Here is a 40639-nt window from a genome sequence, read left to right on the forward strand (position 1 = left end):
GCTCATCGTGGACGACGTCGTGACCGAGTGCGGCTGCTACCGGACGGTGACCGGCAAGGCGGCATGGTTCGAGATCGAGACCGCGTGGCCGCTCGACCCACCGCCGACCACTGCTTCGGCGCCGGACACCAAGGGGCCCGCGACCCCGACGACACGCAACGCCAACCCTCGGTCGGCGGTCAGGCTCCGATGAGATCGTCAGAAAGCCACGGTCGAGCTGCTCCCAGGTGACGGCGATCCTGAACGGGTCGACGACGTCGACGGCGAGAAGATCCTTGCCCCGCAGCGACGGGCCGCTGCTCACATAGGTCTGGCCGGCGGAGAGGGAGAGCCGCTCGACCCGGGGCCGATCACTGGACCACGGCCCTGCGCGAGTCTCCGAGGAGGGTGAACGCGCCGTTCCGCACCTGGTAGGCGTAGCTGACGCTATCGGTGAGCTGTCCCTGCTCCTTGAACCTGATCCGCTGGGTGACGCCGGGGACGTTGATGTCGTGGAGATACACGTTGATCTCCGGACCCGTGCGCTTGCCCGCCTTGACCGCCGCGAGGATCGCCGTCATCGCGTCGTACGCCTCGGGCCCGTACCCGCCGGGCTTCTGGCCGTTGTTCGCCTTCGCGTACCGGGTCAGGTAGTCGCCGAAGGTCTTCGGCATCCTGGTCGTGCCCGTGGTGATGTCCAGGCACGAGCAGGTGAGGACGGTGTTCTCAGCGGCGGCGCTGCCCGCGTACTTGACGAACGTCTTGTCGAACGAGCCGTCGGACAGGTAGAAGCGCCCCGTGAATCCGGCCGCCCTGGCCTGTTTGACCAGCGGCCCGGACGAGTCGTAGAAGCCGCCGTAGAACACCGAGTCCGCCTTGGAATTCTTCAGCTTCTCGACCGTCGCCGAGTAGTCACCGTTCAGCGGATCCAGGGGCAGCTTCATCGAGACGCGCGCGACCTGCTTTTTGTACGGAGGGGCCTGCACGCGGGCCGTGAACATGTTCGCGGCGGTACGGGAGTCTTCCTTCTCGTTCTCCAGCACGGCGACCCTCGTCGTGCCATCGGTGCTGCCCGCGAGTACCGCCAAGGCCCCGACGGCCTCCTCGACGTCGGGGACCATGGTGTGCCAGTACTTCCAGCCGTTGGTCGAGAGCAGGCCGGCCGCCGAGGGCGAGACACCCGGGATCTTGGCGGCCTCCAGGATCGGCATGGCCGTTTGGGTCTCGCTGCTGAGCATCGGACCGACCACCGCAGCCAGGCCCTGACCGGCGGCCGCGCGAGCGACGGACGCGGCGGCCTCCGCCTTTCCCGTGGTGTCGACGGAGACGACCTGAACGCGTGCCGGCGGGTTCGTCGCGTTGTACTCGTTCGCCGCGAGCCGGGCGTTCGCCAGCGCCGCCGTTCCGAACGCCGCCGTGTCGCCGGTCATGGGCCCCAGCACACCGACCTTGACGGTCCCTGCGGCGCCGCTCCCACCAAGCCCGCCGCCTCTGCCCCCTCCGCCGCCGTCAGGGCGCAGGTTGATGAACGCTGTGGGCACGGCGATGGCCAAGGCGACCAGGGCGACGGGGAGCCCGATCATCAACAGTCGCCGGTTCGGCGTCTGCCTGGGCGGCGGCGCGGTTTGCGACAACTGCGGTGGTGGCGGGGCGTAGGGCAGGTCGGCGGTGATCGCGGTGGTCACCAGCGTGGCGCCGCGTTCGAGCGGATCGGTGCCCGCAGGCATCTCGGCACCGACCATGCCGAGCAGCCGGAACACCATGTCCGAACTCGACGGCCGCCGCTGCGGATCCTTGGCCAGGCACGCGCCGACCAGCTGCGCGAGCGGGCCGGGCAGCACACTCACGTCCGCCTCGGCGTTCAGAACGCGGTGCATGACGGCCGGGATCGAGTCCCCGCCGAACGGCAACCGGCCCGTGCCGGCGAAGAGCATCGTCCCGCCCCACGCGAACACGTCGGCGGCGGGCCCGATCGCGCCGCCCGCCACCTGCTCCGGCGCCATGTACGCGGGCGTCCCCACGATCTGGCTGGTCATCGTGATCGCCGATGAGTCCAGCGCCCGTGCGATCCCGAAGTCGATGACGCGCGGGCCGCCCGGGCCGATCAGCACGTTCGGCGGCTTGAAGTCGCGGTGCACGATCCCGGCCCGGTGGATCGCCGCCAGCGCCGTCGCCGTCCCGATCGCCAGCCGGAGCAGCGCGCCCGCGTCCATCGGCCCCTCGGTGCGGACGAGGTCGGTGAGCGCGGGCCCGCGCACGTACTCGCTGACGATGTACGGCTGGTCGCCCTGGATGTCGGCGTCCAGCACCCGGGCGGTGCAGAATCCGGAGACCCGCTCGGCCACCTCGAGCTCGCGCACGAAACGCCGCCGCGCATCGGGGTCACGGCTCAGCCGCGCGTGCAGCAGCTTGACCGCGACTTCGCGCCCCTGCGGGTCGCGGCCCAGATAGACCGACCCCTGCCCACCCTCGCCGAGCCGCATGAGCAGCTCGTACGCACCCACCCGCCGCGGATCTTCGGGCAGCAGCGGGTCGGCCATCCAGCACCTCCGGGGTTCACGATCGGACGTACATCGCCGATATGACGCATTCCGGAGGGTATTCGTTGCCGAGCTCAGCCGACTCGCTGGAGTGCCTTCTCGCGGCGGGCGGCCACGGTGGAGCCCGACTCGCGGCGGGCCATCCGGCGCAACACGATCGGCGCGACGATCAGGCCGAGCACGGCCCAGCCGCCCAGCACTCCGACGGTCTCCCAGTGGCGCCAGGAGTCGCCGATCTCGATGGCCGCCGCGCCGTCCGGGAGCAGTGCCGACCGCATGCCGAGGCCGAGCCAGTAGACCGGGAACGCCTGCGCGATCCACTGCAGCCAGTCCGGCAGCGAGGTGATCGGATAGAAGATCCCGGAAATCCCGATCATGCCGAGCACGGGCAGCTGGATCAGCCCCTGGCTCCGCGCGCTCGTGAAGACCGAGCCCAGGATCGCGCCGATGGGGAGGGTCGCCACCATGCCGAGCAGCAACACCCAGACCAGGGTCAGCCAGGAGTCGACGCTGCCGGTCGCCAGCCCGCCGATGATGAGCATGCCGGGAATCAGCAGGATCGCCAGGTCCGCGAGCAGCCCGCCGGACACCGAGACGATCTTGCCGGTCAGGTAGGCCTGCATGCCGTGCGGCGTCGCCTTCGCGCGCAGCAGCGTGCCGTCCTCACGGTCGGCGGTGAGCTGCTGGCTCATGCTGACCATGCCCATCGCCGCGTTCATCCCGAGGATGCTCGGCAACGCCAGGGTGCCGAGCACGAACCCGCTGGAGCCGAAGTCCCGGTCGCGCAGGAAGTAGAGCACGACCAGCATCATCACCGGCCACAGGAAGTGCGAGACCAGGTCGGCGGCGTTGGTGAACGACTGCCGGAGCTCGATCAGGCCGCGGGTCCAGCCCAGCCGCACCGCGTTCACCGGCCTGCTCCTTCGAGCTCGTGCTCGCGTACGAGCGCCAGGTAGGTGTCCTCCAGCGAGGCCCGGCGCACTTCGAGCTCGCCGATCGCCTCGCCATACTCACCGAACAGCTTGCGGACGAACGCCGTCGACTCGGTGGTGAAGATGGCATGGCGCTCTCCGCCGCACGTCCAGCGCACCTCGTCCTCGCCCGCGATCCGGCGCGCCAACTCGGCCGCCGTGCCGTCGGCGATGATCCGGCCACCGGCGAGGATCACGATCCGGTCGGCGAGCTTCTCGGCCTCCGCGAGATCGTGCGTGGTCAGCAGGATCGTCGTGTCCAGCCGGCGCACCAGGTCGTGGAACTCCTGCCGGGCCCGCGGATCGAAGCCCACCGTCGGCTCGTCCAGGAACAGCGCCTCCGGCCGCCCCACGATCCCGATGGCCACGTCCAGCCGCCGCCGCTGCCCACCCGACAACATCTTGATCTTCTTGTCCGCGTGTTCGTCGAGCCCGACCATCGCCATGAGCTCACCGGCGTCCCAAGGTTGGGCGTAGTAGGCCCCGAGATGGCCGAGCAGCTCTCGTACCCGCCACTTGCCGTGGTCGCGCCACGACTGCAGGACGACGCCCACCCGCGCCCGCCATCGCTCGTCACCCTGCGCCGGATCGGCCCCGAGCACCTCCACCCGCCCCGCCGACCGCATCCGGAACCCTTCCAGGATCTCGATGGTCGTGGTCTTGCCCGCCCCGTTGGGCCCGAGCAGGGCGACCACCTCGCCCTTCCCGACGCGGAACGCCACCCCGTTCAACACATCGTCGACCCCGTACCGCATACGCAGCCCACTGACATCGATCGCTGTTTCCATGACCCGAAACCTAAGTAGCGTTTCAAGCACCCTCAACACAACAACGACCAGAACACGCCTGGAATCAGCAGAAAGCCGCCCAGGATTGCAATGGCGATACGCATAAATGCAACGTTCGGCACTCCTTGAGTTGCAATGACCTGACAGCGAACGCACACTGGCCCTATGCCAGGAGGAAGGCTGACGCATCAGGACCGGCGGCGCATCGCCACCGGCCTCGCCGACGGGCTGGGCTATGCCGAGATAGCCCGGCGGCTGAACCGGCCGACCTCGACCGTCAGCCGTGAAGTGACCCGCAACGGCGGCCCCGACCGCTACCGCGCGGACCACGCCCATCTCGCCACCGAGCGCCGCGCCCGCCGCGCCACCCTGGCCAGGCCTCCTTCCGGAGAACCCACCGACGACGCGGCCGTGCAGGAGTTCATCGAGCGGTTCGCCGGCCTGATGATCCAGGCCGGCCTACCGCGCACGGCGGCGCGTGTGCTCGTCTGCCTCGTCGCCACCGACGCGGGCGCCCTGACCGCCGCCGAACTCGTCCAGCGGCTCCGTCTCAGCCCCGCCTCGATCTCCAAAGCGATCGCCTATCTCGAACCGCTGGAACTGGTCCGGCGCGAACGCGGCCGCCGTGGCCGCGAACGCTATCTGATCGACGACGACGCCTGGCTCCGCACCTGGCTCACCAGCGCCCGCACCCACGCGATGTGGGCGGACGCGGCCCACCAGGGCGCCGAGCTCTTCGGCGCCGACACCCCGGCCGGAGCCCGGCTGACCCAGATGGCCCAGTTCTTCGCCGATCTCAGCGACGACATGACCGAGTACCCCAACCTGGCCGCCCTCAATGACGCCGTCACCGTCTTCGCCGCCGTCGCCTACGCGAGCAAGCCACTCACCGTGGAACACCTGGCCACCGCACTCGACTGGCCCGAAGACCGTGTCACCACCGCCCTGCACGAGGCCGAACGACACTCCAACATCGCCGACCCCGTCGTCCTCCACCGCACCGAATCAGGCGCGTACACAATCACCGCCGGCCCCGACCGCCTAACCCCAGCCCAACGCAAGGCCCTCGACCCCGACGAAGAGCAATGACACGAGCCGCCGAAATCACCCCAGGCGGCTCATGCCACAGACTCACCGCGACGTGCACGGAAGGCGGACCACCACTCAGACGAAGAGATCCTCAGCCCGCTCAGCGGTAAGTGCGCGTGTCACCCACGCATCCAATTGCTCTTCGTCTGTACACGAGATCACCCGCTCGCAGACCTCCTCAGACACCGGGACGTGGCGCCCTTTCAGGATCTTGAGGATGGCCTTCGCCTTGCCTCGGGCCCTGCCCAGGGCTTGGTGGTGCTTCGCGAAATCACTCTTGAACTCCACGGCTCTCCTCGATCCATGAGCACTTCCAGAACTCCCACCGCGACGTGCATGGAAGGCGGACCACCACTCACTCGAAGAGATCCTCAGCCCGCTCGGCGATGGCGGCGCGGGCCAGCCACACATCCAGCTGCCCCTTGTCCGTGCACGAGATCACCCGTTCACGGACCTCATCGGACACTGAGACCTTGCGCGCCTCAAGAACGATCAGAATCGACTCAGCCTCGCCCTCGGCCTTGCCTTTGGCTTCGCCCAGGGCTTGGTGGTGCTTTGCGAAATCGCTTTTGAACTCCACGGTGCCTCGACTCAAGAGTGTCTCCAGCTTCTGCCGTTCCGGCTTGGGGAGCAGGCCCAGCACCATCTCAGCATACGAGTTGGCGTCCTTGTGGCCTGCGTTGTTGAGGGTGCCCAGGGCGACATACACGACCTCCAGGGAGGCCGGGTCGCGGTGGCGGGACATGGTCGTCAGGAATGCCAGGATCGTGAGCTCCGGGTTCCTGGCGGCTTCCGCGGTGGTGGTGACGAGACGATCGCTGTCTGGCCCGAACACCAGCGGGGTGAGCGTGAAACCGGGGTGTCCGATCTCGATGGGGGTACGTGCCCAGTCGGCCACGGCCTTCCTGGGGCAGAGGACGAGGAGGATCGCCGGGCACTGCGTCCGGTGGTGGAGCTCCGTCAGGTAGATCGGCCAGCTGAACCTCTTGCGTTTGTCCCTTTTCAGCTGGTGCTCGATGACGACGGCGAGCTTTTTCTGATCATCCTTTTGGGAGCAGAAGACGACCACGTTGTCGCCTCGGAAGACGGCGGGCTGGGCTTGGGTGAACTCCTCCGAGCCGTCGACCACTAATCCGTGCTCGGGGATAGAGATGCCGAACGCTCGAGGGAGACCATGTGACAGAACGTTAGCGTTCGACTACGATCGATACTTTCACTATCGAGTGTTAGGTAAGTCACACAGTGTGATCAAGCTGCCAGATGGCGGTGGGGGCGTGGGGCCGTCCACCACATAGGAGCACCTGGCAGAAGGACTGGTGGATGAGATGTCCCGGCTGTGGTGTCAACCGGCGGCTCGCTTGGATCGTCTCAGCGACAGGACCGATCACGGGGGATGGTCATGATTGCTGGTCACCAGGTTGCATTCTTTGTGCGTGAACTCGGCTCGCCCGATCCTGCGCGCCGGGCAGCTGCGGCCAAGGGCGTGAGCAAGGTTCCCGGGCATGTCACCGAGTTGGTCGCCCTGACCGCGGACCCGGTGCCGCAGGTACGCGCGGCGGCTGCTCTGGGGCTTGGCAGGCAGGGCGATGAGGCGGTGCCGATCGAGCCGCTGGTGGCGTTGTGCTCTGACCCTGACGCTGAGGTCCGGCGGCGTGCGGTCAATGCGCTGGACCGGCTCGCCGCGGCCGGGCCCTCGGTGGCCGCAAGTTTCGTCCAGCTGGTCGGGGACGCCGAATTGCGCAGCCGCCCTGTGGTGCTGGGCTGGCTGGTTCGGTCCCAGGTGCCGGTACCGGCTGAGTCGCTGGTCCCGCTGTTCGGCGGTGACGACCCGCTGCTGTGGGGGGCTGCCGGGTCTTTGTTGCGGTTGTTGCCCGAGGCCGACGCCGTGTTCGCCGATCTGGTGCGCACCGCGACGGGCGAGGTGCGCCGACGGGCGCTGGACATGCTGGCCGGCCCAACGGCCGGCATCGCAGGAATGGGAGTCGGTGCCGGGCCCGAGGCGCGTGAGGCGGCTCGGCGCCGGTTGTGGGATCCCGAGCCGCGGGTCGTACGGGCGCTGCTGACTGCTCTCGAGGCCGAGACCGAGCCAGGCGCACGCAACGTGCTGTTCCGCGCGCTGGCCGCGCACCGTGTGCCCGAGGCGGTGGCGCCGGCTGCCGCCTGGCTGGCCGACCCTCAGTGCGGGCCCGCCGCAGCCGCGGCGCTGGCCGGGGCCGGCACCGTCGAGGCCGTTGACCTGCTGCGGCAGGTCGCCACAGGGGCTGGGCCGCAACGGGGCGACGTGCGTGCCGCAGCCGTCGACCTGCTGCGACGGTTCCTCGGGGCGCCCGGGTCACAGCGGGTCGAGGTGCGTGCCGCGGCCATCCGGGAGCTGGGCGCCGCCGGCGGTGTCGCTGACGCCGAACTCCTGTTCGGCCTGTTGGACGCTCCGGACGAGCCGGTGCGCCTGGCTGCGGTCGGCGGGCTGGGTGCCTTCTTTGAGCGGTTCGACGGTGACCTGTTCGGCCGGCTGGAGCGGTGGCGGGCCGAACGCGTTCCGGGGGCGCTGGTTCCGCCTGGTGCAGACGACCCCGCGGTGCGCGAGCTGGCGCGCCGGTCGGCCGAGCGGTTGACGCGCATGCTCACCGGAGACGTGGAGAACGCCGACACCTACCACGATGCCCTGTGGCACATCCCGCAGGTGCGCCCCCTGCTGCCGGCGCTGCTCGAAGATCCTGAGGGCCGGGTGCGTTCCACGGCTCTCCATCTCGCCGAGCGATTCGGCGAGATGGACTTCACCGGCCGGCTGAGGTTTCTGAACGACGCCCACCCGGACGTGCGCATGGGCGCGGCCCTGAGCTTCCTGCGGGTGGCCGAAGAGCGAAAGCTGACGTCGGCCGAACGGGACACACTGCGCCCACATCTTGAACGCGGCCAGGACGACACCGACTACTACGTTCGTACCTGCACGGCCAAGGCGCTGACACACCTGGACCATGCAGGCTAGGGCCTAGATCAGCATCGGCGAGGGGAAAAGGTTGGGCTGCGGGATCAACCCCGGCGAACGTCCATGATCAGTCGTTCATGACCAGTACGTTCGTGAGCTGGCGGATAGCGGTGGGGGTGTGGGAGGAGTCGGTGGCGAGTTCTTCGAACTCGTTCACGCTGGCGATGTCGGTGCCGCTCATCGAGATGTTGGTGACGCGTTCGAGGATGGCTTCGACGACGACGGGGAGGCGGTGTTCGGCAGCCAGCTTCTTGGCCTCCTCGAAGGCCGGGAGGAGATCGTCGGGGTTGGTCACGCGGAGGGCCTTGCAGCCCAGGCCCTCGGCGACCTTGACGTGGTCGACTCCGTAGACGCCCAGCTCGGGGCTGTTGATGTTCTCGAATTCGAGGTTGACCTGGAAGTCGATGTCGAAATTGCGCTGGGCCTGGCGGATCAGGCCCAGGTAGGAGTTGTTCACGACCACGTGAACGTAGGGGATGTTGTGCTGGGCGCCGACTGCGAGCTCTTCGATCATGAACTGGAAGTCGTAGTCGCCTGAGAGGGCGACCACCTGGGCGTCCGGATCGGCGGTCGCGACGCCCAGGGCCGCGGGGATCGTCCAGCCGAGCGGGCCCGCTTGGCCGCAGTTGATCCAGTGGCGCGGGCGGTAGACGTGCAACATCTGGGCGCCGGCGATCTGGGACAGGCCGATCGTGGTGACGTAGCGGGTCTCGGGGCCGAACGCGCGGTTCATCTCCTCGTACACGCGCTGGGGCTTGAGCGGGACGTTGTCGAAGTGAGTGCGGCGCTGGAGCGTGGCGCGACGTTCCTGGGTGGACGCGGCCCACGTGCGGCGGTCGGGGAGCTCAAGGTCACGGGCCACCTCGATGAAGAGCTCCAGGGCGGCCTTGGCGTCGGAGGCGATGCCGTAGTCGGGCATGAAGATCTTGCCGAGCTGTGTGGGATCGACGTCGACGTGTACGAACGTGCGGCCCTTGGTGTAGACGTCCAGCTTGCCGGTGTGGCGATTGGCCCAGCGGTTGCCGATGCCCAGGACGAAGTCGGATTCCAGGAACGTCGCGTTGCCGTAGCGGTGGGACGTTTGGAGCCCGACCATGCCTGCGTTCAGCTCGTGGTCGTCGGGGATCGCGCCCCAGCCCATCAGGGTCGGGATGACCGGCACGCCGGTCAGCTCGGCGAACTCGACGAGGAGGTCGGACGCGTCGGCGTTGATGATGCCGCCGCCCGCGACGATCAGGGGGCGTTCTGATTCGTTCAGGAGGGCGATGGCCTTCTCGGCTTGCGCGCGGGTGGCGTGGGGTTTGAAGGCCGGGAGCGGCTCGTAGGTGTCGGGGTCGAACTCGATCTCGGCCAGCTGCACGTCGATCGGCAGGTCGATGAGGACCGGGCCGGGGCGGCCAGAGCGCATGACGTGGAACGCCTGCTGGAACACGCCGGGGACCTGGGCGGCTTCGAGGACGGTCACGGCCATCTTGGTGACCGGCTTGGCGATCGAGGCGATGTCGACGGCCTGGAAGTCCTCCTTGTGGATCACGGACGTGGGGGCCTGGCCGGTGATGCAAAGGATGGGGATCGAGTCGCCGAGGGCGGAGTAGAGCCCGGTGATCATGTCGGTGCCGGCCGGGCCGGAGGTGCCGATGCAGACGCCGATGTTGCCCGCGTGGGTACGGGTGTAGCCCTCGGCCATGTGGGAGGCGCCCTCGACGTGCCGGGCGAGGGTGTGACCGATCCCGCCGGAGGCCTTCAGCGCGGCGTAGAACGGGTTGATCGCCGCGCCGGGCACGCCGAACGCGGTGTCGATGCCTTCGCGCTTCAAGATTTCGACCGCGGCGCGGGCGGCTGTCATTCGAGGCATGTCGCGCTCCTCAAGGGTCGCTGAAATCGTGGCGCGGCGTACCGGCCACTCCTTGCGGTTGTCGGTGTGCTGTGTTTGCGCCGCGCGGGTCGAGCGCGGCTTGGCCGTTAGAAAGGGTCGTTGGGTGCGGCTGCGAGAGGGCGAGCTATGCGCTGGGGCCGGGGGCTAAGCGAGTCCCTGCCAGCGGGTGATCAGGGCTTGCTCGCCAGCCGTGGTCAGATCGCCTAGGAGGCGAAGGCGGGCGATGCCTCCGCAGGGGTAGATGTCCACGCGTACGTGGGTTACCTCGTGTGAGCCGTCGAGGCGGAAGCGGTGACGGCAGTCGGGCTGCAGGCGGGTGCGTTCCAGAAGAACGGACCACGCGGCTTCGTCGTCGAGAGACGCGGATCGTGCGTCGATGCCGGAGAGTGAGGCTGCGGCGGGGGCGTTGAACTTGAGGTTGGTCGTGTCGATCTCGGCCAGCTTGACGACGCCTGGCGCGGCCAGTTTGATGATCGCCCATTCGTTGCCGGGCTCGCGGCGGCGCGCCGTCTCCCAGCCCTCCGCCTGGTTGCGGGCTAGGCCAGGGGCGAGCATGTTGTCAGGTCGCGAGTAGAACATGTTCGAACAGCCGGTCACGCGCGCCCCGTTCTCCAGTGCGGCGAGGTCCACGGTGAGGCCGGTGAGCAGCGCGGGATCCGCCACGACCTCGCCGTGCACGCGCAGACGGGCGATGCCGCCGTCGGGGAACATGTTCAGCCGGATGTGGGTGAAGCGGCGTGCGACGGTCACCTCGAACGGGTGCTCGGCGTCGCCCTTGAGGGGACTCTGCGGCACGATCTCGGTCCAGTCGGCGGCGGCCAGCTCGGCGACGGACGGGTAGCCGGGGACGGAGCAGGCCTCGACGGAGGCGTACGGCGGGAAGTTGCCCTTGAACCAGGCGGTGTCGATGACGACGCCGCGGATCACGCCGGGCAGGCCGAGCCGGACGATCGCCCAGTCATGGCCCAGCTCGCCGTTGTCGCCGGGACGGCGGCGCGCGGTCTCCCAGCCGTCGTACTCCTGGCCCTTGGCACCGAACGTCTCCGGCTTGAACTCCGGCTTCCAGGGGTTGATGAGGTTTTCCTTCTCCTCGAACGACTCGTCGCTGGCGGCGAGGACCGAACCGCCGAACGAGCGGACGGCCAGGTCGGGAAGGGAGGTGAAGTCGGTCATGAGGAAGGTCGCTTTCGTCGGAGGAGCTTGCCGCGCGGGGTGTCGCCGACCACCTCGCCGCGGAGCCAGGTGGTCTGGACGACGCCGCTGAGGGCGCGACCCGCGTACGGCGTCACCGGGTGGCGGTGGTGGAGCCGGGCCGGATCGACCGTGAACGCCTCGTCGGCGGCGAACGCGACCAGGTCGGCGTCGTTCCCCACCGCGATCCGGCCCTTGGCAGAGAGACCGGCGAGGTCGGCGGGGCCCTCGGCCATCCAGCGCACGACGGCGTCGAGGCCGTGGCCCCGGGCGCGGGCGGCACTCCAGATGGCGGGCAGCCCCAGCTGGACGGAGGCAATCCCGCCCCAGGCGGAGACGAAGTCGCCGCGCTTGAGCTCAGGCGTGCACGGCGAGTGGTCTGTGACGACGCAGGAGATAACGCCGTCGGCGAGGCCGCGCCACAGCTCCTCGCGGTTGCCCGCGTCGCGGATGGGCGGACAGCACTTGTACGACGTCGGCAGCGCCCGCAGCGAAGCAAGGGATGCTGTCGACGTTGCGGGGGTCTGGGGGTCGCCCCCCAGAAGACTTGCGGGGGTCTGGGGGTCGCCCCCCAGAAGACTCGAGGGCAGGCCTTCGGCGGGGGCGGGGACGTCGTCGGCGGACAGGGTCATGTAGTGCGGGCAGGTCTCGGCGCTCACTGGGAGGCCGTGCGCCTGCGCCTTGGCCAGCGGTTCCAGGCAGTCGGCGGCCGACAGGTGCAGGATGTGCGCCCGCACGCCGGTCTGGTCGACCAGCCGGATGACCTGCTCGACCGCGCTGCGCTCGGCGCTCGGCGGGCGCGAGGCGAGGAAGGCCCGGTAGCCGCCGTCGGCGGGCGTCGCCAGCACCGCAGGGTCCTCGGCGTGCACGATGACCAGGCCGCCGAACGAGGCGATCTCGCGGAACGCCTCGTGCATCTCCTCGTACGAGAGCGGCGGAAACTCCGGCACGCCCGAGTCCGCGGTGAAGCACTTGAAGCCGAACACTCCGTCGTCGTGGAGTGTGCGCAGCGCGGGCACGTTCCCAGGGATCGCGCCGCCCCAGAAGCCCACGTCCACGAAGACCTGGCCCTCGGCGACCTCGCGCTTGACGCCCAGCGCGGACGGCAGGGTGGTCGGCGGGAGCGAGTTCAGCGGCATGTCCACGAGCGTGGTCACGCCTCCGGCGGCGGCGGCGCGGGTCGCGGTGGCGAAGCCCTCCCACTCGGTCCGGCCGGGCTCGTTGATGTGAACGTGGGTGTCCACCAGCCCGGGCAGCAGCGCGGTCTCGCCGAGATCGACCTCGGTCGCGGCTCCGACCACGGCGTCGTTGTCCTCAACAGCTGCGATCTTGCCGTCCTTGACCGCGATGGCGGCGGGCCGCTCGCCGGACGGCAACACTGCACGCCGGGACCGGATGACCATGTCGTACGACTCGTTCATGCCGCTCCTCCCATGGGCGCAGGTTCGACCAGCCACTTGCGGCCGATCTCCTCCGCCAGTCGTTCCAACAGCGGGCCCGCCTCGGCCATGCACCGCTCGGGGTCGGGCTCGATGTCGGTGAGGGCGTAGGCGCTCTGCAGGCGGGCCTTGCGCAGTTGCTCGCCCGTCAGCGCGCGGCGTCCAGAGACCGCCACTGCGGGGACGGCCGCCTTGGCCGCCGCGCGGGCGACGCCTATGGGCGCCTTGCCGCGCAGCGACTGCCGGTCGAGCGAGCCCTCACCCGTGATCACGAGACGGGCGCCCGCCACCTGGTCGGCGAAGCCCAGGAGGTCGAGCAGGTAAGAGATGCCCGGCCGTACGGTCGCGTTCAGGAAGACCATCGCGCCGAAGCCGACACCGCCCGCGGCACCCGCGCCAGGGCGTTTGGCAGCGAACGCGCCGAGGTCGCGCCGGGCGATCGTCTCCAGCCGGGACAGTCCGTTCTCCAGGATTCTGACCTGCCCGGGTGAGGCGCCCTTCTGTGGGCCGAACACCGCAGCGGCGCCCTCTGGGCCGAGCAGCGGGCTGTCCACGTCGCTCGCCACGATCACGGTCACGCCGCGCAGCCGTTCGGCCAGTCCGGCGGTGTCGATCGAGGCCAGCGAACGCAGTGCGGCGCCGCCGGGAGGGAGCGGCTCGCCGTCGGCGTCCAGGAGGCGCACCCCGAGGGCGGCGGCCATTCCGCTGCCGCCGTCGGTGCAGGCGCTGCCGCCCAGCCCCAGCACGATCCGCCTGGCGCCGCCGCGGATCGCCGCGTCGATGAGCTCGCCGGTGCCGTGGCTGGAGGCGGTCAGCGGAGCGGGTTCGCCACCGGGGAGCCGCCGCAGCCCGGAGGCCTCGGCGAGCTCGATCACCGCCGTGTCGTCCCGGATCGCGTAGGAGGCGATGACCTGCTCGCCGGTGGGGCCGGTGACGGTGGTCCGCAGCCGGGCGAATCCACAGGCGACCGCGGCGTCCACCGTCCCGTCGCCGCCGTCCGCGACCGGCATGGCGACGAGCGGCAGGTCCGGGCGGACGCGGCGCAGGCCGGCGGCCACGTGCGCGGCCACCTCGACGGCGGTGAGCGAGCCCTTGAACTTGTCGGGGGCGATCACCACCTGGCCCCGCTGAGGATTGCCCATGATTGTCACCATTCTCCCAGGCTGGACGATTTGCTCCGCAGACGTACGACTCGCTCCGCAGACGTATGACTCGCTTCGTGGACGTACGACTCGCTTCGTGGACGTACGACTCGCTACATGGACGTACGGCTTGCTACGCAGACGTACGACCCGACAGGTCTTCGACGATCTTCAGGAGCGCGGAGTGGTCCAGGGAGCCGTAGCCCCTGGCCCGCGCGGCTGCGATGAGCTGGGCGACCAGGGCGGTCATGGGGAGCGACACCTCGGCGGATCGGGCGGCGGCGGACGCGATGCCCATGTCCTTGTGGTGCAGGTCGATGCGGAAACCCGGTTCGAACCGGCGGGCCAGCATCGTGTCGCGCTTGAGGTCGAGGATCCGGCTGGCGGCCAGGCCGCCCGCGATCACGTCGAGCCCGGCCTTGGCGTCCACGCCCGCCGCCTCCATCAGCACGATGGCCTCGGCCACGAGGGCGTACGTGCCACCGACGATCAGCTGGTTGGCCGCCTTGACGTACTGGCCGGCACCGCTGTCGCCGACGCGCTCGAACGTCCTGCCCACCACCTCGAAGATCGGCTTGGCGGCCTCGAAGTCCTCCGCCGACCCGCCGACCATGATGGAGAGCACCGCGTCCACGGCACCCTTCTCACCGCCGCTGACCGGGGCGTCAAGCACGCGCAGGCCAAGCTCGCGGCCCGCGGCGGCGACCTTGATCGAGGTCTCCGGCTTGATGGTGGAGAAGTCGATGAGCAGCACGCCCGGCTTGGCGTTGCGCAGGACGCCGCCGTCGACGCCCCCCTCGCCGTCACCGAACACGACGGTCTCGACGTGCTCGTCCTGCGGCAGCATGGTGATGACGATCTCGGCCTCCGCGACCGCCCGGGCGACGCTCGGCGCACCGGCGCCGCCCGCCGCGACCAGGCGGTCGATCCCCGGCTGGGCGACGTCGTAGCCGGTCACCTCGTGCCCCGCCTTGACCAGGTGGCCTGCCATCGGGCCGCCCATGATGCCGAGTCCGATAAAAGCAATCTTGCTCATGTGGGGAAGTTCTCCATCCAGGTGAAGTCGGTGGCGCCTGCGGGCTTGTACTCCAGGGCGATCCGGCCTGCATAGCCGACCGTGTCCAGGACGCCGAAGAGCGCCGCGAAGTCGATGTCGCCGGTGCCGGGGTGGTCCCGGCCGGGGGCGTCGGCGAGCTGCACATGGCCGATCTCGGCGGCGTGGGCGTGCGCGACCTTCGCCAGGTCCTCGCCATTGCTCGCCAGGTGGAAGCTGTCGAAGAGGAACTTGACGTTCGCCCCGCTGTCCCCGTCGCCCTCGGCGCGGACACGCTCGATGACGGCGATCGCGTCGGCGGCGGTCTCCAGCGGATACGCGCCGTTCAGGCCGCGGGCGAGGGGCTCGATGAGCACGGTCCCGCCGAGCCCGCCGACCTGCCGCGCCGCGTACACGAGGTTCTGGGTGGCGACCCGGTCCTGCTCGGCGGCCGAGATACCGTCGAGACGCTGGCCGTAGAGGGCGTTGAACGCCTTCACGCCGGTGCGCTCAGCGATCCGCAGGAGGACGCCGACGCTGTCACGGAACTCCAGCGAACGGGCGGGGTCGGAGAGCACGCCGCGTTCCCCCGCCGGCATGTCGCCCGCGTAGAAGTTGAGCCCGGTGAGCTGGACGCCCGCGTCCTCCAGCGCCTGGCAGAACGCGTCCACCTCGGCATCGGACGGCACCGCCACGCCGGGCCAGGGCCACCAGAACTCGACCTCGTCGAATCCCGCCGCCTTGGCCGCCGCCGGGCGCTCCAGCAACGGCAGCTCGCCGAACAGGATCGAGCAGTTGACCACGTAGTCGCTCTTGCTCACGCGGCTGCTCCTTCCTTGTTCTTCTTGTAGTCGGTCCAGCTGGCGTGCTCGGTGATGTCGGTGAGCCGGGTGTAGGAGGTGTACGGGCGGCGCAGCACCATCGCCAGCGACGAGGTGCCGTCGGCCAGCTCGATGACGCCCAGCTCGAGCTCCGGCGGCTCCGCTGGGAGGAGTTTGTCGCGCAGCACATCCATTGGTACGTCGTAAACCTCGCCCTGGATCGCCGTTCCGCCGTGGGCGACGGGTTGGAGGGCCGGGCACTGGTCCCCCACCGAGTAGAAGCGGTAGCGCGGAGCGGTGGTGGTCACGGCGACCAGCGGAGCGCCGTCGAGCAGATGGTGGAGCGGACCGCCGCGCATGGCGCCGCCGTTCAGAAAGATCAGTGGCATGGGCCCTCCAGCGAAGGGATTTCGCTGTACGAAAATTGTTTGCCGCTTCGTGAAAATCACACTAAGTCGCGAGGTCAGGGCCGTCAAGGAAGCCTGTCGGGTCCTACGACGCCCGGATCCGGGGTCGGCGGGTCCCTTGTAGGAATGACTCAGGCCACGCCTGCGGGGGCTCCCTTGGTTACTAGTTGATCCCCAGGGCTTGCTCGATCGGGTGGAGCGCGAAGTAGGCGAGGAAGACCGCCGACAACACGTACAGCAGCCAGTGGATCTCGCCGAACTTGCCGCGCGCCGCCTTGAGCAGGGTGTAGGCGAGCACGCCGGCGGCGACGCCGACCGTGATCGAGTAGGTGAACGGCATGAGGACGATGGTGAGGAACGCCGGGATCGCGACCTCCAGGTCCTCCCAGTCGATTTTGCGGGCGTGCATCATCATGAGCGCGCCCACGATCACCAGCGCGGGGGCGGCGGCACCGATCGGGATCACCCCGGCCAGCGGGGTGAGGAAGATCAGAGCGGTGAGCAGCGCGCCGGTGACCACGCTGGCCAGCCCGGTCCGCGCGCCCTCGGCGACGCCCGCCGCCGACTCCACGACCGCCGTGTTGGCCGAGCCGTTCACGCCGCCGCCGATGATCGCGCCGAAGCCGTCCACGGTCAGGATCCTGCGGAGTCCGGGCATCCTGCCCTGGTCATCCAGCATCTTGGCCTCTTCGCCGACGCCGAGGATCGTGCCCATCGCGTCGAAGAAGCCGGACAGCACCAGCGTGAACAGCACCACCGAGGCGGTCACCATCCCGGCTCGTTCGAAGCCGCCGAACAGGTCGACCTTGAACAGCAGGTCGAACTGCGGCGTCGCCACGATCGAGTCCGGCAGCTTCGGCTCGACCGGCCCCCAGGCCTTCGGGTCCACCTTGGCGACCGAGTTGACCACGATCGCGAACACGGTGGCGGCGACGATGCTGATCAGCATCGCGCCCGGCACCCGCCGGACGAACAACACCAGCATCAGCACCAGGCCCGCGCAGAACACGACCACCGGCCAGCCGGTGAGCTTGCCGAAGACGCCCAGCGTGACGGGCGTCGCGGACGCCTCGTGGTGGCCGACGAAGCCGGCGTCCACCAGCCCGATCAGCGCGATGAACGCGCCGATGCCGACGCCGATCGACTGCTTGAGGGCCAGCGGGATGGCATCCATGATCAACGTGCGGATGCCGGTCAGCGCGAACAGCACGATGACGACGCCCTCCAGGACCACCAGCCCCATGGCCTGCGGCCAGGTCATGTGCGGTGCCGCCTGGAAGACCACGATCGGGGTGACGCCGAGCCCGGCGGCCATGGCCAGCGGGGCGTTCCCCACCAGGCCCATCAGGATCGTGGTCAGCCCGGCCGACAGCGCCACCATGGTGGTCAGCTGTGCGGCGTCGAGCTGGGCTCCGGTGACGTCCTTGGCGTCACCGATGATCAATGGGATCAGGACGACGAGATAGGCCATCGCCACGAACGTGGTGATGCCTCCGCGCACCTCGCGTGCGACGGTCGTCCCGCGGCCGCTCAAATCGAAGAATCGATCCAGGGCGGTGCGTGATCCCGTGCTGGGAGACGGTGACTTCGGGGGTGGTGACTTTGGGCGTGGTGTGCTGGTCTCGGTCACGGTTCGGTGCCCTCCCTCGGCGTCTGGGGTCGCCCCCAGGTAAGTACTGCGGGCGTGATCGGCCGCCGGACCGGCCCCGGACCTCCGGTCCGGGTGCCGTCCGTTCGTCTCGATCAGTGCGGTTGTGGAGTCTCTCCCGGGCGCCGTTCCCCCAGGTCACGGCGCGGGGCTGCCCCTGTTGATCAACTGCTGACCGGAAGCCTCGGCTGCGCGTTGGTCAGCCGGTGTCGGCGGGGGTGGGCCCCTGTAGGGGGCCGGCTGAAAGCACGTGCTCCGGTCGAACCGGCACTCGGGTCAGTGCTCTGCCGGTGGCGTCGCGGATGGCCGCGACGATCGCCGGGGTGGAGGAGAGCGTGGGTGGCTCTCCGGCTCCCCGCAGCCCGTATGGGGCCTTGGGGTCGGGATTCTCGAGGATGTCCAGCCGCATCGGCGGCATGTCGAGGATGGTCGGGATGAGGTAGTCGGTGAACGACGGGTTGCGGACCAGGCCACCGGAGACGACGATCTCCTCCATCACCGCCAGGCCGAGGCCCTGGGCGGAGCCGCCGTGGATCTGTCCCTCCAGGGACAGCAGGTTGAGGATCTTGCCGACGTCCTGCACGGCGGCCATCTCGACCACCTTGACCAGGCCGAGGTCCACGTCCACGTCGACCACCGCGCGGTGCACGCACAGCGCGAGCTGGGTGTGGCTGTCGCCCTGGCCGGTCACCGGGTCCATGCGGCTGGTCGGAAGGTGGTGGAACTCGCGGGTCTCCTCGATCACGTCGTCGCCGAGGATCTCCTCGATGGAGGCGATGACGCCCTCCGTCCGCGACATGATCTTGCCGCCGACCACGTTCAGATCGCCCTGCCCGATTCCCGGGAAGGCCCTGCCGAGCTTGCGTTCCGCCATCGCCAGCAGCTCGGCGCGGACCGCCTCGCAGGCGGCCTTGACCGCGCCGCCGGTCATGTACGACTGGCGGGAGGCGCTGGACGAGCCGGCGTCGCCGACCTGGTTGTCCGCGGGGTGGATGGTGACCCGCTGGACGCCCAGCTCGGTGCGGGCGATCTGCGCCTGCAGCGTGACCAGGCCCTGGCCGACCTCGGCCGCCGCCGTGTGGACGAGGGCCGTGGGTTCACCGCCGATGACCTCCAGCCGCACCCGTGCGGTGGAGTAGTCGTCGAAGGCTTCGGAGAAGCAGATGTTCTTGATGCCGACGCCGTAGCCGACGCCGCGTACGACGCCTTCGCCGTGCGTCGTCTGGGACACGCCACCGGGCAGCTCACGGATGTCGATCTCGCCGTCGGGCCCTGTGTCGAGCGGGGCGGGCATCGGCATCGCTTCGAGGCGTTCCAGCATCTCCGCAAGCGGTGCGGGCGAGTCGATGACCTGACCCGTCGCGAGCTTCGAGCCCTGGCTGACGGCGTTGATCTGCCGGACCTGGACGGGGCTGATCCCGCAGGCCTCGGCCAGTTTGTCCATCATCGACTCGTACGCGAAGCACGCCTGGACCGCGCCGAAGCCGCGCATCGCGCCGCACGGCGGGTTGTTGGTGTAGACGCCCCACGCGTCGATCTTGATGTTGGGGATCTCGTACGGGCCGACTCCGAGGGAGGCTGCGTTGCCGGTGACGTTGAGCGTGGCCGAGGTGTACGCGCCGCCGTCAAGGATGATCTCGACGTCGGCGTACAGCAGCCTGCCCTCGGCCGTCGCGCCGAACTCGTACCGCATCTCCGCCGGGTGGCGGTGCACGTGGCCGAAGAACGACTCGTACCGGTTGTAGGACATCTTGACCGGCTTGCCGGTGTGCAACGCGAGCATGCCCGCGTGGATCTGCATCGACAGGTCCTCGCGGCCACCGAACGCGCCGCCGACGCCGGCCAGCGTCATCCGGATCTGGTCCTCGGCCAGACCGAGGCAGGGCGCGATCTGTTTGAGGTCGTTGTGCATCCACTGGGTCGACACGTACATGTCGAGCCCACCGTCCTCAGCGGGCACGGCGAGGCCGGACTCCGGGCCGAGGAACGCCTGGTCCTGGATGCCGACGCTGTAGTCGCTCGACACCACCACGGCCGCCTCGGCCTTGGCCCGGCCGACGTCGCCGACGCGTACGGGCTGGTAGCGGGCGATGCCGCCGCGCTCCTGCACCTTGTACCGGTCCGGCTCGGCGATCACGGCCCGGGCGTCGGTGATCGGCTCCAGGACCTCCCACTCGATGGCGATCTTCTCCATCGCGCGGCGGGCGATCTCGGGATGGTCGGCGGCGACGAGAGCGATCGGCTCGCCCTGGTGGCGGACCTCGCTGATGGCCAGCACGGGCTGGTCCTCGGTGTGGTCGAGACCGTACAGCTTGCGGCCCGGCACGTCCTCGTGCGTGAGGACGGCGTAGACGCCGGACGTCGCCAGCGCGGGACCGATGTCGATCGAAAGGATCTTGGCGCGCGGATGCGGGCTGCGCAGCGTGGCGCCCCACAACATGCCGTCGATCCACAGATCCGACGCGTACGCGAACTCGCCGGAGACCTTGAGCGTGCCGTCCGGCCGCAGCGGACTGTCGCCCACGCCGCCCATGCCGGGCGCCGCCACGTGACCAGGTGTTTTCACAGGGCCGTTCGATTTCACAGGGCCCGGTGATTTCACAGGGGATGTCATCAGAGAACCTCCTCCGCGAGCTTCATGAGACGGCTGTGGGCGTCGGCGCCGCGGCGGGCCACTTCGTCCTGCGGGACGCTGACCAGCTCATCGTCGCTGACGACGGTCCTCCCGTTCACGATGAGCCGGGCCAGCGGCGGGGTCTGCCCGTAGGCGAACGCCGTCACCGGGTCGTCGATCGCCGCGTAGAAGCCGTCCACCCGCCAGAGCGCGATGTCGGCGAGCTTGCCGGCCTCGATCGAGCCGATCTCGGCCTCCCTGCCCAGCACCTTCGCGCCGCCGATGGTGCCGATGGCGAGGGCCTGGCGCGCGGTGAGCGCGGTCGGGCCGTACCGGGCACGCTGCATGTACATGGCCTGCCTGACCTCGCCGGCCAGCGGCACCATCTCGGCGGACGCGGCGCCGTCGACGCCGAGGCCGACCGGGACGCCGGCCGCGAGCATGTCGGCGACGCGGGCGATGCCGGCGCCGAGGCGGGCGTTGGAGCTGGGGCAGTGCGCGGCGCCGGTGCCGGTCGCGGCCATCTTCTTGATGTCGGCGTCCTGCAGGTGGACCGCGTGGGCGTACCAGACGTCGTCGCCCAGCCAGCCCACGGTCTCCATGTAGTCGACCGGGGACATGCCGAACTGCTCGACGCAGTGCTCCTCCTCGTCGAGCGTCTCGCACAGGTGGGTGTGCAGGCGCACGCCCTTGGCCCGCGCCAGCTCGGCCGACTGGACCAGCAACTCCCTGCTGACGGAGAACGGGGAGCAGGGCGCCACCGCGATCCGCAACATGGAGCCGAACGAGTCGTCGTGATAGCGGTCGATCGCAGCCTCGGTCTCGGCCAGGATCGTCGCCAGGTCCTCGACCACCTCGTCCGGCGGCAACCCGCCGTCGGACTGGCCGCGATCCATGGAGCCGCGGCAGGGGTGGAAGCGGATGCCCAGCTCGGCGGCGGCCTCGATCTCGGCGGCGAACAGGTCGCCGCGCCCGCTGGGGAAGACGTAGTGGTGGTCGGTCGAGGTGGTGGTGCCCGACTTGAGCAGCCAGCCGAGCCCGGCGCTCGCGGCACCGCGGACGACCTCGGCGTCCATCTTCGACCACGGCTTGTAGAGGGCCACCAGCCACTCGAAGAGGGTGTTGTCCTTGGCCAGGCCCTGGCTCGCCCACTGGTAGAGGTGGTGGTGCGTGTTGACCAGACCGGGGGTGGCCAGGCAGCCGCGCGCGTCGATCCGTTCGACATGGTCGGCTCGCTCGACCCGTTCGACGCGCTCGACGCGCTCGCCTCGTTCGGCGGCATTCTCGACCGCGGGGGCCGGGCCGGGGCCGACAGCCGTGATCTTGTTGCCGTCGATCACGATATGGCCGTCGGGGTGCTCCTCGCCGGTCACCGTGACGACGTACGCGTTCTCAATGATCGTTCTCACCGGCTCGATGATCGTTCTCGCTGGCTCAATGGTCGTCTTGCTCACTGGGCGGCCGCCTCTGCCTTGCGCGACGCCGCGAGCCGCACGGCGTCGAGGATCTTTTCGTAGCCGGTGCAGCGGCACAGGTTGCCGGCGAGCGCCTCGCGGATCTCGGCGTCGCTGGGGTCGGGGACCCGCTCGATCAGGTCGTGCGACTGGACGATGAGGCCCGGCGTACAGAATCCGCATTGGACCGCGCCCGCCTCGACGAACGCCTCCTGCACTGGGTCGAGCTTCTCGTCGACGCCGGTGGAGCCCTTGGCCAGCCCCTCGACTGTGATGACCTCGCGGCCCTCGACCTGACCGGCTGCGACCAGGCACGAACAGGCCGGTACGCCGTCGAGGTAGACCGTGCAGGAGCCGCATTCGCCCTGCTCGCAAGCGTTCTTCGATCCCGGGAGGCCCATCCGCTCCCGCAGCATGTAGAGCAGGCTCTCGCCTTCCCACACGTCGTCGACGGTCTCCTCAGCACCGTTCACGGTGAAGTTGACGCGCATCAGGAGGCCTCCCTTCCAACGATCTTGTTGGCCCGGTAGTCGTTCCAGGCCCAGGTCAGCGTCCGCCGGGCCATGACGGACAGGGCGTGCTTGCGGTAGTCGGCGGTGCCGCGCACGTCGTCGATCGGCGACGCCGCCTCCTTGACGAGCTCGCCGAAACGCTGCGCGGCCGAAACGCTGAACGGCGTACGGCCGTCCCAGTCCAGCTCGTTCGACAGGAACGCCTCAGCGGCGGTGGCGCGGCGCGGGGTCGGCGCGGCCGAGCCCACCCCGGTGCCCACGCGGCGCTCCTCCGGATGGAGGGCGATCGCGAACGAGCAGACCGCGATGACCATTGCGTTCCGGGTGCCGATCTTGGAGAAGTACTGGGCGCCGCTCGCCGGGGTGGTCCAGAACGCGCGGATCAGCTCGTCCGGCTCCAGGGCGTTGCGCTTGACGCCGAGGTAGAACTCGGTCGCCGGGATCATGCGGACGCCGCGCGCGGCGGACGCGACCTCGATGACCGCGTCCCCCGCCAGCAGCGGCGGATGGCTGTCCCCGGCGGGCGAGGCGGCGCCGAGGTTGCCGCCGACCGAGCCGCGGTTGCGGATCTGCGGCGAGCCGACCGTGCGGGATGCCTGGGCCAGGCCCGGCAGCTTGTCGCCCAGCTCGTCGATCAGCCGGGTGTACGGAACGGAGGCACCGATCCGGAGCCACCCACTCTTCTCCGGGGGGTGTGGGGGGTCGTCCCCCCTCGAAAGAACAGGGGCCTCGGCGGTGTCGTAGGCGGTCAGCTCCTTGATCCGGTTGAGGTCCAGGAGCGCGGGTGGGCGGTGGACGTCGAAGTTGAGCTCGACCATGACGTCCGTACCGCCCGCGATGGGCAGGGCGTCCGGGTGCTCAGCCTTGGCGGCCAGGGCGTCCGCCCAGGTCGCAGGGCGCAGGAAGTCCATATCTCTAGAATCCCTCAGTTCCAGGCGAACCCGACATCGGGTGCGTCGTCGGTGAGCACGGAGCCCTCGATCAGGCCGTACGGGCGGTCCGCGGCGAAGAAGACCTCGTTGTCGTTGTCCATGCCGAAGGGCTGCAGGTCCACGAGGAAGTGGTGCTTGTTCGGCATGGCCATCCGCACCTCGCAGATCTCCTTGCGGGCGTGCAGCACCCGGCGGCCCATCTCGTAGAGGGTCTGCTGGAGGGAGAGGCTGTGGGTCTCGGCGAAGGCGTCGAGCAGTGCCTGGCGGGCCTCGGTGTAGGAACGTCCAAACGAGTCGGTGGAGGCACGTCCAAGCGAGGAGTCGTCGCCGCGATGCCGCCACTGGGCGGAGACCTCGGTGGCAAGGATCCGGTCGTTGGTCGGCTTGAGGGTCGTGTACTCGTCCTCGATGTAGCCGTGGAATTCACTGTCCGTTGAATTGAGGACGACCAGGTCCTTCAGGCCGGAGACGACCGTGGTGCCCCTTTCCTGGTCGTAGTGGACGACGCAGGTACGGACCTCACGGCCGCTGCGGACGAAGGAGTGCTGCTTGTCGCGCAGGCCGAGGTGCGGCCCTTCCGCCACCGGGATGCGGTCCCAGAAATACTCCTCGATCTCCACGCGGGCGTGGTGGATAGAGGGCTGCGAGTCCACGAAGTGGCGGGCGAGGAGGAGCGCGAAGTCCTCGATCTCGTCGACGCCGTACTTCTTGGCGAAGGCGTACGCGGTGTTCTTCTGCGTGTCGGTCGGCAGCACGTTGGCGTTGTCACCGGTCAGATGGGCCGCTTCCATGTCGCCGGACAGCGCGGAGCTGACGTTGATGTCCTTGAGGTGGTGCGTACCGCCGTCGCGGACGACACGGACGACGCGGGTCTCCGCCTTGCCGTAGCGGTTGGGCCCGAGAACGATGGCCATCTGGTCTAGCTCCCTCGGTAGGTCGAGTAGGCGAACGGGCTCAGCAGCAGCGGCACATGGTGGTGCTGCGCCGGGTCGGTGATCGTGAAGGCCACCGCGACCTCGGGGTAGAAGTCGGAGAGCCCGGCGGTGTCGAAGGTCAGCCGGTAGGTCCCGGCACCCGGCGCCCGCCCCCAGTTCTTGATCCGCCCGTCGGCGTCGGTGCGGCGTTCGGCGACCGGCGTCCAGGCGCCGCCCGCGTCGCGCTCCTCCAGCCGTACGGCCAGGCCGGGCGCGGGCCTCCCCTTCGCAGCATCGAGCACGTGGGTCGAGAGGGTCATACGGAGTCCCCCGTGGTCTCGTCGGTGGGGCGGGGCTCGTTGAGGCTGGGCTCGTTCAGGCGTGGCTCGTTCAGGAGCTTGGTCAGCCGCAGTTCGACGATCTTGGCCAGCTCGTCGCGCACCACGGCCTGCTCGGTGTCCTCGTCGTTCTCGAGCCGGGCCTGGAGCCGACCGAGCATCTCGGCGGCGCTGCGGCCGGTCGCGCAGATGAGGAAGACGTGGTCGAAGCGCGCCTCGTACGCCCGGTTGCCCTCGATCATCGCGGCCCGCAGGTCGGCGGCTGCGGCGTCCATGCCCGACTGCTCGCCGCGCGACCAGGCGGACTCGCGGTCCTGCCCGGCAACCCGGTCACCGATCCGCGGATGGGCTTCCAGCGCCTCCAGCACGTCCTGCCAGTCCAGCCCGGCCAGCTCCCTCGCCGCGGCCGTCAGCAGCGCGGCCGGGTCGCCGAAGGGCCGCCCGCCTGCGACCGTGGCCGCCCAGCGGCGGGAGGCACAGCAGGTGAGCAGCTCGGACTCGGCATCCGCCATCGGCAGCGCGTTGAACCGTTCCAGGTTCTGGCGCGCCGCGGCAGGTCCTGTCGTCACCGGCACTTTCCGCCTCCTTATGGGTGGGTTGTCCTGAAGTACACACAGCCGACCCGGGGAAGGTGAAGAGACAGGAAGTCCGAAGTGTGACCACGCTCACCGGATACTTTTCGTGCGTTGCTCCAAGCGAAACGCCGGATGCCCCGAACCGTAGACCCTGGCGAAGATCGTGCTGAGGGCCCCGATGAACAATGGGTTAACCTCGCCCGGCGGAGGCGCCGGTGCCGGAGGGCTGCGAAGGGGGGCGATCATGAGGCTGCGGACCTTGCTCGACATGCCGGACCTGCGGCTGGCGGTCGTCACGGGAGAAGACCAGCTGGACCGGGTGATCCGGTGGGTGGTGACCACCGACATGCTCGACCCGAGCCGCTATCTGAGCGGCCGCGAACTGGTCCTCAGCGGCCTCGTCTGGCGGTCCGGCCCGGCGGACTCCGAGATCTTCGTCCAGGCCCTCACCAAGGCGGGCGTCTCCGCGCTCGCCGCCTGGGACGCCGAGGCGGGCACGATCCCGGGCGACCTCATCGACGCCTGCCGCCGCCACCGGCTGCCGCTCTTCCGCGTTCCGGAGGACGTCGCGTTCGCCACGGTCACCGAGGAAGTGGTCCGGCACCTGTCCACCGCCCGCGCCGCCGACCTGGCCGCCGTGCTGGACCGGCACCGCCGCCTGGTCGCGGGCGCCACCGAGGGCGCCGGGCTCGGGTCCATCCTCGAACTCGTCGGCCGTGACCTGGGCATGCGCTGCTGGGTGGTGACCCCTGCCGGCCGCGTCGTGGCGGGCTCGCACCCTCTCCCGGACGACATCGACCCGGCCGGGGTGGCCCGCGTCTTCCTGACCGCGCCCCGGCTGCCGCACCGGCTCCGCACGCCTGACCTGTCGATCTTCCCGGTGGCCGCCGACACCACCTCCCGCGTGGCCGACTGGTTCATCGTGTGCGAGGGCGACTGGGAGGAATGGCCCGCCGAACGCCGCGCGCTGACCGGCGAGCTGGCCGCGATCGTGGCGCTCGAACGGGTCCGTTCCGACGACCGTCTCAGCGTCGAGGGGCGGCTGGCGCAGGAACTCGTCCGCCTGATCGTCGCGGCGGCCGGAACGGACGAGATCCTGCCCCGCCTCGAACTCAGCGGCCTCGACGTCCTGTCGTCATTCGTGGCCGTCGCCGCCACCTCCCGCGGCACCGAACGCGGCGACCTGCGCCCGGGCGAGCTCCGCACCCTGCTCCGCGAGATCCTCCCCGGCCCACGTCCCGTCGTCGGGCTTCTGGACGAGGAGGTGATCGCCCTCCTCCCCGTTCCGGCCGAGGGCGAGCACGACGTCGCGGGCGGCATCCACCGCGTCCTCCAGGTCATCGCGCCCGGCCTCGCCGACAGCGGCCTGGCCGTCGGAGTGAGCGACGTCGTGGCCGCCGGTGAGCTCCGCGGCGCCGTCGAAGAGGCCCGCTACGCCCGCCGGCTCGCCGCAGGCCGCACCGACCCCGTCTGCGTCGTCGGCCATGACGAGCTGGCGACCCACGTCCTGCTTCTGGCAAGCGTCCCCGACGACGTACGGCATATGTTCCGGGTCCGTCTCCTCGACCCTCTCCTCACGTACGACGAGGTACACAAGGCCGACCTCATCCGCACCCTTGAGACGTTCCTCCAAAACTCCGGATCGTGGACGCGGTGCGCCGAACAGCTCCACCTCCACGTCAACTCCGTGCGTTACCGCATCCAGCGCATCGAGGAGCTGACCGGCCGGAACCTGTCCCGTTTGGAGGATCGTGTGGACTTCTTCCTCGCCCTCCGCCTCGGTTAGGGAGCATCCTCCAGAATCCGGCCGTGGCCCGGACCTGCCCGCGCGCGCTTGCCTGTGTGCCTGTTCAGTCAAGAACAGCGGTGGCTTCGACCTCGACAAGAAGATCAGGCTCACCGAGCGCCGCGACGCCGAGCAGTGTGATCGGCTTGACCGGGTCGACCCCCAGCCTTTCAGCCGCCCGGGCAACGCCCTCCCCGAGCAGCGGCATCTTCTCGAGCGTCCAGTCCACGACGTAAATGGTCAGCTTCGCCACGTCATCGAAGGACCCGCCGACCTCGGCCAACGCGGTTCCGATGTTGACGTAGGCCTGCTCGACCTGGGCGGCGAGATCGCCCTCCCCCACCTTCCGGCCCTCAGCATCGCGGGCTACCTGGCCCGCAAGGAAGACCAGCTTCGTCCCACTGGCGACCGCCATCTGACGGTAGACCTCAGGCTTGGGGAGCCCGTCCGGATTGATCAGCTTTATCGTCATGACCCAAAACATAGCAATGCTATGTATTGTGGCGCCATGGTGAGGACGAAAGATCCGGCGATCCGTTCCCTGCTGATCGACCGTGCCGCGCACATGCTGAGCACCCGCCAGCCGATCACCCTCCGCTCCCTCGTCGCCGGAACTGGCGTCTCGACCATGGCCGTCTACACCTACTTCGGAGGCATGGACGGCCTGTGGAAGGCGATGCGCCAAGAAGGATTCACCCGACTGGCCGCCGAGCTGAACACGGTCTCCCCCTCCCCCGACCCAGTCCATGACCTGGCCGCCCTGGGCGCCGCCTACCTCTCCAACGCCCTGGCCAACCCAGACCTCTACCGGATCATGTTCGACGCCGGGTTCGAACTGGAGGACACCACAGCAGCCGACGCGACCCTGCACCACCTCGTCCTCACGGTCGAACGAGCCAAAACCGCCGGCCGCCTCCGCCCCGACATCGACCCGCTGGAACTAGCCACCCAAAGCTGGACCATCGGCCACGGCCTGGCATCGCTGGTAGCCACCGGCCCCCTCCCGCACCAAGCCCTGGCCCACGGCATCCCCCTCCTCACCGCACTCTTCACCAGCGCAGGCGACGACCCCGGCCAGTGCCACCACTCGGTAAAACGCGGCTGGCGCCCTACGATGCCGCCATGACCCCCTGCGCAGCGTGCGGTGGGACAGTCGCACCTGACGGGCATTGCTGGGACTGCGGCGAAACACAACCGGCCTTCCGCGCGCATCTGGAGCACGCCCTCGGCCCAGGCGCCGGTGTCAGCGATCGTGGCCATCGCCGTCAAATCAACGCCGACGCCTTGGCCCTGACCACCAGCGGGGCATGGACGATCGGAGTCGTCTGCGACGGCGTCTCAATGTCCCCTCGCGCCGAACGAGCCGCCCAGGTCGCAGCCGAAACCGGGGCGGCGGCCCTTGCCACAGAGATGGAAGCAAGGACCGTGCCCGAGGTGGCACACGAAGTGGCCGCCATCCGCGCAGGCCGAGCGGTAGCCGCCTTGGCCACCTCGGTGAACACCGCTCCGGCCTGCACGTACGTCGCGGGCCTCATCGGTCCTGCCGGCATCTGGGTCGGCTGGGTCGGAGACAGCCGTGCGTACTGGCTGCCGGATGAGGGACCGGGGATGGCGCTGACCGAGGACGACATCGGCGAACACGAGGCACTCGCGGCCTGGCTAGGAGCCGACGCCGCCGAAACATCGCCGCATGGCCGTAGCTATCGCCCCCAAGGTCCAGGCTCCTTGCTCCTGTGCACGGACGGATTGTGGCGCTATCTGGGCGACGCCAGATCGTTGCAGTCCGAACTCAAGGGCAACCCACTGGAAGACGCGCAGAGATTGGTCGCGTACGCCCTAGATGCCGGTGGTCACGACAATGTGACCGCCCTGGTGATCAGACGGTAGTCGCCCAGAACACACAAGTACCCAAGTCGACGAGGGCCGGACCGCCCTGGACAGACTCCGCGGGTAGCTCGTCGACGTCCCCACTCCCGCCGGTCCTACGCCGCGCGAGCTTCAACGTCCAGCTGGCGCGCTGCTCCTGCCGATCGTGAAAGTCCGGCAAAGCGGTACCTTGCCGCCGTGACACTCGAAGACTTCTGGACGCTCATTCGCCAGTCCGCGGCGGGGAGCACCAGCCAGGACCAGCGCACTGAACGGCTGACCGCTCACCTCGCACGCCACCCGGTCCCCGAGATCATCGAGTTCGAGCTGCACCTCACTGCTCAACGAAAGCGGGTCGACACTCGGCTCATGTGGGGCGCCGCTTGGAACATCTTTCAGGGGTGGTGCTCCGACGACAGCTTCTGGTACTTCCAACCCTGGCTCATCGGCCTCGGCCGCGACACCTTCGAACGCGTAGCCGCCCACCCCGACGCCCTCGCTGAGACCCACGAAGTCCGCCGCCTCGCTGGACGCCCAAGATCGGATTGGACCGACGACGAGTGGCCGGGCTGGGAAAGCATGAACTACGTCGCGCTCGACGCCTACGATCGCGCCACCGGAGAAGAAGAGGGGCTGGAGGACGCCCTCGAAGAACGAGGCCTTTACCGTATCTGCGATGCCTTCCCAGAAGACGAACGCTGGGACTACGACGACATCGAACAGCGGCGCGCAAGACTCCCTCGACTCACAGAGCTCCTCGGCGAGCACCACCCCGCCACTTGACAGGTCTAGATCTGATTCCACGTAAATGGCGTGTAGCCGTGCGGCAGGTAGCGCCACGGGGCGCCGGTACGGTCGATGAAGACGATGGCGTCCATGGTGGTGCGCCTATGGTCTGAATTCACCCTCAATACACCGCATCCCGGGATGAGACAGGGACAAAAGTACCAAGTGGGCGCATTCAACACCACTCCCGCCAACGATCTACATTCGCCTCAGGCAGCGAGAGTCGATATATTTAATCACCTCTTGACTCGATACCCCCACTTGCAGGGAGTTTGATGCCGATTAGTGGCATTGATGCCGACCCAAGAGATGCCCTTCCTTAACCGAAGTATGTCCCGGCCATGAGTGAGCGCTGCCGCTTTCCCCGCGACCTGTCCGACGGAACACAAAGCCGCAGGTCGCCCGGTGTTTGCCGTACACGGATCAGGCGTACGCGGTCCGCCCGCTCCACTTCCTGGCACTACGGTTTCCGGTCGGCGAGCGGCTTGACGGACCTGAGGGCGCTGCCTATTGGTATGGCCTGGACGACAGTGGCCGGAACTGGGCCGAACAGCAGGGGCATATTGCTCTTTCACCGCATTCTACGGGATGCTCTCCGTCATGAGCAGAATCACCAAACGGCTGGAGAAGCAACGCGTCATCCACGCCGATGATCTCCTTGCAGAGGTCGAGCTACTGGACGCGTATCCTCACAGGTACGTCTTCGTGATGGGCTACCGCGAGGGCTGGGCTGGGCTGTTCCGGGCCGTTGAAGTGCTTGAAGGGCGTGGCTGGGAGATAGTGAGCTGGACCATTGACTACACCAATGGATGCGGCGCCGTGGCGCGCCGTCTCTTATAGTTTTCACCGCGGTTGGCCTGTCGGTAAGACAGCTAACACCAGACGTCAGGCGTCCTTGCAGGTAGCGCCGCTGCTCCACAGGCCCCGGCTGCCGGAGGCGGCCCAGATGATCGCGATCCATTCGCAGGACTCTTGGTTCGGATCGGCTGTGAAGCGTACGTACATCCTGATCGAGTTCGTCGGTTTCGCTGCGGTCAGCCTGGTCGTCGATGCTCTTGTCAAGCTGTGGAGGTGTCATTGGCGCCTGCCGGGTCATTCAGTGCTGAGTTCGGCTCGGCGGCCGCACCGCGGGGAGCTCCGATTCGGAGCCTCGTCCCTGTTCAAGTACTTGTAGAGAATGGAACGGGACACCCAGCAGGCGGGCGATGGAGGCGATCGTCTCGTCAGGATTGGCGAGCAGGGCGTGGGCGTGCCGGATCTGTTCGCCGGTCATCGCGGGCAGTCGGAAGCGCTGAGCTTGTCGCGCAACAGTTCCCGTGTGATGCGGTCCAGCCGCGCTGCGGCGTCGCGGCCACGCACCCGACCCTCACCCAAGCCTGGGCCGACACCGCGTACTGCATCGCCGTCACCGACCACGCCGCAACCCTGGCGACCCGGATGCGACGAGGTCGAGGACTGGATGGTCAGCTTGGACTCGACCACCAACCGGGCCCACCGGCACGCCGCCGGGGCCCGCAAGGCCCCGGCGTCCGATTACCCCACAGGGGGACATCTCGAATGAAGAAATCCGGGCGAGAGGCGTTGGGCAAGTCCCAGGTGGCTGGACGACCAAGATTCACCTGCCCGCCGACCGGCGCTGCCGTCCGATCGCCCGGCTGATCAGCCCTGGCCGACCGTGTCGCACTCCAGGGGTCGCTGCGGCCGACAAGGCCTACTCCTCCCGAGCCAACCGCCGCTACATACGGCGACGCGGGATCCGGGCGGTGATCGCAGTGCTGTTTCGGCAGGCTCAAGGAGTTCCGAGCCGTCGCGACCAGAGACGACAAACGAAAACGAATCTACCTGGGCACTGTCGACGTCGCCGCGATCCGGATCTGGCTCCGCGATCCCGTCACATGATCCACGGGACAGGCCTAGGGCGACGGTGCCTGCCAGACCATTTGCATGACGGTGGCGACCAACTGGCGAGGGACTTGCCCAGGGCGTCGGTACCGCGAACTGCCGACGCCGTGACCTACTGCCGACCTGGCGGATTCATCGCCGACGACACGGGCCCACCTGGCGCGGGGCGGCTTCAGTCGTCGCGCCCGGCACCGCGATCGGGTGCGCTCATGTCCCCCGTCCCGGGTATGCCGTCGGCGAGCCCGTAGCGCAGGTACACGCTGCCCTTGGGGCCGGCGGCCGGCGGTTCGAGGAGGGTGAGGTTCGTGGGCACCGCGCCGCCGTCGAACACCTTCTTGCCGACGCCGAGCATGATCGGGTGCACCCAGAGGTCAAGACGGTCGAAGAGCTTCTCGCGCAGGAGGGTCTGCACCAGGTTCAGGCTCCCGACGACCTTCACGTGCTCGTGCCGGTCACGGATCTCGCGCACCGCACCGGCCAGATCCGGGCCGAGCTGCGTGGACCCGGCCCACGAGAGGTCGGGCTTGCCGCGCGAGGCCACGTACTTGGGGACGCTGTTGAAAAGCGTGGCGATCTCGTTGTCCTGGCCGCCCTCCTGGTACGGCCAGAAGGCGGCGAAGATGTCATACGTCCGCCGCCCGAGCAGGAGGGCGTCCGTGCCCTCGTACGCGGCACCGATCTGCGCCCCGGCGACCTCGTCCAGCAGGGGCGCCTGCCAGCCGCCGAACGGGAACCCCACCGGGTCCTCGTCGGGGCCGCCGGGCGCCTGCCCGACGAGATCGAGGGTTGCGAACATCTCGATGTGGATGAGGCCCATGCCCTACTCCCGATGAGTCTGGTTGTCTCGGTCGGGAGGTAGACCTGCGGGCGCCGACAGGCTCATCGCTGCGACAGCACCCAGCTTCGTACTCCTCGCCCGGTCACCATCCCGTCCCGCTGTCAGCATCCTTGCGACGCCCGGCAACAGGGCTCAAAAGGTGCACTGAGCGCCTTGATCCAGGCTCCCACGTCCGATTCCACGAACAGCACATGCCGACCGATCTTGAACGCACAGCACCGGTGCCCTGCTCACGCCACCAGGCCGGGACGCCGCACCGACACTCGCGATAGATCACAGGCCGCATCCAAACCGGGTGACTCGCCTGCCTCCAGCGTAACCGCAGGTCACCGGCGCGATCTATGGCTGTGGCGCCCGGGCGTGTCCTGTAGATCTTGGTGGGGTTCGTCTGATAACTCCGTCCCATGGCGAGAAACGAATGAGCTGCCACAGCCTGATGGGGTGTGCGCAAGTGAGGGGCGGGCTTGCCGGAGTCTCGAAATGAATGAGGCCGCACCATGGGCCGCCGATCCTCGGCTGGCGGAACTGGAGACGGTGGTGCGTGCTTGGGGAAAGCCCTTCGGCTACAGGGTGCGATGGTCCCATGGAGCGATTCCGCTGTGGGGCATCAACGATGAGCGTCCCTACCTGTCTGTCGACCTTGTCGAATCCGATGGCCGAGACGACGTTGTGGTTGTCATTCCGCTAGATGGCGGCGATCTGGTGGTCGGTATGGTCAACGGGGCGAGCGGAATCTGCAGAGGTTGGGAGTGCGGCCCTGACCAGCTCCTCGATGTGCTGAAGGAGGCGGATGAGTACTCGCGATCCTGCCAAAGCTTTGCCGATGCCGGCCTGCACTGATCGCGGCAGCGTTTCGCGAGGCGCCCACGTTCACCACCACAGCAACTCTTCGATCGGTTCATTGCCTCTGAGTCCAAGACCGGAGGCCGCCCGCCCTTGGACCCCCGCCGCACACGGTTGCCCTATGGGTCCTTCTTCAGGGGACGGCCCGGATACCGCGTCGCCACAGGTAGCGGCGGTTGCGTCGGGAGGAGTTAGGCCTTGTCGGCCATCACCTGGGCCGGACGCCGGCGGGGCCGCCCCAGGCCACGGCGCGGACCCAGTAGCGGGATGAACCGGGGAGAGTCGCCATGCCTGCACGGGTGATATGACGGCAGCGCCGGTCGGCGACCAAGCGGATCTTGATGGACGGCCCGCGCAAGCGGGAGAAGCGGCAGTACGGGGAGCCGGTGCTCAAGAAGGTGCGCCAGCTGATCGAGTCGGTCGACGACACCCTCAAAGCCCAGCTGAACACGGCGGTCGGACCGTCGAGGGCGTCGCCATCCAGGTGGCCCAGCGTGTCCAGCGATGGCGGCCGGGATCTGGCACAACAAGGTCGTGCACCGGTTACCTGGTCGCCTACGATCACTGATCGCAGCGGCCAACTGCCCGCTCACCGGGTCGGCATGCCTCCGTGCGGGCTGTTGACCACCAAGGGCAGTGACCCTTCGGCAAGGTAGAAGTGCCCGGGAAAGTAGTCGATGTGGAGGTGACCGCCGCCCTCTGCGGCGGCCATTGCTTGCAGATTCTCCGCGAGTACAGCCCTGCTGGCGGAGTCACCGCTGATCACAAGGATCTGCTGCTCGGGGTCCCGGTGGATGAGGACCCCGGGGCCGGAAGTCTTCTTGACCTCGACCCCGGCCAAGGTGTTGCTGCCCGGCGAGGATGTGGAGCGGAGCAGCCCCTCGCCCTGGGCCACCGCGCTGGCCAAGCGCGTCAGTTCTTCCGCCGATGCGGAGAGATCCACTTCGCCGTACGTGGGGTCAGAGACCAGCCTCACGGGCGTCACTCCTTCAAAGCCGGACTCTCATGATGCCTGCCCACCAAGATCGTCCGTCATCCGAAGACGGCCAGATGCAGCGGGGCACATCGGAGCTACTCGTCTAGGGCGGATCACAGGGCGCGCACCGACCCGGACCGTGCTTCCGGCCAGGGACGCGGAGACTTCGATGACAGCAAACGCACAAGCCGACGCGTGACATCACCGGGCAAAGGCACCGGTCCCCACGCCGCCTCCACCTCCGCGCCAGCCTGGCCGTTCTGGCGGCAGCTGGCCGTGTATCGGAAGTGGAGCTCATCAAGTGTCGAGCGGCAGTTCCAACAGTTCTTCTGAGGGTTGGAAACCGGCCCGCTGCCAGAGGGGGCTGCTGCGCTCTGAGGGCCAGACGATCAGAGTGTCGAAGCCTGCCCTGTGTGAGTGCTGTTTCAGCGCCTCCAGGAGTGCGGAGCCTGCTCCCTTGTCGCGTTGCGACGGCGTGACGTAGAAGTTCGTGACGTAGCCGACCGGGGTGTTGTCGATGTACGGATCCGGCATCCTCTCTACCGGGCAGAGGAAGACGTGGCCGCAGATTTCGCCTCCGGTCTCCGCGACCCAGGCCAGCCATTGGCCATCGCTGAGCCGGTCGCGGATCCAGTGTTCGGCCTCTTCCAGGGGCCGGGCCGGTGCTGGCGGCTGCCCTTCGTAATCCTCTTGCTTGAACGTCCAGCGCATTTCGGCCAGGGGCCGGGCATCGGCGGGTCGGGCCGGGCGCACGATGAAGTCTGTGGTCATGAGGTGAGTTTCGCCTCTTTGCCCTGGCGAGGTGAATTGATTTCCGTACAGGTCACAGCCATTCGCTGATGGCCGCAACGAGGACAGTGGCTTCGTGCGGGTGGCCACCGCGGGCACCGAGCTTCTTCCGGTGGCGGATGTGATCAGCCTTGTCCGGGATGGTGCAGCGGATCCCGCGCTTGCGCAGGTAGGCGCGGTTCTTGCAGGAGGCGTACGCCTTGTCGGCCCGCACTCGGTCGGGGCGGGTGCGGGGCCTGCCAGGCCCAGACGACGAACCTGGATCTGCTTCAGCACGGCCTCGAATTGTGGGGAGTCCCCGCGCTGCCCGGCTGTAATCACGATCGACATCGCCTTCTGGCCCTGCTCGACGGCCAGGTGCAGCTTGGTGGTCAGGCCGGCGCGCGAGCGTCCAAGCCCATGGTCGGCCGGCTCGGTCTCAATCCGCCGGGCGACTCAGCCTGCACATCCCCCTTTTCCGCGCCCCGGCGGCGTGCTGGTGGGCCCGGCACACCCCGCCATGGTGCCCCAGTCCGCGTCCGCCACCGTATGCCGTCGATCAGCTGTCGCCGGGTCCACATCGGCGGCCGTCCAGGCTTCTTGCCGGTCGGCAACAAGGGCTCCAGCCGGGCCCATTGCACATCGGTCAAGTCTCCACGCGACACGAAGCGAGATCATCGCACTTGAAGATCCACTTCCAATACAGGTCCTAGATGATTGCTTCCAGGGCGGGTCAGTGATCGTAAGCGGTCAGGGCGCGCCTCACGGACTGGCCGGTGTGGTCGTTGTGCCAGATCGCTGCGGTCAGCGCCAGGAGGCGTTGCAGAACTCGGGCGATCACGCCTGTGTGGGTGCGGCCGCGGTGTCGTTCCAGGTCGAGCTGGCCCTTGAAGGTCTCATTGATCGACTCGATCACCTGCCGGTGCGGCTTGAACAGCGCCGCGCCGGCCTGCTCGGCCTCGCCCTTGCGGGCCGGGCGCAACAGACGCAGGCCCAGCTCGCCCAGGCACTGCTCGAAGGTTCGCCCGAAGTAGTTCTTGTCTGCGATCAGCGTCTGCCCCGCGCGGTCGGCGAGCAGGCCGGGCTCGACCTCGAACATCGCCAGCAGAGTCTCGCGCTCGTCGGCCTTGGCCCCGGTCAGCGCGAACGCCACCGGCAGGCCGTGCAGGGTGCATACCAGGTGCAGCCGCAGGCCCCAGAAGAAGCGGGAGTGGGAGGCGCAGTAGCCGTACTCAGCCCAGCAGGCCAACTCGGAGCGCTTGACGGTCTCGCGGGAGCGGCCGCACTCCACCGGGGTGGAGTCCACCACCCACACATCGTCGCTCCACAGTGTGGTGTCGACCGCCAGCAGCCGGATGACCCGCTGGATCATCCCGGCCGCTTTGCGTAGCCGCTTGTTGTAGCCCGGGGCCTTGGGCAGATACGGGAACAGGTGCCGCAGGCGGGCGCGGGCATGGCGGATGAAAGCGCCGCTCGGAGGTGAACCCGAGCAGCGCCTGCATCACCGACAGCGTGACCAGCTCGGCGTCGGAAAGGTTGGGCGTGATCCCCACCGCTGGGCGCCACGGCGCAAGGTCCGGGGATTCCAGCAGCAGGTCGGCGGTCCGCACGTAGAGTGCGGTCGTGAGGGTGTCCAGATCGGCATCCAGCGCCTGCCCCTCCACGATTCAGCATCACGCAACACTGATCCTGGACACCTCGCCCATACCCGGCAGGCCCGCCGTGCCCTCACTGGGCCAGACCGGATGCTTCACGCCTGCTTCCGGTAGGTGCGGAAGGCACGCGTGGACAGCAGGCCCATGACGAGGGCTGCCGCTGCGAGCAGCCCCAGGTGCACCCAGACCGTGCTCCAGTCGGTGTGGGCGCCCATCGCCTCTCGGGCCGCGACGACCGCCCATTCCATGGGGTTGTAGTCGGCAACGACACCGACCCAGCCCGGGGCCAGGCCGAGGTCCATCACGGCCGAGCTGAGGAACATCAGCGGCAGCGTGGTGAATTGGGAGATCGCGATGAGCGTCGCCTGCTGGCGGGTCAGCAGCGCCACTGCGTCCGACAGTGCCGAGAAGGTCAGGGTCAGCAGCACCGCGGCAAGCAGTGTGACGCCGACGCCGACGACGCTCCCGGGCAACCGGGCGCCGGCGGCCAGGGCGATGGCGACGATGATCACGCTCTGGATGAGCGTCTGGATCGCCTGGTAGGCCATGGTCGCGATCACCATGGCGCCCCGGCTGGCGGGGGAGGTGAGCATCCGGTCCATCACACCGCGATCGATGTCCTGCAGGTAGGTCGTTCCTGCCCACGCGCTCGCGAACAGCGCGGTCATCATCACCACGCCCGGCGTGAGGAACTGCAGGAAGCCGCCGCCCGCGTGCGTGAACCCGGGCAGGTCCGCCACCGAGCGGAACAGCTGTCCGAACAGCAGCAGCCAGATCACCGGCTGCACCAAGCCGATGACGAGGAAGGTCGGCATCCGCCGCAGGGCGCGCAGCAGACGGCCGGTCAGGAGCGCGGCGTGGGTGAGCACGGTCAGCGGACGCGCACCGATGAAGTGCTGGTGTGCGGTGGTCACTCCGTCACCTCCAGAGCCTTCGGCGCCGCGTCGGTATCGAAGCTGTGGCCGGTGTGTCGCAGGTAGACGTCATCGAGCGAGGGCCGGGCGAGAGTCGCGGAGGTCACAGCCATGCCCGCTTCCTCCAGTGCGGCCAGTACGGGTGGCAACGCCCGGGCACCGTCATCGGTTCGGCCACGGACACTGCTCCCGTCCATGGCGATGTCCCGCAACTCCGATACCGTCTGCAGGGCCGCGAGCGCCCGGTCGTCGGCCTGGGCCAACTCGACGTGCACCGCGTCGCCGCGCAGGCCGCTCTTGAGTCCGCTCGGGGTGCCGGCGGCGACCACCGTGCCCTGGTCGACGATCGCAAGCCGGTCGGCGAGGTGATCGGCCTCCTCCAGATAGTGCGTCGTCAACAGCACCGTCATCTGCTCGTCCCCGGCCATCCGTGCGATCTCGGCCCACATTTCGCTGCGAGCGTGGGGGTCGAGCCCGGTCGTCGGTTCGTCGAGGAAGAGCACCTGGGGGCGGTGCATCAAGCCGAGCGCGACGTCGAGCCTGCGCGCCATACCGCCGGAGTAGGTCTGCACCAGCCGGTTCGCGGCGTCGGCCAGGCCGAACCTGTCGAGGAGCTCGCGGGCGCGCGCCATGGCATCCCGACGGGACATTCCGTGCAGGCGTCCGGCGAGCAGCAGGTTCTCGATTGCGGTGCCCATCGGATCCGTACCGGACTTTTGCGACACGAACCCGATCACCCGGCGCACCTGCTCGGGCCGCGTCGCCACCTCGATCCCGGCCACGCGAGCCGATCCCGAGTCGGCAGCCGAGAGCGTCGAGAGGATCTTCACCGTGGTCGACTTGCCGGCCCCGTTCGGCCCGAGCAGCCCGAATACGGTCCCCTGCGCCACGGCGAAGCTCAGCCCTCGCAGTGCCCTGATGGACGGCTTGTTCCTGCCAGCCGGATAACTCTTGACCAGATCAACGGCCTCCACGGCCGGATCTCCTACGTGGGCAGCACCCATCGTCACACCCCTTGTCAGGACTTGGTGTGACTCCCACCTTCCTGGTGTCACCGGACACGAGGAGGCTTGATGGCGAGGGCTGGACCCTACGGCGAGTAGTCGCCACAGAGGCTAGCACGCGAGTGCACCAGACCAGGTCCCGGTGTCTACCGCGGTGGTCCGCATCCTGTACACCTACAACCCAGCGCCCCCTTGGAAGCAATCGTCTAGAACGGATGAGGTCTCCGCGTTGGCCTGGCGGACTTCGGGGCTGCGCTGTGGCGTGCGCATCGGTAAAAGGACGCATGGGGTCCACTGGCGGCCGAATGTGACGAAGTGAGGCCGCCAGCGGCTGGGCGTGACCGGCTAGGCCACCTTGGGGGCACGTTCGGTGCTGATCCACTCAAGGTGGTTGGCGGTTTGGACGCGGCGCTGTCTGCCTGTTTTCCATGGCAGGGGTGGTGGCAGGGTCCGGTACACGTACTGGCCCTGGGTGTTGTGGGTGATCTCTACTTGGTCGGGGTGGGCGTGTTTCCACCGGTTGTGCCAACCGCAGCAGAGGGCGAGCTTGTCGATGTCGGTGGGGCTGTTGCCCAGTGCCCATCCATCGACGTGGTCGACTTCGCAGAGGGTGCCGGGGATGGGGCAGTGCTCCACAGCGCAGGTGGAGTAGAGGGTCTCGAGTACCTGCCGCTGCCCTTGGCTGGCGAACCGCGTGGCGTGGCCGAAGTAGAGCGGGACGTTTCCGGCTCCCAGGATCAGTGGGGAGACGCGCGCGCTCAGGGCGATACGGCGAGCCTGCTCAGCGGGAAGAGGAGTGCCGTCGGGCAGCCGCGCGGAGGTCTTCACGTCGGCACGACCAGTTTGGGCGCCGGGGTCTTCGGTCAGGGCCTCCAGATCGACGATGACCGTGACCTTGGTGGCCTTGTGGCCGCCCGACAACACGCTGGACAGGACGGCTGCGGTGCGTTCTGCGGTGTCGCGCAGGTCGTCCGGTCCGGCGGGCTCGGCCAGCGGGTCCAGAGTGCCGTGCCAGATGGCCGAGTCTTCGGGGTTAAGCCATCCCTTGACGTAGCTGCCACCGTCCAGTGAACGGGTGGCGACCATCCACGACCGCTCGTACTCCCGCTTGGTCTCCTCTGGAAGGTCGACGCCATCTCGTTCAGCGATCACGTCTCGGATGCGATGTCCCAAGCGCGCGACCTTGACTGGCGAAACACCCTCGTCGGCCAGGCCGAGCAGAATGTCTTCCGCCTTGGCGCAGTCTTCGTCGGACAAGCGGTGGACGGCTTCAGCGATCGTGGCCGCGTATCCGTAGGACAGGTCGCCTGCCGCCCAGCGCTTGTCGACCTGAGTGAGCCGGGGCAGCTGACGGGCGAGTCTGAGCCGCTCTTGGGCACGTCCGTCGCGCATACCCAGCGTGGTACGCAGCCAGGCCTTGGTCGAGGCGAATCCCCAATCCTTGACCACTCCGCTGATGTCGACACGGGCGATCAAACCGGCGAGAGCGTGCTCGGTCTGGTCGACAGCGCCTGCCAGGATCTCGGCGAGCTCTTTGCAGGAGGTACCGGATTCATCGGCTTCGCGGGTGGCGAGCTCGGCAGCGATACCTGCCAGCCCTTCCACCAAGTCGACGGTGGAAGAGTCAGCGAGATCGCGTGGACTCGAAAGCATGAGCTCAGTATATCGAGTGACAGTTTCACAATTTGGACACAATGGACGGGAGGGTGGAATTAAACTGGCCACAGCTTTCTTACTGATCGGAAAGGCCATCAGATTGATGGCAAATGCGGTTGATGATCGTCTTGCGGGCCGCGCAAGCTGAGGTGGGTGCGGTCTCGAATAAGCTGGCTGGACACGCTGGACGGCTGAGCGGTGCCGAAATGACCCGCTGTGCTTCCGTGCAGCAGTTCGCGCCTTGCTGATGCTCCTATGTTGTCAATGGGTTTGGGGTTGTGAGGATGTGGTAGATCTCGCGGGCGACATAGCGTTTGAGGCAGCGGATGATTTCTTTCTTGGACAGGCCGTCTTTGGTGCGCCGTTGCACGTAATCGCGGGTGCGGGGATCGCGGG

General features: G+C 68.6%; 39 protein-coding genes and 2 pseudogenes (1 of these 41 cut by a window edge). 9 read left to right on the top strand and 32 right to left on the bottom strand.

The window, feature by feature from the left end; genetic code table 11:
* Positions 1–193 carry the final stretch of an ATP-binding protein gene (locus ACH34W_RS40395; protein ID WP_395966477.1) on the top strand. Its footprint begins 314 nt before the window's first position, so 193 of the gene's 507 nt are visible here — the last part of the coding sequence; the start codon falls outside the window, past its left edge; it ends in the stop codon at positions 191–193.
* A 157-nt stretch (positions 194–350) separates the two neighbouring features.
* On the opposite strand, the gene ACH34W_RS40400 is transcribed toward ACH34W_RS40395, so the two are convergent.
* The 3 genes from ACH34W_RS40400 to ACH34W_RS40410 all read right to left on the bottom strand — a co-directional run bounded on the left by ACH34W_RS40400 (position 351) and on the right by ACH34W_RS40410 (position 4278).
* Positions 351–2519 (bottom strand): ABC transporter substrate-binding protein, encoded by a 2169-nt coding sequence (locus tag ACH34W_RS40400; protein WP_395966478.1) that lies wholly within the window; start codon positions 2517–2519, stop codon positions 351–353.
* 74 nt (positions 2520–2593) lie between these two features.
* Positions 2594–3430 (bottom strand): ABC transporter permease, encoded by an 837-nt coding sequence (locus ACH34W_RS40405; protein WP_395966479.1) that lies wholly within the window; start codon positions 3428–3430, stop codon positions 2594–2596.
* The gene (locus ACH34W_RS40410) at positions 3427–4278 is read right to left on the bottom strand and encodes an ABC transporter ATP-binding protein (RefSeq protein WP_395966480.1); all 852 of its coding nucleotides are present in this window, start codon (positions 4276–4278) and stop codon (positions 3427–3429) included. Before ACH34W_RS40410 ends, ACH34W_RS40405 begins: the two co-directional genes overlap by 4 nt.
* Before the next feature lie 165 nt (positions 4279–4443).
* Between ACH34W_RS40410 and ACH34W_RS40415 the strand changes: the two genes are divergently transcribed.
* A complete protein-coding gene (locus ACH34W_RS40415) occupies positions 4444–5367 on the top strand; it encodes a helix-turn-helix domain-containing protein (RefSeq protein WP_395966481.1) in 924 nt (307 codons plus the stop codon).
* A gap of 75 nt (positions 5368–5442) precedes the next feature.
* Here the strand turns inward: ACH34W_RS40415 and ACH34W_RS40420 are convergent, their stop codons facing one another.
* Both ACH34W_RS40420 and ACH34W_RS40425 read right to left on the bottom strand, forming a co-directional pair.
* Positions 5443–5655 carry a hypothetical protein gene (locus ACH34W_RS40420; protein ID WP_395966482.1) on the bottom strand — a complete coding sequence of 71 codons (213 nt, stop codon included), beginning with the start codon at positions 5653–5655 and terminating at the stop codon, positions 5443–5445.
* Positions 5656–5722: 67 nt separating this feature from the next.
* Positions 5723–6496, bottom strand: a complete 774-nt coding sequence (locus tag ACH34W_RS40425; RefSeq protein WP_395966483.1) for a hypothetical protein — start codon at positions 6494–6496, stop codon at positions 5723–5725.
* Between the two features lie 354 nt (positions 6497–6850).
* Here ACH34W_RS40425 and ACH34W_RS40430 point away from each other — a divergent pair, with 354 nt between their 5' ends.
* The gene (locus ACH34W_RS40430) at positions 6851–8353 is read left to right on the top strand and encodes a HEAT repeat domain-containing protein (RefSeq protein ID WP_395966484.1); all 1503 of its coding nucleotides are present in this window, start codon (positions 6851–6853) and stop codon (positions 8351–8353) included.
* Positions 8354–8420: 67 nt separating this feature from the next.
* Here the strand turns inward: ACH34W_RS40430 and gcl are convergent, their stop codons facing one another.
* The 15 genes from gcl to uraD all read right to left on the bottom strand — a co-directional run bounded on the left by gcl (position 8421) and on the right by uraD (position 25243).
* Entirely contained in the window at positions 8421–10208 is a 1788-nt protein-coding gene (gene gcl, locus ACH34W_RS40435) for a glyoxylate carboligase (protein WP_395966485.1), read from the bottom strand.
* Positions 10209–10373: 165 nt separating this feature from the next.
* Positions 10374–11402 (bottom strand): allantoicase, encoded by a 1029-nt coding sequence (gene alc / locus ACH34W_RS40440; protein ID WP_395966486.1) that lies wholly within the window; start codon positions 11400–11402, stop codon positions 10374–10376.
* Positions 11399–12841: an amidohydrolase family protein gene (locus tag ACH34W_RS40445; RefSeq protein WP_395966487.1), complete on the bottom strand. Its 1443-nt coding sequence runs from the start codon at positions 12839–12841 to the stop codon at positions 11399–11401. The genes alc and ACH34W_RS40445 overlap by 4 nt, the downstream gene beginning before the upstream one ends.
* On the bottom strand, positions 12838–14001 hold the full coding sequence (locus ACH34W_RS40450; protein WP_395966488.1) for a glycerate kinase: 1164 nt from the start codon (positions 13999–14001) through the stop codon (positions 12838–12840). The genes ACH34W_RS40445 and ACH34W_RS40450 overlap by 4 nt, the downstream gene beginning before the upstream one ends.
* A 133-nt stretch (positions 14002–14134) precedes the next feature.
* Positions 14135–15037 carry an NAD(P)-dependent oxidoreductase gene (locus tag ACH34W_RS40455; RefSeq protein WP_395966489.1) on the bottom strand — a complete coding sequence of 301 codons (903 nt, stop codon included), beginning with the start codon at positions 15035–15037 and terminating at the stop codon, positions 14135–14137.
* Positions 15034–15855 carry a hydroxypyruvate isomerase family protein gene (locus tag ACH34W_RS40460; protein WP_395966490.1) on the bottom strand — a complete coding sequence of 274 codons (822 nt, stop codon included), beginning with the start codon at positions 15853–15855 and terminating at the stop codon, positions 15034–15036. Before ACH34W_RS40460 ends, ACH34W_RS40455 begins: the two co-directional genes overlap by 4 nt.
* Positions 15852–16244: a gamma-glutamylcyclotransferase gene (locus ACH34W_RS40465; protein WP_395966491.1), complete on the bottom strand. Its 393-nt coding sequence runs from the start codon at positions 16242–16244 to the stop codon at positions 15852–15854. The genes ACH34W_RS40460 and ACH34W_RS40465 overlap by 4 nt, the downstream gene beginning before the upstream one ends.
* A gap of 181 nt (positions 16245–16425) precedes the next feature.
* Entirely contained in the window at positions 16426–17796 is a 1371-nt protein-coding gene (locus tag ACH34W_RS40470) for an NCS2 family permease (RefSeq protein WP_395966492.1), read from the bottom strand.
* Positions 17797–18109: 313 nt separating this feature from the next.
* Positions 18110–20443, bottom strand: a complete 2334-nt coding sequence (locus tag ACH34W_RS40475; RefSeq protein WP_395966521.1) for a xanthine dehydrogenase family protein molybdopterin-binding subunit — start codon at positions 20441–20443, stop codon at positions 18110–18112.
* Positions 20444–20523: 80 nt separating this feature from the next.
* Positions 20524–21933, bottom strand: coding sequence for an 8-oxoguanine deaminase (locus tag ACH34W_RS40480; protein WP_395966493.1), 1410 nt, complete (start codon positions 21931–21933; stop codon positions 20524–20526).
* Between the two features lie 41 nt (positions 21934–21974).
* Positions 21975–22469, bottom strand: a complete 495-nt coding sequence (locus ACH34W_RS40485) for a (2Fe-2S)-binding protein (protein ID WP_395966494.1) — start codon at positions 22467–22469, stop codon at positions 21975–21977.
* On the bottom strand, positions 22469–23401 hold the full coding sequence (locus ACH34W_RS40490; RefSeq protein WP_395966495.1) for an FAD binding domain-containing protein: 933 nt from the start codon (positions 23399–23401) through the stop codon (positions 22469–22471). The genes ACH34W_RS40485 and ACH34W_RS40490 overlap by 1 nt, the downstream gene beginning before the upstream one ends.
* Before the next feature lie 14 nt (positions 23402–23415).
* Complete coding sequence (gene pucL, locus ACH34W_RS40495; RefSeq protein WP_395966496.1) at positions 23416–24336, bottom strand: factor-independent urate hydroxylase; 921 nt, start codon at positions 24334–24336, stop codon at positions 23416–23418.
* A gap of 5 nt (positions 24337–24341) precedes the next feature.
* Entirely contained in the window at positions 24342–24656 is a 315-nt protein-coding gene (gene uraH / locus ACH34W_RS40500) for a hydroxyisourate hydrolase (protein ID WP_395966497.1), read from the bottom strand.
* A complete protein-coding gene (uraD, locus tag ACH34W_RS40505) occupies positions 24653–25243 on the bottom strand; it encodes a 2-oxo-4-hydroxy-4-carboxy-5-ureidoimidazoline decarboxylase (protein ID WP_395966498.1) in 591 nt (196 codons plus the stop codon). The genes uraH and uraD overlap by 4 nt, the downstream gene beginning before the upstream one ends.
* A 250-nt stretch (positions 25244–25493) precedes the next feature.
* On the opposite strand from uraD, the gene ACH34W_RS40510 reads away from it, so the two are divergent.
* A complete protein-coding gene (locus tag ACH34W_RS40510) occupies positions 25494–27035 on the top strand; it encodes a PucR family transcriptional regulator (protein WP_395966499.1) in 1542 nt (513 codons plus the stop codon).
* 64 nt (positions 27036–27099) lie between these two features.
* Here the strand turns inward: ACH34W_RS40510 and ACH34W_RS40515 are convergent, their stop codons facing one another.
* On the bottom strand, positions 27100–27507 hold the full coding sequence (locus ACH34W_RS40515; RefSeq protein WP_395966500.1) for a RidA family protein: 408 nt from the start codon (positions 27505–27507) through the stop codon (positions 27100–27102).
* 36 nt (positions 27508–27543) lie between these two features.
* On the opposite strand from ACH34W_RS40515, the gene ACH34W_RS40520 reads away from it, so the two are divergent.
* The 4 genes from ACH34W_RS40520 (at position 27544) to ACH34W_RS40535 (ending at position 30527) form a co-directional block, all read left to right on the top strand.
* Positions 27544–28161, top strand: coding sequence for a TetR/AcrR family transcriptional regulator (locus tag ACH34W_RS40520; protein ID WP_395966501.1), 618 nt, complete (start codon positions 27544–27546; stop codon positions 28159–28161).
* On the top strand, positions 28158–28922 hold the full coding sequence (locus tag ACH34W_RS40525) for a PP2C family protein-serine/threonine phosphatase (protein WP_395966502.1): 765 nt from the start codon (positions 28158–28160) through the stop codon (positions 28920–28922). Before ACH34W_RS40520 ends, ACH34W_RS40525 begins: the two co-directional genes overlap by 4 nt.
* Positions 28923–29099: 177 nt before the next feature.
* Positions 29100–29684: a DUF4240 domain-containing protein gene (locus ACH34W_RS40530; RefSeq protein ID WP_395966503.1), complete on the top strand. Its 585-nt coding sequence runs from the start codon at positions 29100–29102 to the stop codon at positions 29682–29684.
* A 603-nt stretch (positions 29685–30287) separates the two neighbouring features.
* Positions 30288–30527: a hypothetical protein gene (locus tag ACH34W_RS40535; protein ID WP_395966504.1), complete on the top strand. Its 240-nt coding sequence runs from the start codon at positions 30288–30290 to the stop codon at positions 30525–30527.
* Positions 30528–30783: 256 nt separating this feature from the next.
* Here the strand turns inward: ACH34W_RS40535 and ACH34W_RS40540 are convergent, their stop codons facing one another.
* Positions 30784–30960 carry a hypothetical protein gene (locus tag ACH34W_RS40540; RefSeq protein ID WP_395966505.1) on the bottom strand — a complete coding sequence of 59 codons (177 nt, stop codon included), beginning with the start codon at positions 30958–30960 and terminating at the stop codon, positions 30784–30786.
* An 801-nt stretch (positions 30961–31761) separates the two neighbouring features.
* Entirely contained in the window at positions 31762–32406 is a 645-nt protein-coding gene (locus ACH34W_RS40545) for a dihydrofolate reductase family protein (protein WP_395966506.1), read from the bottom strand.
* A 501-nt stretch (positions 32407–32907) separates the two neighbouring features.
* Here ACH34W_RS40545 and ACH34W_RS40550 point away from each other — a divergent pair.
* Positions 32908–33267 (top strand): hypothetical protein, encoded by a 360-nt coding sequence (locus tag ACH34W_RS40550; protein WP_395966507.1) that lies wholly within the window; start codon positions 32908–32910, stop codon positions 33265–33267.
* 592 nt (positions 33268–33859) lie between these two features.
* Here ACH34W_RS40550 and ACH34W_RS40555 read toward each other — a convergent pair.
* The 9 genes and pseudogenes from ACH34W_RS40555 to ACH34W_RS40595 form a co-directional block, all read right to left on the bottom strand.
* Positions 33860–34246, bottom strand: a complete 387-nt coding sequence (locus ACH34W_RS40555) for a hypothetical protein (RefSeq protein ID WP_395966508.1) — start codon at positions 34244–34246, stop codon at positions 33860–33862.
* Between the two features lie 297 nt (positions 34247–34543).
* Positions 34544–35017 carry a GNAT family N-acetyltransferase gene (locus ACH34W_RS40560; RefSeq protein ID WP_395966509.1) on the bottom strand — a complete coding sequence of 158 codons (474 nt, stop codon included), beginning with the start codon at positions 35015–35017 and terminating at the stop codon, positions 34544–34546.
* A gap of 52 nt (positions 35018–35069) precedes the next feature.
* Positions 35070–35249: a hypothetical protein gene (locus ACH34W_RS40565; protein WP_395966510.1), complete on the bottom strand. Its 180-nt coding sequence runs from the start codon at positions 35247–35249 to the stop codon at positions 35070–35072.
* Between the two features lie 157 nt (positions 35250–35406).
* Positions 35407–35679 carry a transposase gene (locus tag ACH34W_RS40570; RefSeq protein ID WP_395966511.1) on the bottom strand — a complete coding sequence of 91 codons (273 nt, stop codon included), beginning with the start codon at positions 35677–35679 and terminating at the stop codon, positions 35407–35409.
* A gap of 68 nt (positions 35680–35747) precedes the next feature.
* Positions 35748–36663, bottom strand: a pseudogene (locus tag ACH34W_RS40575) (IS982 family transposase).
* Positions 36664–36764: 101 nt separating this feature from the next.
* The gene (locus ACH34W_RS40580; protein WP_395966512.1) at positions 36765–37583 is read right to left on the bottom strand and encodes an ABC transporter permease; all 819 of its coding nucleotides are present in this window, start codon (positions 37581–37583) and stop codon (positions 36765–36767) included.
* Positions 37580–38557: an ATP-binding cassette domain-containing protein gene (locus ACH34W_RS40585; RefSeq protein WP_395966513.1), complete on the bottom strand. Its 978-nt coding sequence runs from the start codon at positions 38555–38557 to the stop codon at positions 37580–37582. Before ACH34W_RS40585 ends, ACH34W_RS40580 begins: the two co-directional genes overlap by 4 nt.
* Positions 38558–38932: 375 nt before the next feature.
* The gene (locus tag ACH34W_RS40590) at positions 38933–40240 is read right to left on the bottom strand and encodes a DUF222 domain-containing protein (RefSeq protein ID WP_395966514.1); all 1308 of its coding nucleotides are present in this window, start codon (positions 40238–40240) and stop codon (positions 38933–38935) included.
* 256 nt (positions 40241–40496) lie between these two features.
* Positions 40497–40639: pseudogene (locus tag ACH34W_RS40595) on the bottom strand (IS110 family transposase); the annotation flags it as partial.

It is taken from the genome of Actinomadura sp. 6N118, assembly GCF_044326415.1.
GTDB lineage: Bacteria > Actinomycetota > Actinomycetes > Streptosporangiales > Streptosporangiaceae > Spirillospora.

Coding starts and splice junctions, on each gene's coding strand:
- pucL (WP_395966496.1), bottom strand. CDS start 24,336: ATGGCCATCGTTCTCGGGCCCAACCGCTACGGCAAGGCGGAGACCCGC.
- ACH34W_RS40545 (WP_395966506.1), bottom strand. CDS start 32,406: ATGGGCCTCATCCACATCGAGATGTTCGCAACCCTCGATCTCGTCGGG.
- ACH34W_RS40535 (WP_395966504.1), top strand. CDS start 30,288: ATGAGCAGAATCACCAAACGGCTGGAGAAGCAACGCGTCATCCACGCC.
- ACH34W_RS40540 (WP_395966505.1), bottom strand. CDS start 30,960: ATGACCGGCGAACAGATCCGGCACGCCCACGCCCTGCTCGCCAATCCT.
- ACH34W_RS40525 (WP_395966502.1), top strand. CDS start 28,158: ATGACCCCCTGCGCAGCGTGCGGTGGGACAGTCGCACCTGACGGGCAT.
- uraH (WP_395966497.1), bottom strand. CDS start 24,656: ATGACCCTCTCGACCCACGTGCTCGATGCTGCGAAGGGGAGGCCCGCG.
- ACH34W_RS40465 (WP_395966491.1), bottom strand. CDS start 16,244: ATGCCACTGATCTTTCTGAACGGCGGCGCCATGCGCGGCGGTCCGCTC.
- gcl (WP_395966485.1), bottom strand. CDS start 10,208: ATGCCTCGAATGACAGCCGCCCGCGCCGCGGTCGAAATCTTGAAGCGC.
- ACH34W_RS40455 (WP_395966489.1), bottom strand. CDS start 15,037: ATGAGCAAGATTGCTTTTATCGGACTCGGCATCATGGGCGGCCCGATG.
- ACH34W_RS40475 (WP_395966521.1), bottom strand. CDS start 20,443: ATGGGCGGCGTGGGCGACAGTCCGCTGCGGCCGGACGGCACGCTCAAG.
- ACH34W_RS40445 (WP_395966487.1), bottom strand. CDS start 12,841: ATGAACGAGTCGTACGACATGGTCATCCGGTCCCGGCGTGCAGTGTTG.
- ACH34W_RS40590 (WP_395966514.1), bottom strand. CDS start 40,240: ATGCTTTCGAGTCCACGCGATCTCGCTGACTCTTCCACCGTCGACTTG.
- ACH34W_RS40485 (WP_395966494.1), bottom strand. CDS start 22,469: ATGCGCGTCAACTTCACCGTGAACGGTGCTGAGGAGACCGTCGACGAC.
- ACH34W_RS40510 (WP_395966499.1), top strand. CDS start 25,494: ATGAGGCTGCGGACCTTGCTCGACATGCCGGACCTGCGGCTGGCGGTC.
- ACH34W_RS40490 (WP_395966495.1), bottom strand. CDS start 23,401: ATGGACTTCCTGCGCCCTGCGACCTGGGCGGACGCCCTGGCCGCCAAG.
- ACH34W_RS40560 (WP_395966509.1), bottom strand. CDS start 35,017: ATGACCACAGACTTCATCGTGCGCCCGGCCCGACCCGCCGATGCCCGG.
- ACH34W_RS40400 (WP_395966478.1), bottom strand. CDS start 2,519: ATGGCCGACCCGCTGCTGCCCGAAGATCCGCGGCGGGTGGGTGCGTAC.
- ACH34W_RS40515 (WP_395966500.1), bottom strand. CDS start 27,507: ATGACGATAAAGCTGATCAATCCGGACGGGCTCCCCAAGCCTGAGGTC.
- ACH34W_RS40410 (WP_395966480.1), bottom strand. CDS start 4,278: ATGGAAACAGCGATCGATGTCAGTGGGCTGCGTATGCGGTACGGGGTC.
- ACH34W_RS40520 (WP_395966501.1), top strand. CDS start 27,544: ATGGTGAGGACGAAAGATCCGGCGATCCGTTCCCTGCTGATCGACCGT.
- alc (WP_395966486.1), bottom strand. CDS start 11,402: ATGACCGACTTCACCTCCCTTCCCGACCTGGCCGTCCGCTCGTTCGGC.
- ACH34W_RS40415 (WP_395966481.1), top strand. CDS start 4,444: ATGCCAGGAGGAAGGCTGACGCATCAGGACCGGCGGCGCATCGCCACC.
- ACH34W_RS40450 (WP_395966488.1), bottom strand. CDS start 14,001: ATGGGCAATCCTCAGCGGGGCCAGGTGGTGATCGCCCCCGACAAGTTC.
- ACH34W_RS40550 (WP_395966507.1), top strand. CDS start 32,908: ATGAATGAGGCCGCACCATGGGCCGCCGATCCTCGGCTGGCGGAACTG.